Source organism: Allostigmatella hybrida, assembly GCF_020103775.1.
GTDB classification, from domain to species: domain Bacteria; phylum Myxococcota; class Myxococcia; order Myxococcales; family Myxococcaceae; genus Hyalangium; species Hyalangium aurantiaca.
In genome coordinates this window covers 1-55431 of sequence record NZ_JAHXBH010000042.1, presented here as the reverse complement: position 1 = coordinate 55431, position 55431 = coordinate 1, and the positions used below count along the sequence as shown (strand labels likewise).

Sequence of the window (55431 nt, the reverse complement as noted above, 5' to 3'; positions counted from 1 at the left end):
GCCAGGTGGGTGGAGAAGCCGCGCAGCCCCTTGGGGTACACGCCGGCCCTGGCCGCGCTCCCTTCAGGTGCGCGGCAGGGCTTGGCTCTCTTGGCTGGGGCGGCTTGAGCCTCAACACCCCGCGGCCTGAGGGGGGCTCACGCGCCGAGGCCAACCTCGCACCTGCCGTGGGCAGGCCCAAGTGCTCCAGAATCGCGCCCCCCTCCCGCCTCCTTCACGTACGCCAACACCCGCCGCCTGCCTCCACACCTGCCGCAGGCGAACACATCCAACACGAAGGTCCTTTGTAGCAGCCCTGCCCAGTCCACTCGCGCTGTCCGCTCCTTCCTCGTTTCCTGCCTCGCAGCTGCCTGGGGCGCCTCGCTCGCCTTCTCCGCTCCCTCTTGGGGGAGCAGAAATGGCCGCAGCTTCGCGCCCGGAGCAAAGACGCCATGGAAGCGGATGAGGTTCAGCTTGGGTGGGGGCACCAGGGACGCCACACGTCGTAAAAGTTCCAGTCCGGTGAAGAAGAGGTGCGTGGTGCCCTTCGGCAACGGGCGCCTCATCCGATAGGCGATGCGACCGTCCTCCGCTCGTGACAAACGCTCCAGCGCCAGCGCTCCACGCGCCCCGTAGCGGCATTGGGCTTGCCCCGATTTAGTGGCTCTCCCGCACTTCGTGTGGATTACGCAGCGAGAAGGACACGACGCCGCAGCAAATCGAAGCTGGCGCGTCCGTACATCTGACGCTTGAGGAACTTGAGCCTCGTAATCTGTCCTTCCGCTTGGGCATTGCTCCACGGCGTGGTCAGCGCGGCACGGATCGACTCTCCCTCTTGTTCAAGCCCCGCCGCGAAGGTCTCCACCGCGCGCACGCCGCACGTGCGTGCCTCTCGGAGCCACGCCTCAAGGGCCTCGCAAGAAGTGTCCGGCTTGGGGGCGTGGGTGACACCCCTTTCACGCACCAGTTGACTGAATCGACGCGCCAGCGCGATGACACGGGCGGCTTCCTCATCCTGCTCAATGCGAGCCAGCAGGGCCTTGTCATTGGGGCAGAGTGCTGAGAGCGGCTGCACGCACAGCCATGCCAACTGCCTCGGCGAGGGCAAAGCGTTGGAGCGTGTGTCTGTCGGCGTGGAACAACTGTCGGGCGGGAACGTGGCGTCGAGCGTGCCTGAGCCGCCCGCCGTGTCTGGAGCCAGCGGTGAACTTGACGCGAGGAGCCAGGATAGCCCTTGGCGCGAAGCTCTCGCCAAAGAAGGAGCGCATTCTCACAACCCTCCGCATGCCGCCGCGCGAGGTGCTCCAGGTACGGGTCGAGGAGACTCGGCCCCGGGATTCGAACGGCACGCTCAGGAAAAGCCTCCGCGAGGGCATACTTGCGCACCGTCCCCCGAGCCAGCTTCAGGGCGCGGCTAATGGTCAGCAAAGGCTCCCCTGCGAGGTGGCGGCGGCGCACCTCTTGGTACGTGGCCAGGCGGCGTGCCCGGCTCTCCTCACCCGCGCTCACCTCGCTGCGCGTCCTTGGGAAGCTGGAACGACGGGGCCTCGGTGCAGCGGACGACTTCGGCACGCAGGGCAGCGCCCGCAGGCGCGCGTGCGCACCTGTGAGCCAGCGCTCTACCATTTGCCGTCCATTGAGCAGCAGGTGCCAGCGGTCTGCGACCTGCTGGGCTTTGGGGGCGCCCGCTTGGGCTGCCCGTGCATACTCACTGGAGCGGTCACGGGTGATGACTTGGACTCCGCGATGCCGCTGGAGCCATTGACTCACTGTGGATGCCGAACGGTCAGGCAGCACGTCGACCACGCGATGGGCTTCCAAGTCGACGAGGATGGAGCCGTAGGTCCGCCCTTTGCGCAGGGCCCAATCATCCACTCCCAACACCCGCGGTTTCTTCTCCGCAGGCAGCGGCGCACGGTGCATCAGCCGCAGGAGCGTATCGGGGCTGGCAGGCATCGCCAGGGGCTTGAGAAGCCTGGCCCCCGCTTCGGCCCCGGCGGTCATGCCCACCGCACACTGGGCCGTGGCCAAGCGTCGTGTCCGCCGAGCCCGAGCCGCCAGAAGGCGGGACACTGGCTCGGCAAAGGTGCGCCGAGCGCAATCGGGATTGCGGCAGTAGAAGCGGCGAACCCTCAGCTTGAGCTGAACGGAGCACCCTGCGGATGGCAGGTCGGTGGGGTGCCGAACGTAGCTGCTGTGGGGGAAGCGCTATGGACCTTGCAGCAGGGGCACTTCGCGCCCACGGATTCAGAACGCACGAGCAGAACGGCTTGAGCTGGGCCGCTGCGTGCCGCTCGCTCCACGTGGCAGCCCGGTATCGAATACAACGATGTCATCTTCGAGTGTAACCGCTTCAATGGCAGCTTGCTGCCTTGGCCAGTGGCTCGGGCTGGCTCCACACAAAGTGCGGGAGAGCCACAAAACCGGGGCAGGCTCATCCCTCCTGTTTTAAGCTCCCTCTAGCAGTGAGAACTCTCCTGGATCCGTCGACAAACCAGAACCCGACCACAACAACCACTCATTGGGGCGGCGATGGACAGCCGCACAAATAGCGTAGCGTGCATCCGGAATAGCAGGACGCAGCAGCAGCCCGTCTCGCCAGTCGATAAGCCGCTCCGTCCCGAACCAGGCCTCGCATGAGCCGATCCGGTACCAGTGCTGCAGACCGGTGAGAGCGTCAGAGGCAGCAGGCGGTCTGTCCACAGGAGTCAGTGGTGCGAGTGGAGCGTCGAACCACAACCACATCCGTTGTCCCAGCGCGACAACATCGAACTCGAGATAAAACTCGCGCCCCCAGCGAAGCCCCTCTTCCAGCATCAAGGACAGAGCTTCCCGGTTCCAGTAGTTGAACTGCGTGATGATGACAGGGACCGGTTTGAGTTCCAATCCCCGCACTTCTGGGACATGTCGCAGCAGGGAGGCCTCGGCGAACGCCTGGGCCAGAGCGAGTGGTTCATATTTCGGCGCACTCTTGAGTTCGGCCACGTACGTGTGCTCATCGTCGTTCCAGATGACGTCAGGCCGGAACGTCACCTTCGCATGGCCTACCGTGAACTCTCGACGCCTTTGTGGCTGCCCACACTTCAAAAGCCAGGTGGGCGCACCCGCAGTCTCAAATCCAGCGCGATCGGTGCCCCAGTGATCGAAGATTTTCTGCACATCGTCGCGTTCGCCGAGGCGGATGCTCTTCGCCGAGTGCTTCTTTACCAGGGGCCGAGCGCGTGGGCTGACCTTGCGCAGTTCGTGGAAGTGCTCCGACACGACACGCGCGGCATTGGCGAGTGCATCCACAGGACCGACCCCAACCATGCATAGTATCTCCGGTGTCCGTTGCTCGATACGCACCGGGCAATACCAGTCACCATTTGGGTCCCCGGGGATTGGGAGGGGGCGTCCTATCGTTACGCGCACGATGCGCTGGACTCCCTCATCGTTCTCGTACGACCAGAGGTCATCAGCGATGGGATCATTAATAGCGGTCGGCTGCGGAAGCCAGTTGCTCATATGCGGCCTCTCACTTGTCACGCTCGGGACAGGCGGTGGAATGAGCGCATTCATGGATGCGGTGGCACATGTTCTGGCATGCCACCTTGGAGCCCTGCACGACCGACCAGCAGAGCCGTCGCTGCCAAGGTTCCGGAAGCCCTCGGCAATAACTTTCGAGCAGAGCTCCTCCCTCCTTGCACGCATCAAGGCAGGACTGAAGGTCAAAGGGAACAGGGTGCGCGGGGTTGGTAGTCTCTGAAGGAGGAGGGCAACCCTCTGGATTCAGCGCGCAGAAGCTACCAGGACCTCGAGGATAGCCATCGTGAAGCACTGAGTTTGTGCCTGCCCGATAAACTCCACAGGAGAGCAGGGTGATGGCCGTGGCGCAGATCCAGAGAGGGATGGAGGCCCGATGCTCCCAGATCATCACATGGCCTTTCAAGGGCCCAGCTTGAGGCCCTGATTCCGGGAACGGTTTCTTCTCAGGCTGTAGGCCCCCGGCCCCAGGTGCGCGAGCAGCAGTCCCGCGCCCGCGATGCTCATATCCTTCATGAAGTGGACCCGCTTCTGCACGGCTTCCTCGCCTTCGTGCTTCCAGAAGGGATGCACCTCTACGGCCGCGTAGAGGGTCAAGACCGCGAGCAGCGTTGCGCTGACCCGTGCCAGCACCCCCAGCAGCACACAGATTCCGCCCGCCAGGAAGATGAAGCTGGTCACGGCGGTGGTCACCTCGGGCATGGGCACGTTCAGGCTGCGCGCCAGGGCCGTCAGCTCGTCGAACCGTCGGAACTGGTCGAAGCCAGCGAAGATGAACAGGGCCGAGAACAGTGCTCGGCCCACGGGGGCCATGATGCCCATGCAGGAGGACTCCTATCTGGGGCCCGTGAAGGACCGCGCTTCCCTCGTGCCTATCAGGGCTGAGTGCCCGCGCTCAAGCGGACGTCCATGATAGACACTCACAATATGTCTCCGCCTTCTTCCTGTGTTTTCGATGACTCGCTCTGGCCACTGCTCCTCATCCGGCTTGAAGGGCCCCTGTCGCCCCGCCAGTTCGAGGAGATGCTCGAGACGCGGGAGCGCTATCTGCTCCGGGGAGAGCGGCACCTCACCCTCGTGGACAGGGTTCGCGGCACGGTTCCCCCGGCCCCCCAGCGCAAGCTGCAGGACGATTGGATGGCACGGCATGAGACGCTGCTCCGGGAACGGCAGCTCGGCATCGCCTACGCTTTTGATTCGCGCTTTCTCCGGTGGATGCTGAACCTGGGCTTTCGCCTCAAGCCGCCTCCGTTTCCGTATTACACGGCGCCCCGCCTGGAGCAGGCCGCGGCCTGGGCCGCGCACCGCTTCCAAGAGGAGGGGATGGGCGAAGCCGCCGGGCGTGTCCGGCAGCGCTTCGCCCTGCCTCCGGGACGTTCCCCCTGACGGCGGCTACCCCTCCCGTTTCTCCCGGAACATGCGGGGGAGCACCCGCAGCAAGATGCTGGGATGGAACAGGCGCTCGGGAGGGCTCACCATGTGGATGACGGAGAAGAAGGCGATGTAGACCTCGGGCCGCTGGGCCGCGAGCGCCACCACCTCGTCCATGTATCGCTGGGCGACCTTGCTGAACGCGGTCACCTGCGCGCCGGTCACCTCGGGTACGCGGGCATCCTCGCTGGTGGCCATCAGCCACGGCAGCCGGAAGTCCTTGGCCAGCAGCCGCTGGAAGCGCTGTCCCAGGCCCTTCAGCACGATGCCTGTCGCCTCACGCTTCTGTTGCTTCAGGCAGTTCCTGAGCAGCAGGGCGGTGCTGGCGCTGAGCGTCATCCCCTGGCCATAGGCGGGGTTGAACGTACACGCCGCATCGCCCAGCACGAGGAAGCCCTCGGGCCAGCGCTCGAGGCCCTCATAGTGACGCAGCCGGTTCTCCGTCTTCCGGAAGCCGTGAATGGGGGAGAGCGGCTCCGACTTGAGGAGCGTCTCGTGAAACTCCGGCAGCGAGAGGCTCCGGGCAAACTCCAGGAAGCCCGCCTCGTCCGTGGGCGGGTAGTCCTTGCCCGTGCCCACCAGCGTCACGATGCCCAGGTCCTTCTCCACCCGGAGAATCGTGCCCGTGCGGCGCTCGTGGACCACCAGCGTGTGCCAGGAGGTGCGCGGGGACAGTTGATACCAGCGCGTGGCGTAGCCCGCGAACGGGTTGACGACCGTCTCCCGGGGCGCGCCATAGCCCATCGCCTCCAGCCACCGGGGCGCCAGCGAACCCCGTCCGCTGGCGTCCACCACCAGGTCCGCGGGCAGCTCCAGGGCCTCCCGCTGCCCGTCCGCCGAGGGCTTGTTGCGCACCGCGCGCAGGCCGGTGACGCGTGAGGTGGCGGCATCGTGCACCAGGGACTCCACCGCGTACCCCGTCTGGAAGGAGATCTTCGGATTCAGGCGGCGGCGGACCGCCCACTCCAGCAGGTCCCGGCTCAACGTTAGCGTCTGCAATTGGCCCTGGGAGGCCACCTGGGGCATCGCGTAGCCCAGGTTGTGCAAGACGAAGTCCTTCGTCACGTCCACCGGCCACGCCCCCGCCGCGGTGAGCTCTGCCGTCAGTCCGGGGAAGATCTCCTCGAGCAGCTTCCTGCCGTGGGTGAGCAACAGGTGGGCGTGCCGGGCCTGGGGGACGCCCACCCGGGGCTCCGGGGCGGTGGGAAACTCGTCCCGGTCGATGAGCACCACGTGCTCGAAGTGCTCTGCCAGCACGTGCGCGGCCAGCAGGCCCGCCATGCCCCCGCCAATGACGGCGGCCCGCTGGGAATGTGGAATAGCGCCGGTGTTCATCGTCATGGTGTGGATGCCCCTTGCGCCCGGTTTAGCCCATCAAGGCTTGCATGGCGGGCGCCGGATCCCAGTACGCAGTCATCTTCCGGATCCGGAAGCTCTCGTCCAACTCGAAAACGTCGATGGCCTCGGCGGTGGCCGTCCGGCCGTTGCGCCCCACCAGCCGGAGGGTGACCTTCACGGCCACGTTCCGCCCCGAGGCAAACGGCTTCAACTCCAACATCTCCACCTTGGAGCAGACCGCCAGCAGCCCCTGCAACCACTGCTCGAGACCCGCCCGGCCCACGACCGCGGGGGCCATGGGGTCATTCACCTCGCCATCCTCGGCGAAGTGCGCCAGGAACCCGGCGATGTCTCCGCGCTCCATGGCCCGCTGGGCGTTCTCAACCGTTTCCACCGCGCGACGCTCGGCCTCGTTCAAGCTAGGCTCCTCTGTTCTGGGATGGGGGCGAAAGTCCGGGTGTCCGGGGCCCCGCCCGAGTCTACAGGCAGGGCGCGTTGCAACGCGCGCTCAAGTGGGAGGAAAGGGCATGCGCGCATTCGTCACGGGAGGTTCGGGGTACCTGGGCCGGAACCTGCTCTCCGCACTGGCCGCCCGGGGGGACACCGTGCGGGCCCTGGTCCGCGGTGAGGAAGCGGCCCGGAAGGTCCAGGCGCTGGGGGCTCAACCCGTGCGGGGCGGCCTGGATCAACCGGAGGCGCTGCGCGAGGGCATGGCGGGCTGTGAGGTCCTCTTCCATGCGGCCGCGCTCACTTCGGCCCGCGCGCCTGATGCCGAGTTCCACCGGGTGAACGTGCTGGGCACCGAGGCCGTGCTCGCCGCTGCCCGCGCTGCCGGCGTCCAGCGCGTGGTCCATGTCAGCACCGAGGCTGTGCTCGCCGACGGCCTCCCGCTCATCCAGGTGGACGAGAGCCGCCCGCTGCCCGCGAAGCCCTTTCCGGGCTACCCCGCCACCAAGGCCCAGGCCGAGCGGCTCGTGCTCCAGGCCAATGCCCCCGGGTTCACCACGCTGGTGGTGCGGCCCCGCTTCATCTGGGGGGCGGATGACACCGCCTTTCTGCCTCAGCTCATCGAGGCGGTTCGAACCCAACGCTTCCGCTGGATGGATGGCGGGCGGTACCTGACCTCCACCTGCCACGTGGCCAATGTCTGTGAAGGCATGCTCCTGGCGGCCGAGCGCGGCCGGGGAGGGGAGGTGTATTTCCTCACGGATGGACCGCCGGTCGAGCTGCGCGCCTTCCTCACCCAACTGCTGGAGACCCAGGGCATCCAGGCCAACGTGGGCAACATCTCCTTCGGGGTCGCACGGGCCGCGGCCCACCTGACCGAGAGCCTCTGGCGCGCCCTGGTACCGGGGGCGCGCGCGCCGGCCCTTCGCCTGGCGGTCTATTTGTTGGGGCGTGAGGTGACGTTGAAGGATGACAAGGCCCGCCGGGAGCTGGGCTACGTGGGGCAGGTGACCCACGCGCAGGGGCTCGAAGCCTTGCGCCGGGCCGGCCCCGCTAGGAGTCTGCTGGAGTAACTTGCTTGCGTGCCTCGATGAGGTTCACTCCGCTTGGGGCGGGAGTGATGCGCTCCAACGCCCAGCCGGCGCGGGTGAGCAGCGCCTCGTACTCGCGGGCCGTGCGCTCGCGTCCATCCGCGAGCACCAGCATGTTGAGGTCCATCAGGGCCGCGCGCGAAGGCTCCCCGCCGTCTGGCAGCACCATCTCCACCACGATCAGCCGGGCTCCCGGCAGTGCGGCGCGATGAATCTGCCGGAGGATGGCGGTTGACGAGGCGTCGTCCCAGTCATGAAGGATGTGTTTGAGGAGGTAGGCCTCCGCGGCGGGAATGACTGGCTCGAAGAAGCTCCCCGCCACCAGGTCCATCCGCTGGCTCAGCCCCTCCGCCTCCACCTGGGCCCGGGCTCCGTCGATGACGTGCGGTAGATCGAAGAGGATGCCTCGGCAGGAGGGGTAGGCACGGAGCACGGCGGCGAGCAACACGCCCTGGCTGCCCCCTACATCCGCCACGCGGGCATAACGTGAGAAGTCGTGGAGGCGTGCCACTTCCGTGGCGACGAAGCTGGAGAAGGCGCCCATCGCACGGTCGAAGTGCGAAGCCTCCTCCGGGTTCTTCTCGAAGTGCTCCCAGATGTTGGCCCCCAGCGCCCCGCGGACCGTGGAGCGCCCTGTCTGCACGGCGGTGAAGAGGTCTGTCCAGGGCCGCCAATGGCCTGGGGCGGTCAGCGTGATGGCCATGTCACGCATCGAGCCGGGCACCTCCGAACGGAGGCAGGCCCCCAGGGGGGTGAGCGTGAACGTGCGGGGAGGCACCTCCGTGAAGAGGCCCGCGGCCACCCCCGCACGCATCAGGCGGTACAGCCCGTCCGGGTTTGCGCCTACGCGCGGCGCCAGCGCATCGCTCGAAAGAGGACCGCTTGCGAGCAGGTCCGAGAGGCGAAGCCGCGCGGCCACACCGATGATCTGGGAGATCCAGTAGCTGGAGATCTGCTCCAAGAGCTGCTGCGAGGGATTCGGAGGAGGTGTCGGGTCCATGAAAGGCGGGAGCATATTCCAGCACCCGCTTCACCGCCCTGGCTGGTTAGGGCGCTCCGGCCAGGACGGTCCGGTTGACCCAGCCGGTCCCGGACTCGCCACCGAAGTCCTTGGCGTATTGCACCTGGAAGCGTCCATGGGTGGGGCACGCCTTGAGCAGGGTCACGGACCAGGAGGCGCCACCGCAATGAATCGTGTCGATGGGCGTGGTCCCCGTGGCCGTGCTGTAGACGTTCACCGTGGCACACGTGAACGTGTAGCTCGCGGAGGTGTTGTGACAGGTGTTGGTGAGCGCCTGTTCCGCCAGGCCCTCGCGCGCGGCTTCCCCGGGTGCCTCCGCGGGACCACATCCCAACACGAGCGCCACGGCACCGGCTGCGGCCCACAGGTTCCAGGAAGAGCACGTCATCAGAAAGCTCCAGAAGCGGAAGAAGGAAGTACCGTTTTTACCATGAATCCCGATTGCTGGACTGCCTGGAAAGCAGACGGCCCCCCGTGAGGGACCGGCCAGGCAGGGAATAACGGGCATGCCCTGTCAATCCAGCAGGGCATTCACAGCCTAGGCGCATGAGAGCGCTGACCTATGAAGGCCCCTACCGAGTCGCGGTGCGCAATAAGCCCGAGCCGAAGATCGAGCATCCCCAGGACGGCATCGTCCGGGTGACGTCCGCGGCGATCTGCGGCTCTGATCTCCACCTCCTGCACGGGCTCATGCCGGACACCCGCATCGGGTTCACCTTCGGCCATGAGTTCACGGGAATCGTCGAGGAGGTGGGCCCCGGTGCCCAGGGCATCAAGAAGGGTGACCGGGTGATGCTGCCGTTCCAGATCTTCTGCGGCGGTTGTTACTTCTGCACCCGGGGGCTGACCTCGTGCTGCGACAGCACCAACCCCGCGACCGATGCGGGGACGGGCATCTACGGCTACTCGCACACGATGGGAGGCTATGACGGCGGCCAGGCCGAGTACGTCCGCGTGCCCTTCATCGGCGTGGACGCCGAGAAGATTCCCGAGGACGTCGAGGACCTCGATGCCCTGCCCATCACGGATGCCTTCTCCACGGGTTACCAGGGGGCCGAGATGTGTGGCCTCAAGGGCGGGGAGACGGTGCTGGTGCTCGGGTGCGGCCCGGTGGGCCTGTTCGCGATGTGGTCGGCCTGGGCGATGGGCGCGGGCCGGGTCATCGCCGTGGACCATCTGGACTACCGGCTGGAGTTCGCCCGGAACTGGTTCGGGGTCGAGACGCTCAACTTCAAGCAGCTCGATCTCGTCACCACGGTAAAGGGCATGACGGATGGTCGGGGAGCTGACGCCACCATCGAAGCCGTCGGGTGCGAGGCGGCGGGCTCGCCGGTCCACCGCGTGCTCGGGGTCTACGCAAAGATGGAGGCGGGCTCGCCGCAGGCCATCAACTTCGCCATCCATGCGACGCGCAAGGCCGGGATCATCTCCCTCATTGGCGGCTACGGCCCTCCGTTCAACGGTGTCGACATCGGCACCTTCATGAACAAGGCGCAGACGATGCGCACCGGCCAGGCCAGTGTGAAGCGCTACATGCCGCACCTGCTGGAGCACGTGCGGGCCGGGCGCATCCACCCGAAGAAGGTCTTCACCCACCTGATGCCGCTCGAACAGGCGCCCGAGGCCTACCACACGTTCGCCCAGAAGCGGGACGGGTGCATCAAGGTCGCGCTCTTCCCCCACGGCACCCTTCACTAGGAACGGAGCTTCCCGATGAAATCCACGCCAGAGTTGACCACGCCGGAGGCGGTCCAGCGGCGCGCCGGGTATCAATCCCTGCAGCCCGTGCAGCGGCCGCCGTACTGGGGCGTCGATCTCGATCCTGCCCGCAGGCCCGGGGTTCCGATGATGCGGACGGACCCTCAGCCCTTCCCGCACACGCGCTATCCACCGGAGCCCCAGCCCGGCGAGCCGGCGTCCCCGCTGCACGGCCGCCCCAACAAGACGATGCCGCCCGTCTTTGGCACCGCCGTGCCCCTGCGCGGGTTGTCCGGGTGGGTCCGCAAGCGGGCCTACCGCGCCCCGGACCACTACCCGAGCCACTGGCTGCTGATGCTGCTCGGGGACCGGGTCGAGTTCTGGGGCTACCGCGCGCGGCGGTACTTGCCCGTCGTGGTGCCGCTGGCCGCCGCCGTGCTGCTCCTTCGCCGCGCGCGTGCTTGAGGGCCTTCGGGGTTAGAGGATGGCCCTCACCACGCCGCCGTCCACGCGCAGCGAGGCGCCGTTGGTGGCGGAGGCATGGGGGCTGCACACGTAGACGATGAGGTTGGCCACCTCCTCCGGGAGGATGAAGCGCTTGAGGAGGGACGTGGGCCGGGCGTGGGTGAAGAAGTCACGCTCGGCCTGCTTCGCGTCGACGCCCTGGGACTTGCCCAGCTCGGCCACGAACTGCGCCACCCCCTCGGAAGAGGTCGGCCCCGGCAGCACCGTGTTCACCGTCACCCCAGTGCCCACCGTCAGCTCCGCCATCCCGCGCGCCACGGCCACCTGCGCCGTCTTCGTCATCCCGTAGTGGATCATCTCCGAGGGGATCTGCACCGCGGACTCGCTCGACACGAAGACGATGCGCCCCCAGTTCTGGGCCTTCATCTTCGGGAAGTAGAAGCGGCTCAGGCGCACCCCGCTCATCACGTTCGTCTCGAAGAAGCGGAACCAGTCCTCGTCCGGAATCTGCTCGAAGGGCTTGGGCTCGAAGATGCCGACATTGTTCACCAGCACGTCCACGTGGGGAAACGCGCGCGTGACGGCCTCGGCGCCCTTGGCGGAGGAGAAGTCCGCGGCCACCCCGGACACCTGGGCCCCGGGAATGCTCTCCAGCACCTGCTCCCGGGCGCGCTTCACGCGCTCCTCGGTGCGCCCGTTCAGGATGACGTGCGCTCCCTCGCGTGCCAGTCCCACCGCCGCCGCCAGCCCGATGCCCGCGGTCGAGCCCGTCACCAGCGCCGTCCGTCCCGTCAGACTCAACTTCATGCTCATGGTTTTCTCTCCCGGTGGGGCGCCCCGTGCGCCCGAGGGCCGCCATCCTGGCCCCGAACCCGTGCGGGAGGGAGAGCATCGTGCGGGGGGCCCGATTATGGTGTGGCCACATGAACGATACGTTGAAGGAGCGCCTGGGGCTGTTGGGCCAGCATGGGTATGACCGGTCCCTGGTGGGCATGGAGGTACTGGAGGCCGAAGGCGGCCGGGCCCGGGTGCGGCTGCCCGTGGAGGCCCCCGTGCAGAACATGGGCGGCGCGCTGCACGGCGGGGCGGTGGCGACCCTGGTGGATGTGGTGGGGACGCTGGCCATCATGACGGCGGACCGGGACGGGCGTCCCGGGGTATCCACGGACCTCAACGTGTCCTGGCTCTCGCCGGCCCCTGGGGGCTCCGCCGTGCTGGTGGAGGCCACGGTGCTCAAGTCGGGGCGCACCCTGGCCTTCGTCCAGGTGGACGTCCGCCGGGAGCAGGATGGGGTGCTGGTGGCCCAGGGCCGGATGACGAAGTTCTTGAGCTGAGCGGACGATGCTCGTGGGAAGACTCATTCTCGTCACGTTGCTGAGCCTGTTGGGTTTCGTCCTCCTGCGCTGGCTGTGGCCGGGCCTGGTGCAGGGGCGGCGGAAGTGGGTGTTTTTTGGCCTCCTCGTCCTGGCCCTGGCGGCCTACCTGGTGCCCATGGCGCTCGGGCTCGGCTCGCATGGGGACATTCCTTACATTGGTGGGCCGCTGAAGCTGCTCTCCACGGTGTGGAGCGTCACGGTGCTCATCATGGTGGTGGTGGGCCTGCCCGTCGTCTTTCTCCGCTGGGTGCGCGAGCGCCGCCGGGCCCAGCCCCTGGAGGGCTCGGACGTGAGCCTGGAGCGCCGGGACTTGCTGGTGAACGCCGGGCGCGCCGTGCCCCTGCTGGCCGCGGGCACCAGCGCCGCCGGCGTGCTGAATGGCATGGCGGGCTTCGTGGTCCGCGAGGTGGAGGTGCGCCTGGCGAACCTGCCGCCCGCCCTGGAGGGCTTCCGCATCGGTCAAATCACCGACGTGCACGTGGGGCCCTTCATCACCCCGGGGTACCTGCGGGGGGCCGTGGCGGCGATGAACGCGGCGAACGTGCACCTGCAGGTGATGACGGGAGATCTGATCGATGATCTCACCCAGCTCGACGAGACGATGGAGGCGCTCGGCGAGGCCCGCGCGCCGCACGGCATGCTGGCGGTGCTCGGCAACCACGAGCACTTCCGGGGGCTGGGGCCCATCGTCCGGGCCTATGCGGGGCTGCAGAAGCGGGGCGCTCCGGTCCGGCTGCTCGTGGACTCGGCGCACGTGTTCGAGCACGAGGGCCAGCGCATACGCGTGGTGGGGGTGGACTATCCGCTGGGCCGGGGCATGGGGGCGCGCACCTCGCTCATGGAGGCCTCGGCGGAGAAGGCCTTCCAGGGCACCTCACCCGAGGAGGTGGTGCTCTGCCTGACCCACCACCCGTCCTTCTTCCCCTATGCCGCCGAGCGCGGTGCCCGGCTCACGCTCGCGGGCCACACGCACGGGGGCCAGGTCGCCTTCTTTGGCATGCCGCTGTTCTGGTTCGTCTTCGAGTTCATGTTCGGGGGGTACCGGAAGAAGGACAACTACCTGTACGTGTCCGGGGGCACGGGGCACTGGCTGCCGTTCCGGATGGGGATTCCTCCCGAGGTGACGGTCCTCACGCTGCGCGGCAAGTAGGCCATGCCCGAGGCCTGGTACGACGCGGTGGTGGTGGGCGCGGGGTTCGGGGGCATGGCCACCGCGCTCGAACTCGCACAGCAGGGCGCGCGCGTGGTGCTGTGCGAGGCGCTCAACTACCCAGGGGGCTGCGCCAGCACGTTCCAGCGCCAGGGATATGGCTTCGAGGCCGGTGCCACGCTGTTCTCCGGGCTGGCCGAGGCGCAGCTCTTCGGCCAGTGGATCCACCGGCATGGGCTGGCGGTGGAAGTGGACTGGTTGGATCCCCTCGTGGAGCTGCGCACCCCGGGCATGGTGCTGCGGGTGCACCGGGACCGCGCCCGCTTCCTGGAAGCGCTGTGTGCCTTGCCCGGAGCGCCCGCGAAGGGCATCCAGGGCTTCTTCGCGTACCAGCGCCAGGTGGCCGACGCACTGTGGGCCCTGTTCGATGATCCGGCGTTGCTGCCCCCGCTGGATGTCCGCGCGCTGGTGCGCCACGCGGCGCGGGTGCCCCGGTATGTGCCGCTCCTGCGCTGGCTGGGGCGGCCCCTGGAGCGGGTGCTGGAGCACTTCGGGCTCGCGCGGTTCGCGCCCTTGCGGACGTACCTGAACGGCCTGTGTCAGATCACCGTCCAGTGCAGCGCCGCCGAGGCGGAGACGCCCATCGCCCTGGCGGCCATGGACTATTACTGGCGGGGCACGGGGCACGTGCGGGGCGGGGTGGGCCGCCTGGGCGAGGCGCTGCTGGAGGTCTTCACCCGCTCAGGGGGCGAGGTGCGGCTGGCCAACCGGGTCAAGGCGCTGGTGCCGGGGCCGGACGGGTGGCGGGTGGTGACGCGCCAGGGAGAGCTGCGGGCCCGGCACGTGGCCGCCAACGTCCTGCCGCAGGGCCTGCTGCGCCTGCTGGACCTGCCGCCTGGGCGGCTGCCACGGCTGGACCGCCTGGCGGGGCACGTGGCGGAGGGGTGGGGCGCGGCCATGTTGTACCGGGTGGTTCGTGCGCCGGAGGGCCGGAGCCCTTCGCCCTGCCACCTGGAGCTCGTCCAGGACGAGGCACTGCCGTTCCAGGAGGGCAACCACCTGTTCGTCTCCGCCAGCGGGGCGGAGGACGTGGGGCGTGCGCCCGAGGGGTTCCGCACGCTCACCGTGTCGACCCACGTCCCCCTGCGGGCGCTCCGGGAGCGCTCCCCGGAGGAGCAGGCCCGCTACGTGGAGGGCATCCAGTCCCGGATGCGGGAGGGGCTCGCGCGGCTGGCGCCGGAGTGGTCGGAGGAGGTGCAGCGGGAGATGACGGCCTCGCCCCGCACCTTCGAGCGGTTCACGCGCAGGGAGGGCGGCGCGGTGGGCGGCGTGCCCCGGCGCGCGGGGCTGGGCCACTACCGCGAGCTGGGGCCCCGGCCGGTGATGAAGGGGCTCTGGCTCGTGGGCGACTCTGTCTTCCCGGGGCAGAGCACCCTGGCCACGGCGCTGGGCGGTGTCCGGACCGCGGCCCGCATCGCCGCTGGTCTCTAGGGACGGTGCCTCCGCTTCACACGAGGGGCGAGGGCTCGCCGGCCTCGAGCTGGAGGGTCTCCGCCGCCCGCGCATCCCGGGGAACGCCAAAGCGCTGGCGGGAGCAGGCGAGGAGCTGGTCCGCGTAGAGGCTGTCCCCGAGCGCGGCTTGAAGTTGCCCATGGCTCACGAACAGCCGTGCCTGCTCATCCACCAGCCGGGCGAGGATCCGGGCCTGCTCGGGGTGGGAGAAGAGGCCCACCACCGAGGCCGCATCGAAGCGCGTCAGCGTGTCGAACTCCATGCCCAGCGTGGCCACGCAGGCCTCGCGGATGCTCCGCAGCCCCGCCTCCAGGGACGTTCCCTCCCGGGCGCGGGAGAGCACCGAGGTGAACCGGCCAAGCTCCTGAACTGCCTGGAGGATGAAGGCGTGACGCAACACGGGCATGCCTCAAGCCATAGCATTTCCCAGCGTCTGAGACCTCCCGAGGAGCCTGGTTGCTCCCCATCTCCGGGAGGGGGCAGCCAGGGGGAGGCTTCAGTGCGTCTTCGCGCGCATCTCCTCCCAGATGGGGCGGTAGTCGTAGGTGGGGTAGAACTCGGTGCGGAACCCGCCCCAGGCGCCCTTCTCGATGGCGAGGTTCACCGCGCGCAGCTTGCTGGGCGGCAGCCGCAGCGTGACGACCTGGCCCACGCCCATCATCACGTACCAGGAGACTACCTCCACGCCCTCGGGCGGGAAGCTCTTGCGGAAGCCGGTGCGCTCCAAGTGAGCGTTGATCTCATCCACCGTTTTGCCCTGGTCGTGCCGTAGGAAGATGGTGAGCAACAGCATGTCTCCGGCCGCGGGGGCGGGCTTCGGCGTGGGGGCCTGGGCGTGGCTGGGCAACGCGAGGACGAGGCAGAAAAGCGCGGTGACCACCGCGCGGCTGAACGGGACAGGGGACGGGGGGCTCATGAGCAGTCAGAAGCAGAGGATTGAACTGCGCGCCAGAGGATTCAGTCTGTCAGAAGGGTTGACGGTCTTTTCACGATTTACCTAGCTAGTGCTAGGTCGACGGTATCGCGTGGGCTAAGGAGGGGCCGCTTGTCGCGCGTCAGGACCGAGGGGATCGAATGCAGAGCAGTCAAGGATGGCTGAGGAAGACGTGGAGCGTGTTGCTTGGGCTTTGGCTGGCCGTTGGCTGTGGGCAGGCCACGGTGGAGACAGAGGCGCAGGCGTTGCGTCTTTCGCCTCTCTGGGGCGCTCAGGCGAGGTCCCGTGTCGCCGCAGGGAATGAACATTCCTTGGCGGTACGTCCAGACGGCACGGTGTGGGCTGTGGGGTACAACGGAAACGGCCAGTTGGGGGATGGCACCATGAGTGACCGCCCGGTGCCTGTGGCGGTGCAAGGCGTGAGCGGGGTGGAGGCCGTGGCGGCGGGTGATGCCCACTCGCTGGCGTTGCGCTCGGACGGCACGGTGTGGGCCTGGGGGTACAACGGAAGCGGCCAGTTGGGGGATGCCACCACGAGCCAAAGCCTGGTGCCTGTGGCGGTGCAAGGCCTGAGCGGGGTGGAGGCCGTGGCGGCGGGTTCCTTCCACTCGTTGGTGGTGCGCTCGGACGGCACGGTGTGGACCTGGGGGGACAACTACTACGGCCAGATGGGGGATGACACCACGAGATGGCGCACGGTGCCTGTGGCGGTGACAGGGTTAAGTGGGGTGGTGGCGGTGGCGGCGGGTTCCTTCCACTCGCTGGCGTTGCGCTCGGACGGCACCGTGTGGGCCTGGGGAGCCAACTACTCTGGCCAGTTGGGGGATGGCACCACGACGAGCCGGCGCCCGGTGCCTGAGGTGGTGCAGGGCTTGGACGGGGTGGTGGCGGTGGCGGCGGGCGACTCTCACTCGCTGGCGTTGCGCTCGGACGGCACCGTGTGGGCTTGGGGGCACAACGGAAGCGGCCAGTTGGGGGATGGCTCCACGAACTGGCGCCCGGTGCCCGTGGCGGTGCCAGGCCTGAGCGGGGTGATGGCTGTGGCGGCGGGCTACTCCCACTCGCTGGCGTTGCGCTCGGATGGCACCGTGTGGGCTTGGGGGCACAACGGAAGCGGCCAGCTGGGGGATGGAACCATGAGTGACCGCCTGGTGCCTGGGGTGGTGCAAGGCGTGAGCGGAGGGGTGGCCGTGGCGGCGGGTGACTCCCACTCGTTGATGGTGCGCCCGGACGGCACGATGTGGACCTGGGGGTTCAACGGAAGCGGCCAGTTGGGGGATGGCTCCACGAGCCGGCGCCAGGTGCCTGTGGCGGTGCAAGGCATGAGCGGGGTGGAGGCCATGGCGGCAGGCGACTCTCACTCGCTGGCGTTGCGCTCGGACGGCACCGTGTGGACCTGGGGAGACAACTCCTACGGCCAGCTGGGGGATGGCACCACGAGCCGGCGCCAGGTGCCAGTGGTGGTGCAAGGCGTGAGCGGGGTGGTGGCGGTGGCGGTGGGCTCCTTCCACTCGCTGGCGCTGCGCTCGGACGGCACCGTGTGGGCCTGGGGGTACAACCCTTACAGCCAATTGGGGGATGGCACCACGAGCCAACGCTCGGTGCCCGTGGTGGTGCAAGGCATGAGCGGGGTGGAGGCCGTGGCGGCAGGCGATTCCCACTCGCTGGCGTTGCGCTCGGACGGCACGGTGTGGGCTTGGGGGAACAACTATTACGGCCAGTTGGGGGATGGCACCACGAGCCGGCGCCCGGTGCCCGTGGCGGTGCCAGGCCTGAGCGGAGTGGTGGCCGTGGCGGCGGGCGACTCCCACTCGCTGGCGTTGCGCTCGGATGGCACCGTGTGGGCTTGGGGGAACAACGGAAGCGGCCAGTTGGGGGATGGCTCCACGACTCGACGCACGGTGCCTGTAGCGGTGCAAGGCGTGAGCGGGGTGGTGGCGGTGGCGGCGGGGTCCTTCCACTCACTGGCGTTGCGCTCGGACGGCACCGTGTGGACCTGGGGGTACAACAGAGACGGCCAGTTAGGGGATGGCACCACGAGCCAACGCAAGGTGCCTGTGGCGGTGCAAGGCCTGAGCGGGGTGGGGGCCGTGGCGGCGGGTGACTCCCACTCGTTGGTGGTGCGCTCGGACGGCACCGTGTGGGTCTGGGGGAACAACGGAGACGGCCAGTTGGGGGATGGCACCACGACGAGCCGACGCACGGTGCCTGTGGCGGTGCAAGGCGTGAGCGGAGGGAGGGCCGTGGCGGCGGGCGACTCCCACTCGCTGATGGTGCGCCCGGACGGCACCCTGTGGGGGTGGGGGGACAACGGAAACGGCCAGGTTGGCGATGGCGGGCCTACAAACTACGCACACACTCCCGTTCTCTCCTTGCTGTATTGAAGGAGGGCCTCTCCGGTCATGAGTTCGCAGGTGACCTCACGCTGCTTCCTGGCGCTTGAGCGTCACCTGCACCGCGGAGTTAGAGTGAGGCATGTTCGGCAAGAAAGAGCCGCCCTCCCGCTCCCAGCTCATCGCCGAGGCGGATCGCGCCCGGGCCCGGGGCAAGCTCAAGCGGGCCATTCAGGGCTACCGCCAGGCGCTGGCGCTGGAGCCAAAGGATCCCGCCGTCCACGTCAAGCTGGCCCCCCTGCTGGCCCGGACGAAGGAGCCCGAGGCGGCGCTCCAGAGCTTTCGCGAGGCGGCCCAGGGCCATCTGGACAAGGGCTTCGCAGACAAGGCCCTGGCCGTCTACACTCAGGCGGCGGAGACGTTCCCCACCCAGACCGGGCTCTGGCAGCAGGTGGCGCGGATGAACGTGGAGCGGGGGCGCCGCGCCGACGCGGTCCGCATCCTCCTGCGGGGCCGCTTCTCCCTGCGGCGCAGGAACGAGCGCGCGGAGGCCATCATCCTGCTGAAGGAAGCCCTGGCGTTGGATCCCACGCTCTTCACCCCCCGGTTGGATCTGGCGCGGCTGCTGGCCCAGCGGCACTCGCGGGCCGAGGCGATGGTGCTGCTGGAGCCCATGGAGAAGGCCCTGACGGGGCCCCAGCTCCGTCAGGTGCGCTGGACGATGCTGCGCGTCGCCCCGGGGGTGGGCGCCGGGTGGCGGTGGCTTCGCGCCGCCGTGGTGGGCCGCTGAGCAAGCTGGCCGGGGAGGGACAGCGCTGCGCGGGTCTGCTAGAGGGCCTGCGGCGAGAGTGCGCCGCGGACTTCCTCCAGCGCCGGGTCTCCATCGCCGAGGTCTCTTTTCTCCTGGGCTAAGGTGAACCCATGCGTTACTTCGAGGATTTTCAGGTCGGCCAGGTGCACGAGGCCGGGCCACACAAGGTGACGCGCGAGGAGATCCTCGCGTTCGCGCAACAGTATGATCCGCAGTCCTTCCACCTGGACGACGAGGCGGGGCGCCGCACCATCTATGGCGGCATCATCGCCAGCGGCTGGCACACCGCGGCCATCAGCCACCGCCTGCTGGTGGACTGTATCCTGAAGGATTCGGCGGGCCTGGGCTCGCCCGGCGTGGACGAGCTGCGGTGGATCCGCCCCGTGCGGCCCGATGACGCGCTGTCCCTGCGGGTCGAGGTGGTGGAGCTCATCCCGTCGCGGACCAAGCGCGACCGGGGCGCCATCCGGTGCCGGATGGAGCTGCGCAACCAGCAGGGCGAGGGGGTGATGACCCTGAACGCCATCTCCATGTTCTCGCGCCGCGAAGCCTCCATTGAGTAGGGCCGCAGCCTCTGGCTACAGTACGCGCGGATCAAACCCCAAGGAGGAATGCGGATGCTGAACCTCAAGCCGTGGGCTGTGGGCGTGGTGCTGGCGGCGGCGGGGCATTCCCTGGCCGCCCCCCCGAAGCAGCTCGGCAAGCCGGAAGGCCGCCTCGACATCATCGCGTGGCCCGGCTACGTGGAGCGCGGAGAGACCGACAAGAAGTACGACTGGGTCACCGCCTTCGAGAAGGACACCGGCTGCAAGGTCAACGTGAAGACCGCCGCCACCTCGGACGAGATGGTGAGCCTCATGAACCAGGGCGGGTATGACCTGGTCACCGCCTCGGGTGATGCGAGCCTGCGCCTGGTGCACGGCAAGAAGGTGCAGGAGGTGAACCCCGAGCTCATCCCCTCGTGGAAGACGGTGGACGCGCGGCTGAAGAGCGCGCCCTGGCACACGGTGGACGGCAAGCACTACGGCGTGCCCTACCAGTGGGGCCCCAACGTGCTCATGTACAACACCCAGGTCTTCAAGGAGGCGCCCACCTCCTGGTCCGTGGTGTTCGAGCCGCAGAACCTGCCGGACGGCAAGCCCAACAAGGGCCGCGTCCAGGCCTATGACGGCCCCATCTACATCGCCGACGCGGCGCTGTACCTGGCCAAGAAGAAGCCGGAGCTGGGCATCAAGGATCCGTATGAGCTCAACGCCCAGCAGTACGCCGCGGCGCTGGCGCTGCTGCGCGGCCAGAAGGCGCTCACCCACCGGTACTGGCACGACGTCACCGTGCAGATGAACGACTTCAAGAACGAGGGCGTCGCCGTCTCCAGCGCCTGGCCCTACCAGGTCAACGCGCTCAAGGCGGAGAAGAAGCCCGTCGACTCCACCATTCCCGCCGAGGGCTCCACGGGGTGGGCGGACACCACCATGATGCACGCGAGCGCTGCACACCCGGTGTGTGCGTACAAGTGGCTGGAGTGGTCGCTCAACCCGAAGCTCCAGTCGGCGCTGGCCGAGTGGTTTGGATCCAACCCGGTGGTGCCCGACGCCTGTCAGACGGCGGCCCCGGGGGGCACGCCGTTCTGTCAGAAGAACGGCTTCGAGCGCTTTGGCGAGGTGAAGTTCTGGAAGACGCCCGTCGCCAAGTGCGCCAGCCAGGGCACGTGCGTGCCCTACAGCAAGTGGACGCAGGACTACATCGCCATCATGGGCGGGCGCTGAGCGCGTGACGGCCGCCGTCGAACTCAGGGGCCTGCACCGGCACTACGGGGCCGTGCGGGCCGTGGATGACGTCTCCCTGGCCATCCAGGACGGGGAGTTCTTCTCCCTGCTGGGCCCTTCGGGCTCGGGCAAGACGACGTGCCTGCGCCTCATCGCCGGCTTCGAGCAGCCCACCTCGGGCAGCCTCCTGCTGCACGGCCAGGAGGCCGCGGGCATTCCGCCCTACGAGCGTGACGTGAACACCGTCTTCCAGGACTACGCCCTGTTTCCGCACATGAACGTGCGGGACAACGTGGCTTACGGGCTGATGGTGAAGGGGGTGGAGAAGAAGCGCCGCCACGCGGAGGCCGAGGGCGCGCTGGAGCTGGTGGCGCTCAAGGGCTACGGCGCGCGCCGGCCCGCCGAGCTGTCCGGAGGGCAGCGCCAGCGCGTGGCCCTGGCCCGGGCGCTCGTCAACAAGCCCCGGGTGCTCCTGCTGGACGAGCCGCTGGGGGCGTTGGACTTGCGGCTGCGCGAGCAGATGCAGACGGAGCTGAAGTCCCTGCAGCGCCGGCTGGGCATCACCTTCATCTACGTCACCCACGACCAGGGTGAGGCCCTGTCCATGTCGGACCGGGTGGCCGTCTTCAGCCACGGCCGCATCGAGCAGGTGGACACCCCGCGGGGGCTCTACACGCGGCCGCGCACGGCCTTCGTCGCCCGCTTCGTGGGCACCTCCAACGTGGTGGAGGGCACGCTGGCCCAGCAACTCACCGGCTCGGCGCGGCCCTTCTCCGTGCGGCCCGAGCACATCCACTTCGCGGGCGAGGCCGCCTCCGACGGCCCGAGCGTGGAGGGGCGGCTCGTGGACGTGCAGTACCACGGGTCCACCAGCCGCTACACGGTGGAGGTAGCCGAGGGCACGGTGCTGGCCCTGAGCCTTCCCAACGCGGAGTCCGAAGCCGGAGGCCCCCGGCCGGGAGCGCCGGTGCGGCTGACCTGGTCCCGCCAGGCCATGGTGGAACTGGAGCCGGGGACGTGAGCGGGGGCTCGCCGGGGGCAGGGGTGGGGCGGGGGCTCTCCAACATCCTCTACCGGCGGAGCACGCTGCGCCTGCTGCTCATGCTCACCCCTCCGCTCCTCTGGTTCGGTGCGGTGTACCTGGGCTCGCTGCTGGCCCTGCTGGCCCAGAGCTTCTACACCTTCGACGACTTCACCATGGCGGTGACGCCAGAGCTCACCTGGGTGAACTACCAGGCGCTCCTGGAGGACGCCAACGCGGACATCGTCCTGCGCACGGTGGGCATGGCTGGCGCGGTGACGGTGGCCTCCGCGCTGCTGGCCTTCCCCATCGCCTACTACGGGGCGCGCTACGCGCACGGCTGGCGCAGGGGCTTCTTTTACGTGGCGGTGATGCTGCCCATGTGGGCCAGCTACATCGTCAAGGCGTACGCCTGGACGGTCATCCTCACCCGGGGCGGTATCCTCTACTGGCTGGTGGGCAAGCTGGGCCTGCTGCCCGCGCTGGAGTGGCTGCTGGAGGTTCCCGCCGTGGGGGGCACCTCGCTGTCCACCTCGCACCTGGGGCGCTTCCTGGTGTTCACCTACGTGTGGCTGCCCTTCATGATCCTCCCGGTGCAGGCGGCCATCGAGCGCGTGCCGCCCCAGCTCTTGCAGGCCTCGGCGGACCTGGGCGCGCGCCCGGTGCAGACGTTCCGCACGGTGCTGCTGCCGCTGGCGTTTCCCGGCGTCGTGGCGGGCTCCATCTTCACCTTCTCGCTCACGCTCGGGGACTTCATCATCCCGCAGCTCATCGGGCCCTCGGGCCTCTTCATTGGCTCCATGGTCAACACGATGCAGGGCTCGGTGGGGAACCTGCCCCTGGCGGCGGCCTTCACCGGGGTGCCCATCTTCATCATCGCCGTCTACCTGTCGCTGGCCCGGCGCCTGGGGGCCTTCGATGCGCTCTGAGGACACCTCCTCCCTCGCGCCGCGTGCCCCCCGGTGGCTGGCCGTGCTGGCCTGGGGCGGGCTTGCCTTCCTGCACTTCCCCATCGCCGTGGTGTGCCTCTACGCCTTCAACACGGAGGAGAGCGCTTTCAGCTTCCCGCTCCAGGGCTTCACCCTGCGCTGGTTCCGGGTGGCGCTGGAGCGCGAGGACGTGCTGCAGGCCATCTTCCTGTCCCTGCGCGTGGCGGCGGCGGCCACGGTGCTCGCCCTGGTGCTCGGCACGCTGGCGGCCCTGGTGCTGGCGCGCCGCCGGTTCTTTGGCCGTGAGGCCCTCACGCTGATGTTCGCGCTGCCCATCGCGCTGCCGGGCATCATCACCGGCATCGCGCTGCTGGCGGCCTTCCGGCTGGCGGAGGTGTCCCTGGGCTTCTGGACCATCGCGGCCGGGCACGGCACGTTCTGCCTGGTGGTGGTCTACAACAACGTCGTCGCCCGGCTGCGGCGCACCCCGCACACGCTCGTGGAGGCCTCCATGGACCTGGGGGCCGACGGCCTGCAGACCTTCCGCTACGTGTTGCTGCCGCAGATGGCCACCGCACTTCTGGCCGGCGGCATCCTCGCCTTCGCCTTGAGCTTCGATGAAATCATCGTCACCACCTTCACGGCGGGCCACGAGCGCACGCTGCCCATCTGGATGCTCAACCAGCTGGGCAGGCCGCGCGATGTGCCGGTGACGAACGTGGTGGCGATGGTGGTGATGTTCGTGACGGCCGTGCCTCTGCTCCTGGCCTGGCGCCTCACCCGGGGCACCGAGCAGGTGGCCGGCAGCGGCAAGTGACTTTCAACCCCAACGGGCCCGCAGGGGCCCCCTCTCGTGGCACCCAGGAGACCCCCATGGATGGCAAGCAATTCGATGGCAAGCAATTCATCGACGGGCAGTTCGTGGCGGGCGAGGGCTCGGTGGAGGACATCCTCGCCCCGGCCACCGGCGAGGTGATCGCCCGCGTGGCGGAGGCCTCGGCCTCCCAGATTCAGGCCGCGGTGAAGGCCGCCGAGAAGGCCTTTCCCGGCTGGTCCCGCACCCCGCCGAAGGACCGCGCCACGCTGCTGCTCAAGCTCGCGGATGCCATCGAGGCCCAGGGGGCGGAGTTCGCCCGGCTGGAGTCGCGCAACTGCGGCAAGCCGTACACCGCGGCCCTCAACGATGAGATTCCGGCGGTGGCGGACGTGTTCCGCTTCTTCGCGGGCGCGGCGCGCTGCATGACGGGCCTGGCCACGGGCGAGTACGCCGCGGGCTACACGAGCATGATCCGCCGGGACGCGGTGGGCGTGGTGGCCTCCATCGCCCCGTGGAACTACCCGCTGATGATGGCGGCGTGGAAGCTGGGCCCGGCGGTGGCCGCGGGCAACACGGTGGTCATCAAGCCCTCGGAGCAGACGCCGCTGACGCTGCTGAAGCTCGCCGAGCTCATCGCGGGGCTGTTCCCGCCCGGTGTCATCAACGTGGTGACGGGGCGCGGGGAGACCGTGGGGGCGCCGCTCATCAGCCAGCCGCAGGTGCGGATGATTTCCCTCACCGGCGACGTGGCCACGGGCCAGAAGGTGCTCCAGGCCGCCTCGCAGGGCGTCAAGCGCACACACCTGGAGCTGGGCGGCAAGGCCCCCGTCATCGTCTTCGACGACGCGGACCTGGCCAGCGTGGTGGCCGGGGTGCGCACCTTCGGCTTCTACAACGCGGGCCAGGACTGCACCGCCGCGTGCCGCATCTACGCGGGGCCCAAGGTGTATGACCGGCTGGTGGCGGACCTGACGAGCGCCGTGTCTTCCATCCAGGTGGGCGGCCCGGACGGGCAGGGCGTGGAGATGGGGCCGCTCATCTCCGAGAAGCAGCGCCAGCGCGTGGCGAGCTTCGTGGAGCGGGCCTCGCGCGAGAAGCACATCGAAGTGACGACGGGCGGCAAGCCCGGGGCGGGAGGCGGCTTCTTCTACGCGCCCACGGTGGTGGCGGGGGCGCGGCAGGAGGATGAGATCGTCCGCCGGGAGGTGTTCGGCCCGGTGGTCTCCGTGACGCGCTTCTCGGACCCGGCCGAGGCGATTGCCTGGGCGAACGACTCGGACTACGGGCTGGCCAGCTCCGTGTGGAGCCAGGACATCGGCAAGGCCATGAGGGTGGCCGCCGAACTCCAGTACGGTTGCACGTGGATCAACTCCCACTTCATGCTGGTGAGCGAGATGCCCCATGGCGGCATGAAGCGCTCGGGGTATGGCAAGGACTTGTCCATGTATGCGCTGGAGGACTACACGACGGTCCGCCACGTGATGGTGAAGTACTGAGGGCCCGGGAGCGGACCCACACAAGGGGGTTGCCAGATGAGTGACAAGAACGTCAGCCTGCTGAGCCGCAAGGACGCCGCCACGCCGCGAGGGGTGGGGGTGATGGCGCCTTTCTTCGTGGCCCGCGCGGAGAACAGCGAACTGTGGGACGTGGAGGGCCGCCGCTTCATCGACTTCGCGGGCGGCATCGCGGTGCTCAACACCGGGCACCGCCACCCCCGGGTGGTCGCCGCGGTGAAGGCCCAGTTGGACGCCTTCACGCACAGCGCCTACCAGATCGTCCCGTATGAGTCCTACGTGCGGCTGGCCGAGCGGCTCAACCAGCTCACCCCCGGCGCGTTCGCCAAGAAGACGACCTTCTTCTCCACGGGCGCGGAGGCGGTGGAGAACGCGGTGAAGATCGCCCGGGCGGCCACGGGCCGCAGCGGCGTCATCGCCTTCAGCGGCGGGTTCCACGGCCGGACGATGATGGGCATGGCGCTCACCGGCAAGGTGTCCCCCTACAAGGCAGGCTTCGGGCCGTTCCCGCCCGAGGTCTACCACGTGCCCTTTCCCTCCGAGCTGCATGGCATCCGCGTGGAGGACACGTTCCAGGCGCTCCGGAACCTCTTCGCGGCGGACATCGAGCCGAAGCGCGTGGCGGCCATCCTCATCGAGCCGGTGCAAGGCGAGGGCGGCTTCTACGTGGCGCCCCCCGAGCTGATGCGGCGCCTGCGCAAGCTGTGTGACGAGCACGGCATCCTGCTCATCGCGGATGAGGTGCAGACCGGCTTCGCGCGCACCGGGAAGTGGTTCGCGATGCAGCACCACGACGTGGCGCCGGACCTGGTGGTGACGGCCAAGTCCCTGGCCGGCGGCTTCCCGCTGTCGGCGGTGACGGGCCGTTCGGAGGTGATGGACGCCCCGGCGCCCGGAGGGCTCGGGGGCACCTACGCGGGCAACCCGCTGTCGATCGCGGCGGCGCACGCGGTGCTGGACGTCATCGAGGAGGAGGGGCTGGTGGGCCGGGCCAACGAGCTGGGCGGGGTGCTGCGCACGCGGCTCGAGGCGCTCAAGGCGAAGGTGCCCCAGATGGCGGAGGTGCGCGGGCTGGGGGCCATGCTGGCGGTGGAGTTCTGCCAGCCTGGAGGTAACACCCCGGACGCCGAGTTCACCAAGACGGTGAAGGCGCGGGCGCTGGACAAGGGGCTCATGCTGCTGACGTGCGGCGTCCACTCCAACGTCATCCGCTTCCTCTTCCCGCTGACGGTGCCCGAGCCGGTCTTCAAGGAAGGGCTCGCTATCCTTGAGTCCTCGCTGGCGGGGTAATGCTCTCATTCACAATGAGATCGTTTTCATCCGTAGGATAGCCATAACGCTTCGCGTCGAAAAACGAAACTGCCCCCGGTGGCATGGATCGCATATATGGGGCACTCTCCATGTGAGGAGTGATCCATGTCACGCCGGCTGCTGATGATGTGCATGTCCCTGCTGTCGCTGGGGGGCCTCGTCCACTGCTCGAAGAGCTCGCAGGAGGGCTCCAAGCCCGCTGCTCCCGCCGAAGCCGGTAAGGCCCCGGCCGCCGTGCAGGCCACCGCGATGACCGTCGCGCAGGAACAGCAGGCCTCTTGGATCCGCAACTTCAATCCGTTGATCGCTCCGGGCACCGCGCGCTGGCCCACCCGCGCCGGTGTCTACGAGCCGTTGATGATCTTCAACACGCTCAAGGGCGAGTTCGTCCCCTGGCTGGCGACGAAGAGCGAGTGGAGCGACGAGAACAAGAAGCTCACCTTGACCCTGCGCCCGGGCGTGAAGTGGTCGGATGGCCAGCCGTTCTCGGCCAAGGACGTGGCCTTCACGTTCGAGCTGCTCAAGAAGCACAAGGCCCTGGATTTCGCGGCCGTGTGGGGCTTCGTGGAGTCGGTGCAGGCCAAGGATGACGCGACGGTGGAGTTCACCCTGACGCGCCCCTACGTGCCTGGCCTCATCTACATCGTCCATCAGCCCATCGTGCCGGAGCACAAGTGGAAGGACGTCCCGGATCCGGTCATCTACAAGAACGAGACGCCCGTGGCGACGGGCCCCTTCACCGAGGTGAAGGTCTTCCAGAACCAGATCTTCGAGCTGGGCCGCAACCCGCACTACTGGCAGCAGGGCAAGCCCGCCGTGCAGAGCCTGCGCTTCCCGGCGTACCCGGGCAATGATCAGGCGAACCTGGCGCTGCTCACCGGCGAGCTGGACTGGGCCGGCAGCTTCGTGCCGGACATCGAGCGGGTTTTCGTCAGCAAGGACAAGGACAACAACCACTACTGGTTCCCGCTCGTCGGCAACACGACGACGCTCTACCTGAACACCACCAAGAAGCCTTTCAGCGACGTGCGCGTCCGCAAGGCGATCAGCATGGCGATCGACCGCGACCAGATCGTCAAGGTGGCGATGTATGGCTATACGAAGCCCTCGGACGCCACGGGCCTGAGCGAGGCGCACGATCTGTGGCGCAACCAGGAGGCGGTGGCCGCGGGTGACTGGACCAAGATGGACCTGGCCAAGGCGAACGCGCTGATGGACGAGGCGGGCTACAAGCGGGGCGAGGGCGGCATCCGGGTGGGGCCGGACAAGGCGCCCCTGCGCTTCGAGATCAACGTCGTCACGGGTTGGACGGACTGGGTGCGCGCCGCGCAGATCATCGCGCAGAACCTGAAGCAGCTGGGCTTCGACACCACGCTGAAGACCTACGACTTCAGCCCCTACTTCGAGCGGCTTCAGAAGGGCGAGTACGACCTGTGCGTCAGCTGGACGTCGGACGAGCCCACGCCATACCACGTCTACCGCGACCTCATGTCCAGCGAGACCGTCCGCCCGGTGGGAGAGGTGGCCGCCCGCAACTGGAACCGCTTCGCGAGCAAGGAGGCGGACGCGCTCTTCAAGGCCTTCGAGGGCACGAGCGATGTGGAGGAGCAGAAGAAGCTCGCCGCGCAGATGCAGATGATCTTCGTGCAGAACGCGCCCACGGTCCCCCTCTTTCCCGGCCCGTCGTGGGGAGAGTACAGTACGCGCCGCTTCACGAACTTCCCGAACAAGGAAAACCCTTACGCGAAGCTCACGCCGAACAGCCCCCCGGAGAACCTGTTCGTCCTGGTGGAAGTGAAGCCCAAGTAGCCCGTAAGCGTCTGAGAAAGGCTCACCCGGTCCCGTGCGACACCTCCTGCGAAACCTGGGCTTGTACGCGGTTGCCGCGTGGGCCTCTCTCACGCTGAACTTTCTCATCCCGCGGCTCATGCCGGGCGATCCCGGCTCGGCCATGTTCGCGCGCTTCGCGGGGCAGCTGCAGCCCGAGGCCATCGACGCCCTGCGTCTGGCGTTTGGCTTCACCAACGAGCCGCTGCTCCAGCAGTACTTCACCTACGTGCGCCACCTGTTTCAGGGCGACCTGGGCCTGTCCGTCGCGTACTTCCCCGCGACGGTGACGGAGGTCATCTCCACGGGCCTGGGCTGGACGCTGCTCCTGTCCGGCGTTGCGGTCATTCTCAGCTTCGGGCTCGGCACGGCGCTCGGCGTGGTGGCCACGTGGCGGCGCGGCGGCTGGCTGGACTCGGTGCTGCCGCCGGTGCTGATCTTCCTGGGCGCGTTTCCCTACTTCTGGCTGGCGATGGTGCTGCTCTACGTGCTGGGGTTCGTGCTGGGCGCGTTCCCCCTGCGGCATGCCTACAGCGACACGATCGCCCCCTCGTTCAGCGCGGAGTTCATCTTCAGCGTGGTGCAGCACATGGTGCTGCCCGCCCTGGCGATCGTGATTGCCTCGCTCGGCGGCTGGATGCTCAGCATGCGCAGCACCATGGTGGGCATTCTCGCCGAGGACTACATCACCATGGCGAACGCCAAGGGCCTGTCCCAGAAGCGCATCATGTTTCACTACGCCGCCCGCAACGCGCTGCTGCCGAACGTCACGGGCTTCGGCATGGCGCTGGGATTCGTCCTGTCGGGCTCGCTGCTGACGGAGATCGTCTTCTCGTACCCGGGCCAGGGCTATCTGCTCATCCAGGCGGTGCGCAACCAGGACTATCCGCTCATGCAGGGCATCTTCCTGACCATCACCCTGGCGGTGCTGGGGGCGAACCTGCTGGTGGACATTCTGTACGTGTGGCTTGACCCGCGGACGCGGGCGCGCTGACGGGAAGGACGAAAGAAGCCTGCAATGTCATCCGCGACTCAAGCCAAGAAGCAGCGCTCGGGGTTCCTCTGGCAGCTCCTCGAGAACCGCAAGGCCGCCTTCGGCGCGGCGCTCATCCTGTTCTTCGTCCTGCTCGGCCTGCTGGGGCCGGTGCTCGTCTCGACGGACCCTGGCGCCTTCGTGGGCGCGCCCCACCAGCCGCCCTCGTCCGAGTTCCTCTTTGGCACCACGGGGCAGGGCCAGGACGTGCTCGCGCAGACCATTGCCGGGGCCCGCACGTCGCTCATCGTCGGGTTCGTGACGGGCTTTGCCGTCATGGCGATTGGCGCCCTGATCGGCATGACGGCCGGCTTCTTCGGCGGGTGGATCGACGGCGTCCTGTCCTTCATCACCAACGTGTTCCTCATCATCCCCGGCCTGCCCATGGCGGTGGTGATCGCCGCCTACCTCCAGCCGGGCCCCGTCACCATCGGGCTCGTGCTGGTCGTCACCGGCTGGGCGTGGAATGCGCGCATGCTGCGCTCGCAGATCCTCTCGCTGCGGGAGAAGGACTTCGTCCTGGCGGCGATCGTCAGCGGTGAGGGGCGCCTGCGGATCATCTTCCGGGAGATTCTGCCCAACATGACGTCGCTGCTGATGAGCGGCTTCATCTCGGCGACGGTCTATGCGATTGGCGCGCAGGTGGGGCTGGAGTTCCTGGGCATCGGGGACGTCAGCGTGGTGACGTGGGGCACGAACCTGTACTGGGCCTCGAACAACGCCGCCCTGCTGACGGGCGCGTGGTGGACGGTGGTCCCCACGGGCATGTGCGTGGCGCTCATCGGCTTTGCGCTCGTGCTCGTCAACTTCGCGATCGACGAGATTACCAACCCGCGGCTCCGGGCCGAGGGGACGTGGACGCGGCTCCTCAAGAGCCACAACCTGGAAGGGGGGCTGTCGACCCCCGTGGTGAGGCGCTAATGGAAGCCAAGGCCCCGGCGTTGCTGTCGGTGAAGGACTTGCGGGTGGAGTACCTCACCCCGGCAGGGCCCGTGTGCGCCGTCGATGGCGTCTCGTTCGACATCGGCAAGGGCGAGGTGCTGGGGCTTGCGGGCGAGTCGGGCAGCGGCAAGTCGACCGTGGCCCAGGCCCTGCTGCGCATCCTCCGTCCGCCCGCGGTCATCACGGGCGGCCAGGTGTTCTTCGAGGGCCAGGACGTGCTGGCGATGAGCGAGGCGCAGCTGCGGCAGCTGCGCTGGCGGAAGATCTCGCTCGTGTTCCAGAGTGCGATGAACTCGCTCAACCCCATCCTCAGCATTGGCGAGCAGATCGTCGATGCCATCCAGGCGCACCTGCCGATGAAGCGCCCCGAGGCGCTCGACCGGGCCGTGGCGCTGCTGAAGCTCGTGGGCATCGACAGCTCGCGCCTCACGAGCTACCCGCACCAGCTGTCGGGCGGCATGCGGCAGCGCGTGGTGATCGCCATCGCGCTGGCGCTCGAGCCGCCCCTGATGCTCATGGACGAGCCCACCACGGCGCTCGACGTGGTGGTGCAGAAGGAGATCCTCCACCAGGTCTCGGAGCTCAAGGAGAAGCTCGGGTTTTCGATCCTGTTCATCACGCATGACTTGTCGCTGATCCTCGAGTTCTCCACGCGGATCGCGGTCCTCTACGCGGGCAAGCTCATGGAGATGGCCCCCTCGCGGGAGCTGTTCACCGCGCCCAAGCACCCGTACACCCAGGGGCTCCTGGGCTCTGTCCCGTCGGTCCGGGGCCCGCGCCGCAAGCTCGTGGGCATTCCGGGTTCGCCCCCGGACATGCGGCGGCTGCCGTCAGGGTGCCGCTTCCACCCGCGTTGCCCCTCGGCCATGGACCAGTGCAAGGCCACGGTGCCGGAGCTGCGTCAGCTGGGGCCGGATCACATCGAGGCCTGCCACCTGGATTCCCAATCCCCATGACGATCATCAAGCCGGAGAGCCAGGTGCTCCTCGAGGCCCAGGGCATCAGCAAGTACTTTCAGGTGGGGGGAGGCTTCAGGCCCAAGCAGCTGCGCGCCCTGAATGAGATCTCCTTCTCGCTGAGCGCGCGCCAGGTGGTTGCGCTCGTGGGCGAGTCGGGCAGCGGCAAGAGCACGATCGCGCGGCTGCTCGTGCGGCTGATGGATCCCTCGGGCGGGAAGATTCTTTTCCGGGGCCAGGACGTTCTCCGGGAAGAGCCGCGTCACGCCTCGCTCAGCTACCGGTCGCAAGTCCAGATGATCTTCCAGGATCCGTTTGGCTCGCTGAACCCGGTCCACACCATTGGCAACCACCTGGAGCGGCCTCTGATGCTCCATGGCAAGGCGAAGAGCGCCGCGGAGCTGCGCGACCGCGTGCACGAACTGCTCGCCACGGTGGACCTGAACCCGGCCGCCGACGTGGCCTCCCGGTATCCGCACCAGCTCTCGGGCGGCCAGCGACAGCGCGTGGCCATTGCCCGGGCGCTGGCCCCGGGGCCTTCTGTCATCCTGGCCGACGAGCCCATCTCCATGCTCGACGTGTCCATCCGCGTGGGCGTGCTGAACCTGATGGAGCGCCTCAAGGAGGAGCGGGGCATCGGGTACCTGTACATCACCCACGACATCGCCAGCGCGCGCTACTTCGCGGACCGGACGATGGTGATGTACGCGGGGCACATCGTGGAAGGCGCGCCGAGCGAGGAGCTGATGCTCAAGCCCGCGCACCCCTACACCCAGCTGCTGCTCTCCGCGGTGCCGGACCCGAACGGCTCCATGAAGAGCGCGCTGAACGCGAAGTCCGGGGCGCCCAAGCTGATTGATCCGCCCCCCGGCTGTCCGTTCGCCGACCGCTGCCCGAGCGTCATGGCGGTGTGCCGCCAGGAGATGCCGGGGGCAACGCCGCTCGGCCAGGATCGCTGGGTGCGCTGCCACCTCTTCGGCCAGGGCGCCGCCACGGGGACTGCCTCCGCTCAAGAGCCTGGCGCCGCGGGCCCCCGGAGTGCCCTCGCGGAAGGCGCTGCTTCCTGAAGCGACCCGTTGAACGGAGGTTCCCAACACATGACTACCCTTCGCTTTCCCACTGAGTTCGTCTGGGGGGTCGCCACCTCCTCCTACCAAATCGAAGGCGCCGCGCTGGAAGACGGGCGCGGGGAGTCGATCTGGGATCGCTTCTCCAAGACGCCCGGGAAGGTGAGGGACGGGACGAACGGCGACGTCGCGTGCGACCACTACCACCGCTTCCGCGAAGACATCGCGTTGATGAAGAGCCTGGGCATCCGGCACTACCGCTTCTCCGTGGCGTGGCCCCGCATCCTCCCCGCGGGCCGCGGGAAGGTGAATCAGGCGGGCCTGGACTTCTACGGACGGCTGGTGGACGCGCTGCTCGAGGCGGGCATCGAGCCCTTCGTGACGCTGTACCACTGGGACTTGCCGCAGGCGCTCCAGGACGAGGGCGGCTGGGCGAAGCGCTCGACGGCGGAGGCGTTCGCCGAGTACGCGGGCGTGGTGGCGAAGTTCCTGGGGAGCCGGGTGAAGAAGTGGATCACCCACAATGAGCCCTGGTGCGCGGGCATCCTCAGCCATCAGCTCGGCATCCACGCGCCGGGGCTGAAGGACTACCGCACGGCGCTCGCCGCGAGCCACCACCTGCTGCTGTCCCATGGGCTCGCCGTTCCCATCATCCGCGCCGCCAGCCCGGGGGCCGAGGTGGGCATCACCTTGAACCTGACGCCCTCGGAGCCCGCCTCGCCGAGCGCGGCGGACCACGACGCGGCCCGGCACTTCGACGGCCACTTCAACCGCTGGTTCCTGGATCCGCTCTTCGGGCGCCGCTACCCCGTGGACATCGTCGCCGACTACATCGCCGCGGGGCACTTGCCGCCCGAGGGCCTCACCGTGGTTCAGCCCGGGGACTTCGAGACCATCGCGGTGAAGTGCGACTTCTTGGGGATCAACTACTACAACCGCACGGTCCTTCGCAGCGACAAGGTCCCCGAGGCGCAGAACGAGCCGCGCCAGGTGTTCCTCGCGCCGGAGAAGGAGTGGACCGAGATGGGCTGGGAGGTTCATCCCAACGGCCTCCGGGACACCCTGCTGCGCGTCCACCTCGACTACCGGCCGCGGAAAATCTACGTGACGGAGAATGGGGCGAGCTACTCGACGCCTCCCGGCGCTGACGGGCGCGTGAAGGACGATCAGCGGCTCGCCTTCCTGAGGGACCACTTCGCCGCGGCCCACCGCGCGATGGAGGCGGGGGTGCCCCTGGCGGGCTACTTCGTGTGGTCGCTCATGGACAACTTCGAGTGGGACCGCGGCTATTCGCAACGTTTCGGCATCGTGTGGGTGGACTACAAGACGCAGCAGCGCATTCCCAAAGACAGTGCGCTCTGGTACCGGGGCGTCATCGCGGAGAACGCGGTTCAGGTGCCCTGACCGCCGCCCACCTCCCTCGACGAGGACCTTCCTGACATATGTCCCAACACTCTCAATACGTGGCCAAGGCGCAGACGCTGGTGTCCCAGATGACGCTGGAGGAGAAGGCCCGGCTCCTGTCTGGCAATGGCTCGTGGACGACCCACAAGGTCGAGCGTCTGGGCATTCCCTCCATCTTCATGGCGGACGGCCCCCACGGGCTCCGGAAGGCCCTGGGGCCGAACACCGCTGACAGCGTGCCGGCCACGTGTTTTCCCACCGCCTCCGCGCTGGCCTCCTCCTGGAACACGGAGCTCATCCAGCAGGTGGGCGCCGCGCTGGCCCGGGAGGCCCAGGCCAATGACGTCCAGCTGCTGCTGGGGCCGGGCATCAACATGAAGCGCTCGCCGCTGGGCGGGCGCAACTTCGAGTACTTCTCCGAGGACCCCATCCTCGCGGGCCAGCTCTCGGCGGCCTACATCCAGGGCGTTCAGGGCGAGGGGGTGGGCACCTCCTTGAAGCACTTCGCGGTGAACAATCAGGAATTCGAGCGCATGGTGAGCGACTCGATCCTCGATGAGCGCACCATGCGGGAGATCTACCTGCCTGCCTTCGAGATCTCCATCACCCAGGCCCAGCCGTGGTCGGTGATGTGCGCCTACAACAAGGTCAATGGCGTCTACGCCTCGGAGAACCCGTTCCTGCTGGAGGACATCCTCCGCAAGGAGTGGGGGTTCGAGGGGTTCGTGGTGTCGGACTGGGGCGCCGTGCACGACCGCGCCAAGGGCGTCCAGGCGGGGCTGAACCTGGAAATGCCGGGCAGCGGGGAAGTGAACCGCAAGAAGATCATCGAGGCGGTCAATGCGGGCCAGCTGCCCGAGAAGCGGCTGGACGAGGTGGTGGTCTCGCTGCTCGCCGTGGTCTTCAAGGCCGTGGAGCACCGCCGCACCGGCTTCCGCGCCGACCTGGACCAGCACCACGCGCTGGCGCGGCAGGTGGCCGGTGAGAGCATCATCCTCCTGAAGAACGAGGACCAGATCCTGCCGCTGGAGGTGGGGGGCAAGAAGAAGATCGCCCTGATTGGCGCCTTCGCCAAGGAGCCCCGCTTCCAGGGCGCGGGCAGCTCGCAGGTGAATCCGGCCCGCCTCTCCAACGCGCACGACGAGCTGGTGGCGCTCCTGGGCGGCAGCGAGCGCATCGGGTACGCGAGCGGCTATGACCTGGAGGGCGTCACCTCCGCGCAGCTCCTCGATGAGGCGCGGCAGCAGGCGAAGAACGCCGGCGTGGCCATCGTCTTCGCGGGCCTGCCGGACAGCCACGAGTCCGAGGGCTTCGACCGCGCCACGCTGGACATGCCCGAGGGGCACAACCAGCTCATCGAGGCGGTCAGCCAGGTGCAGCCCAACACGGTGGTGGTGCTGATGAATGGCTCGGCCATCACCATGCCGTGGGTGGCAAAGGTGAAGGCCATCCTGGAGGGCTGGCTCACGGGCCAGGCCGGTGGCGGCGCCATCGCCGACATCCTCACGGGCAAGGTGAACCCCTCGGCGAAGCTGCAGGAGACCTTCCCCGTGCGCACGGAGGACGCGCCGGCCGCGCTCGAGTTCCCCGGCCTGAATCAGCGCGCGTACTACGGCGAGGGCGTCTTCATCGGCTACCGCTACTACGACAAGAAGAACCTCGCGCCGCTGTTCCCGTTTGGCTTTGGCCTGAGCTACACCACCTTCGCCTATTCGGGGCTGACGCTCGGCGCGGCGTCCATCCGGGACACGGACAGCCTCACCGTTCAGTTCAAGGTGAAGAACACGGGCAAGGTGGCGGGCAAGGAAGCCGTCCAGCTCTACGTCCGCGAGGACAAGCCCGTGGTCAGCCGTCCCGAGAAGGAGCTCAAGGCCTTTACCAAGGTGGCGCTCCAGCCGGGCGAGGAGAAGACGGTGAGCTTCACGCTGAAGGCGCGTGATTTCTCGTACTTCGATCTCGGCCGCCGCCAGTGGACGGTGCAGCCGGGCCGGTTCGACATCCTGGTGGGCGGCTCCTCGCGGGAGCTGCCCCTGCGCCAGTCCGTTTCGGTGGAGGCCCCGGTGGCCGTGCCGGTACTGACGCGCGAGTCCCTCGTGAAGGAGTTCCGGGACCACCCCAAGGGCAAGGAGTTCTACCCGCGGCTGGCGAGCATCATCATGGGCGGAGCGGCTGCGGGGACTGACCCCAAGCGCACCCCCCAGGAGGAGCGCGCCCGGAAGAAGGCGGAGATGTCCACGCTGGTGTTCGTGCACGACATGCCGGCCTACAAGCTGATCAACTTCTCGGAAGGCAAGTTCACCGAGCAGATGCTGAACGACATCCTGGCGCGGGTGCAGTAGCCCCGGGCGCCCGGCGTCACTCCTGGGGACTGGGCATCATGTCCCGGTCCAGGGGGATGGCGAACTCGAAGCGCGCGCCCTTGCCCGGCGCCGAGTGCACCTCGAGAGTGCCCCCGTGGGCGAGGGCGATCTGCCGCGCCAGGTACAGGCCGAGGCCCAGCCCTGACGAGTGAGGGCCCCGCGAGAAGCGCTCGAACAGCCGGGGCAGCAGGTGCGGCGCAATCCCCGGGCCTTGGTCGGAGACGGTGAGGATGGCCCAGGAGCCATCCAGGCGTGTCTGCCGGGAAGCCTCCACGACCACGGGGATTCCCGCCGGAGAGTGCTTCAGCGCGTTGGCCACGAGGTTCGAGAGCACCTGGCGGAGGCGGGCCGGATCGGCCATGACCATCAGCTCCGAGGGGCCGCGGAATTGGACTTCGGTCCGAGGGGTCGTGGCGGTGGCGGCGGACTCCGTCACCAACTGCATCAAGTCCACGGGCTGGGTTTGCAGGACGAAGAGCCCCTGGTCGAGCCGGCCCACGTCGAGCAGATCCGAGGCCAGGCGCGTGAGGGCCGTGACGCCCTGGGCCGCCGCCGAGGCATCGCGCAGGTAGTCCGCGGCCTGGTTGCGGAGGGCCCGCTTGTGGATGAGCTCGATGCGCGTGCGCAGGGAGAACAGGTGGTTGGCCATGTCATGGGCGAAGATGGTGATGAGCTCATCGGCGGCGGCGCGGCGGCCCTGCGCGGCGGCGGCCTGCGTGAGCTGCTCCACGAGCTCGGCGCGGTGGGCCAGCATGCCCACCCACCGGGCCACGGTCTCCAGGAAGCGCAAATCGTCCAGGGAGAAGAACTCGGGCTGCTCCGTGGTGCACCCCAGCACCCCGCGCCGCTGGCCTCCGATTTCGATGGGGACCGAGATGTTGGACCGGATCTTCAGCCCGAACTTGATGCCGGGCAGCTCTCCGGGGTCCTCGTCCTGATGCCCGGAGTGCCACGGTTGTCCTGTCTCGAAGACCTCGACGGTGCGCCCGCGGTTGGCCAACTGCAGCCGGTCCAGGCCGAGGCCGCGCTGTTTACGCCCCATGGGCGTATCGCTGACGCCCATGGCCACGAGCGTCTGGGTTTGGGGATCCAGCAGAAAGATGTCCACCTTGTCCGCGTGGAGGATCTCGCTGATGACGTGGCTGGCCCGCTCCAACGTGGGGCGAAGTTCGGCCGCGGGCAGTGCCAGCAGCTGCTCAAGCGTCTGCCATAGCTGGTCGCGACGCTCGTTCTCGGATGGAGGCGGATGCGCAGACACAACGGCAACATGCGCACCACCGGGCCGGAAGGGAGGAGTAGTCCCAGCGGCTTTGGCTTTCCTGCTTGCTCTCCGGACAGGGCACCCGCCGGGGCGGGGGCGTCAGTGCCCGATGCGGACGTTGCTGAGCCCTTCGAGCACATCCCCGCCGTCACACGTGCCCACGGTGGTCTGCTTCTCCAGGTGGATGGTGGAGGGCTGCACGGTGAACTGGAGCAGCTCCGGGCAGTCGAAGCCGTAGTAGCTGATGAGCTGTCCCCTGAGCTCGAGCGTCAGGTCCACGGTGGTGGCGTATTCGCCCGGCTCGGGCTCGGACACGTCAATGAAGGGCACGTCCCGGGTGCGCGCCAGGGAGACGGTGCCTTCCAGGCTTCGCATCCAGGTCATCTTCGTCTGCACGGGCGCCGTCGATTCCCCATCGAGGGGATAGGAACCATCCACCAGGGTCCGGTCGACGATGAGTTTGAGATCTCCCGGCGAGCCCTGGCCCTGGAAGCCCAGGGCCACTTCGAACGAGCGGGTCTTCTTCTCCAGGTCATGAACCGAGTGGAGGAACCACGTTTCATGGAAGGCAAAGGTGCGCGTCTCCTGCGTGCTGGCGCAGCTCACCACCATCTGTCCACTGCCGCTGACGGGCTGGAGGGTGCCGCGGCTGTCGCCGGTCTTGTCACAAGGAAAGGAACACGCTTGCACCGCGAGGGCGCCCGCGAGGGGGAGCAGAGGCTTCATCCAATTCATGCCCTGGAACGCTACCCCACCCCGTTTGGGCTTCGCCAAACAGGCCCCCGGTGGGCCTGAGGTCAACGTCACCCAGCCCTGGGTCAATTTCTTGGAATCTTGAAATAACCAGGATAGCCATGCTAACCAGCCAGCCTGGCTCAGACCATGCAACGTTCTTCTCTCAAGGCCATCGGCATCCTCGGTGTCCTGCTGCTCATCGCCCTGGGGGCCGCGGTGGTTTCGCGCCGCCTGGATTCTCCCGGGGATGCGTCCCTGGACACGCAGGCGGCCACGGCCCCCTCGACCGGCCGGGCCTCCACCGCCCCCGCACCCCCGGGTAGCACCGGAGGGCCCTCTGGCACCGGGGAGCGGAAGCCCAAGGAGGACATCTTGCCCATGCCTGGCTGCTGGGAGGGCGTGGCGGAGTTCGATCGGAACGGCTCGCTCGACACCTTCCGCCAGACGCTCCGCGCGGCTGCGGGGGCAGGGGACAGCGAGCTGTTGAGCTACCTCCAGGAGCGGCTCACGGAGCTCATCGCGGAGGACGAGGGCAAGGCACTCCAGGTCCTGGGGTGGGCGGAGCACTCCGCGCCGCCCGAGCTGGGCGTCTACATGGGGGCCCTGAAGCAGGCGCCCGCCGTCCACCAGCCCCAGGTGGTGGAGCGCCTGCTGAAGATGGGCGAGGACTCCCGGGCGCAGCCGGACATCCGGGCCGCCGCCGTGGACACGCTGGAGTCGCAGAAGCGCCTGTCTCCCGCGAGCATCCAGCGCCTGAAGGCGCTCGCGATGGATCCGGCCACCGACGCGGCCGGCTGGACAGCCACGCGCACCCTGGGCCGGGTGATGAAGGAGGACTACGAGCGCACCGGCACCTTCGCCCCCTACTGGAACGAGCTGCTCGATGTGGGCGAGAAGTCCGAGGACCTGGCCGTGCGCCTGCTGGCCCTGGAGATGCCCTCCTATTCGGATCCCCTCATCGGCAGCGAATCGATGGACCGGCTCGTGGACATCATGCGCAAGGATCCGGAGCGGGACGTGCGCGAGATGGCCGCCTTCCGGCTCGCCGTCACCGAGGATCCCCAGAAGGCCCTGGAGGCCTACCGCACGGCCTTCCCGCTGGAGAAGGACGAGTGCGTGCGCTGGGCGTTGTTCCGCTTCGCCGTGCGCGCGGCCGGTCCCGGTGCCCTGCCGCTGCTCCAGCAGATGGCGGCGCAGGATCCGCGCTTCATGCAGGACTATCAGGACTTCCAGCGGCTCTATGCCGGAGGCACCGTGGACTTCGCGCGCATCTGGCTCGGCGTCCAGGAGCGTCACCGCTGCACCGTCGAGGAAGGGGCGCCCCACCAATGAGTTCCTCCCACCGTCTTCCTTTCCGCCCGGGTCGCGGCTCCCGGTGGTCCGCGCTGCTGCTGGCCTCGGCCCTCTGGGGGCTGCCCGCCCGCGCCGAGCCCACCCCCCTGCGGCAGACCGCCTGCTCGTTCACGGGGATGATCGACGAGCTGCGCGTGGCCCTGAAGTCAGGCTCGCCCGCCTACCGCAAGTACGCCCGGGAGCGGCTCAGGGCCGCCGCGCGCGTCATGCCCGCGGACGAGCTGCGCGCGGCCGTGCAGGACGAGCGGGATCCGGACACGTTGGAGGCGCTGGGCGCGGCGCTCGCCAGCAAGTCCTCCTTCACGGAGGACGCCACGCTCGTGCAGCCGCTGCTCTCCCGGGCCGCGCAAGACGGGGACCCCAAGGCCCGGGCCGCCGCGGTGCGGGGCCTGCGGGGCACGGGCTCCGTGGACCTCATGACGAAGAACGGCGGTGTGGTGACGTACGAGCAGCTCATCCGCGACAGCGCGCCCGAGGTGCGCCAGGCCGTGGTGGACAACCTCATCCACGAGAGCGCCAAGGTGTATTTCGGCCACGAGCGCACGGTGTCCGAGGCCGCCGTGTCCGCGGCGCTGGCCGCGAAGGATCCGCAGGCGGCCGCGCGGTTGTTGTCCGAGGTCTCCATGGAGGCGGTGGGCGCTGACACGGTGGAGACGCTGCGCCAGCAGCTGCGCTCGGAGGAGCCTGCCCTGCGGGGCGCGGCGGCCACGGCGCTCGGCGGCGTGCCGGGCGCGGAGTCCTCCGCCGTGAAGGATGCGCTCGTGTCGCTCTACCGCGACGAGCGGGACCCGGCGGTGCGCAAGGCCGCGCTGCAGGGAATTGTCCGGCTGGGCATGGGCGGTGCTCGCACCACGCTCGAGTCCCTGCGGGGCGTGGCTCCTGCGTTGGATCCGGAGATCGACGCCTGGCAGTCCGCCCTTCGGCTCGGGCTCCAGGAATGGCACCTGCTGCTGCGCGAGAAAGAGCGCCTGCGCAGGTAGCGGCAGTCTCACCCGCAGTCCCGCAGCGCAACCCCCGAGGAGAAGGTATGAACGTGAAGAAGGTGCTGTACACCGCCAGCGCACTGCTGGCCGGCTGGGCTGGAGTGGCCGTGGCGGCGAACGCCAAGGGCCCCATCTGCGAGCCCAACGCCCGCGTGAACTCGACGACGTACTACAGCTGCAGCAGCGGCAGCCACACGGCGCTCGACATCAGCAACGGCACGTGCGGTGAGTGGAACCACCGCGCCATGCTCGCCGGCAGCTTCGCCTACCGGTACTACGGAGGCTGTGGCGCGGCGTGCTACGGCTCGACGTGTAACGGCGGCGCGGGCAACTACTACGTCGTCTCCGGCGCCAGCGGCTGGGACTTCCGTCAGCTGCACATCTACGCCAACGCCAGCTCCGGCACGAAGACGTGCGACGGCTGCGCCCTGGGCCTGGTGGGTGGCACCGGTGATGCCACCGGCCCCCACGTGCACGCGGACAACCGCCAGTACGGCACCCGCAAGTCCGCCTGGTACACCAGCAAGGGCACCACCTGCGGCACCACGGGCAACTGCACCACGGTGATCGGCGCCCCCTCGCTGTAATCCTCAACCCCGGACCGTTCCACCCGTTGCTGGGTGGAACGGTTCACACGCATCTCACGGACATGCCCCCGTCCATGCACCTTCGGCCCTACCAACCGGGCGACCGGGATGCTGTCTATGACATCTGTGTGCGCACGGGCGCGTCCGGCCAGGATGCCCGGGGCCACTTCCTGAGCGACGCGCTGCTGCCGGATGTCTACGCGGGTCCCTACCTCGAACTCGAACCGGAGCGGGCCTTCGTGCTCGACGAGGGCGGCCGGGTGGCCGGGTACGTGCTCGGTACCGCCGACACGGCGGCGTTCGTGGCGGCCTGGCGCGCCCGGTGGCTGCCCCGGGTGGCGGGTCGGTATCCCCGCCCGGCCGAGCCGCCCGTCACCGCGGATGACCGGTTGATCTCCACGCTGTACCACCCCGAGCGGATGCTCGCGCCCGAGCTGGCCCCGCACCCCGCGCACCTGCACGTCGACCTGCTTCCCCACGCCCAGGGCGCCGGGCATGGCCGCCGCATGGTGGAGACCTTCCTGGCCGCGGTGGCCGCCGCCGGTGCGCCCTCGCTGCACCTGGGCACGGCCAACGGCAACACCCGGGCGCTGCGGTTCTATGAGCGTCTGCGCTTCCAGCGCCTCCCCGTGGCGGGGGTTGAGGACACCACGTTCTTCTGGTGCCCCACGGGAGCTTCCCGGTTGCGGTGAGCTGCTGCCGGTCCCGCCGTCTGACGCCCGCCCGACAGAAAGGGCCTCGCGCGTATCCGCCAGGCATCAGTTCCCGGCGGAACCCGTCTCCGTGTGGGGCGGGGACGCGTAAGACGCCGGGACCCTCAGCGACAGGAGACGGCTCGCATGAAGCTTCAAGGCAAGGTGGCGCTCATCACCGGGGCGGATTCGGGAATTGGCCAGGCGACGGCGGAGGTGTTTGCCCGGGAGGGGGCGAACATCAGCATCATCTACCACACGGACGAGAAGGGCGCCCAGGAGACGCGCCGCCTCGTGGAGGCCCAGGGCCGGCGGGCTCTCGTCCTGCAAGGGGACGTGGGGAACTCGGCCGAGGTGGCGAAGTTCTTCGAGCGCACGGTCGCCGAGCTGGGCGTCATCGACATCCTGGTGAACAACGCGGGCCAGGGCATGCAGGGCATTCCCGTGGAGAAGCTGGAGGACGCGAAGTTGGAGCAGATCCTTCGCGTCAACCTCATGGGGCCCTTGTTCTGCGCCCGCTCCTTCATCCAGCTGCGCAAGAAGCACGGCGGCAAGGGGCGCATCGTGAACATCAGCTCGGTGGCCCAGCACCTGCCCACCGCGGAGAGCGCGCCCTATGGCATGTCCAAGGCGGGCCTGGGCTCGCTCACGCGCAGCCTGTCGGTGGAGCTCGCTCCCGACCGCATCAACGTCAACAACATCGCCCCGGGGCTCATCCAGACGCCCATGACGCAGAAGCGCCTGGATGATCCGAAGCAGCGCGAGGAGTCGCTCAAGGAGATTCCGTGGCACCGCGCGGGGCAGCCCGAGGAGATCGCCCGGCTGGCGCTGTTCCTCGCCTCGGACGACGGGGACTACGTCACCGGCCAGACCTGGACCATCGATGGCGGCCTGACGATGAACTGGGGCGGCGCCTGAGCTACCGGCGATGACGTCCGCGCCTCCCTCCAAGGTGTGCGCCGTCTGCGGCCGGCGCATCACCTGGCGCAAGAAGTGGGAGCGGGACTGGGAGAACATCCGCTACTGCTCTGCGCGCTGCCGGGGCCTGAAGGGGGCCGCGGAGCAGGACACGCTCGAGCACCGCATCCTGGAGATGCTCGGCGCCCGGGCCCGGGGCGCGACGATGTGCCCCTCGGAGGTGGCGCGCGCCGAGGGCGGCGAGGCTTGGCGCGAGCGCATGGAGCCCGTGCGCGAGGCGGCCCGGCGGCTGGTGGCCCGGGGGGACGTGGAGATCCTCCAGGGCGGCCAGGTGGTGGACCCCTCGACGGCGAAAGGCCCCATCCGCCTGCGGCTGCGGGCCTCCCGGTGAACGGCCCGGCGGAGCGTCAGTCCACGGCCGCCTGGTCCACGAAGAAGACCACGCGGCCGCCCAGCGCCGGTGCGGTGACGCCCGTTACGCCTTCGGTGACCGTCCACAGATTGGTGCCGCTGCCCGTGGCGTGCATGCCCTCGGGCATCCTCGGCCACTGCGAGCTGCCCGAGAGGTAGGCCTTGCGCGAGGCCCCCGTGGACACCTTGAAGAGGGCGCCCCCGTAGCGCGTGGAGCTCAGCCAGTAGGAGGTGGTGGCGGTGGTGGTCATGATTGGAGCCACCCCCTGCACGTTGGGCTCGTTCATGATGTACGCGCGCTCGGGCTTCACCGCGCCACCCACCGTCTTGAGCCGGTTCGTGGCCGCATCCACCGGCCAGCGGTAGAGCCGTCCCCCGAGCCCGGGCGTGTTGCCGTCATAGGGGCACGGGGTGTCGCCGTTGTTGCAGTACTCGCCCGAGAGCACCGCGGGCACCGTGCCGCGTGTGTCCTTGCCGAGGAAGGAGAACTTGGTGCGGCAGGGGCTGGTGAGGCTCGCGGGCATCACGTACGCGCTCACCTGCGGCAGCACGTACTTGTAGCCATAGGCGCACCACACCGTGCCGTTCTTCCCCAGCTTCGTCTCGCACGCGGTGCTGGTGTCCACCTGGCGGATCTGCGTGAGGTCGAACACCCGGAGGCCGTCCGAGGTGTCCGCCAGATAGAGGTAGTTGCCGAACCAGGCCAGGCCGCTGCCGTGCTCGGCCACGGTGGTGAAGTTGCCGGCGCTGGTGGGCCGCACCAGCAGCAGGTGCCGGTAGTTCACCGCGCTCGCGGACATGTCCGAGATGTCCGCCACGGAGATGCGCACGCCCTTGTCCGGGCTGGTGAGCGCGTAGTGCCAGGAGACGATGGCGGTGTTGGTGCTGCCCGACACGCCCGCGGTGAGCGCCTGCGGAATCCACTCCGAGGTGCCCATGTCGCCGTCGTTCCAGCGGAAGCCTCCCTTGTAGCCCGTGGCGGGCGGGTGGGTGGAGGCGGTGAGCATGGGGCCCGCGCGGTTGAGATCCTGGAGGACGGCCGGCAGCCCGAGCGCGGGGCCGACATCCGCCATGAACGCGGAGGCGCTGCTCCAGGTGTTCTGATCCTGGAGCTGGAGACAGCTCGCGTCATGCACCGTCAGGGGGGCGCCCTCCGTGAGGGGCTGCGCGCCGGTGCCCACGGCCTCGTCCGGGGCGTCCGGCTCCATGGCGGGGCCACACCCCGCGAGGCTGGTGCTGGTGAGCCAGACCACGGCGAAGAACCTTCGGGTTCCTGAGTGAAATCCAGACATGGGGACTCCGGTGGGAAGAGACAGGGGGAGGGGAAGGCCTACCGGCAGTGGGCGCGCCGGAGGGTGACGCCTGCCTCGGTGCGCAACTGGAAGAGGACGCCGCCCTCGTCGAGGACGGTGAAGTCCCGGAAGGTCTCCTCGGGCAGGGTGTTGAGGGGCAGGTCCGTCTGGCCCAACACCTTGCCATCCAGCGGATCCAGGCAGAAGAGCCGCACGCCCGGCGCGGTGGCGGGGCTGGGCTTGCCGGTGGGCAGCGTGCCCGCCACGCCCAGGTAGAGCAGTCCCGTCCGATCGCTGTCGAGCAGGGTGATGGCCATCAGCGGGAAGGCCAGCCGGTACTCGCGGGTGTAGCGGCGCTCGCCGGAGTGCCGGTCGATGACGTTGAGGAAGAGGCGGCCCGTGGGGGCATCGATGATGCGGGCCAGGACGTAGGCGCGGCCGTCCCGGGTAGGCCTGCCCGGAATCTCCGGGTGCGTGGGGTCGGCCTTGCCCGAGAGGTCACCAATGCGGACGAGGGCGCCGTGCTCGCGCTCGACGTACACCGAGTCGCCGTCCACGAAGGTGCCGGTGATGCCGCCGGGCTCGGGGATGCCCGGGCCCGTCACCGGCAGGTCTCCCTTCAGCTCGCCCGTGGTGGGATCCAGGAGGGCCACGGACTGGTCCTTCAGCCGGTCGAGCACCAGCAGGGTGCCATCGGGGGCCACGGTGACATCCTGCGGGGTCTGCTGGGTGAGGGGCAGGGTGCCACGCACCTGGCCGTCCGGGCCCAGCCGCACGAGCCGGCCATTCACCTGGTCCAGCACCACGGCCTCCCCGAGCGGCGTCACCGCCAGGGACATGGGGGCCTCGGGGTTGCCCTCCTGGGGCCGCTCGCGCCCGAGCTGAGAAGCCCCGCTGCCCCAGCCCAGCTCGGCGAACACCTCCCGGGGCTTCGAGGGGGCCGTGGCCTGGGGCGCCGTGCCCGCAGGAGCCGGGCGGCCAGAGGTTCCCACCGAGGGGGGCACTACCCCCGCAGGGGCACCGGACGCCTCCGCGGGAAGCGGCATGTCCCCGGGAGCCTTGCCTCCCCGGCGTGTCACCCCGAACGCGACGGCGAGCACGAGGAGCGCGAGCCCGCCGAGGAGGAGAACACCGCGCTGGCGCACCGTCATGGCTCGAGCCCTTCCCAGCGTCCGGCCGCTCGCGCGGCGGGCTTAGTAGTGCCGGATGGCGTGGTAGGTGGTGGTGGCGGTCCGCAGGTTGTGCACGCAGCCGTACGCGCAGCCCTTGCACTCGTAGGCCCACATGCTGCCCCAGCCGTCCCCGGACTCGTAGAGGAAGGTGTGGCCCGCGCCGTCCGTGTTGTACACGAGCGCGTCGGCCTTCAGCAGGCTGTCGCGGGAGACGGTCTTCCACTGGCTGGTGTCGACGTTGAAGTGGACGGTGCCGTAGGGGTGCGAGTCGGTGGCCATGTTGCTGTTGCTGCTGGGCACCACCCACACCTTGGCGAGGAGGCCGGAGCAGTCCGCGCCGTACGAGCCGGTGTGCGTGCAGCTCGGGCAGTTGCCGGAGCACGAGCCCACGGCGGCGCCCGGCTTGAACGCCCCATGGCCCCACCAATAGGAGAAGCCCATCGCGCTCTGGGCCCGGGCGATGGCGCCATCGCGGGTGGACGTGGGCGGCGTGCTGGTGGCCAGGTTGAGGTAGCTGCCCGAGGCCCAGCCGGTGAGGCCGCTGTAGGTCACCTTGTACCAGCCGCTGGTGGGACAGCCGCCGCCCACCTCCTTGGCGACGGCGCCGCCCGGCATGGTCAGCAGGATGCCGTTGCTCGTGGACGGGCCGGAGCGCAGGTTCAGGTCCGTGGTCGTCTGGAGGTTGGCGCCCGCGGTGACACAGCCGGTCAGCGCGCTTTCCTGGGTGGCGATGTTCTCGTCCGCGCCCTTCAGCTCGATGCTCTCCACGGAGGAAGTGCCGCCTCCACACCCAGCCACCAGGGCCGCCACGAGGCCAAGAACCTTCCAGGGATGACCGCTCATGCCACGAGTGCTCATACACACCTCCACCGGGGAACGTCGGGGGTTGCGAGACGGCCCGGCGTCACACCGGAAGCGGCCACGCACGCGCTGTCTTAAGCCCGGGCGCCTTTCTTGGAAAGCAGTAGAATCACCTTTCTCACGGATTGGGCGGGTGGCTCGGGGTGGGTAGACCCACCTCCGGGAGGCGGGCTAGGACGCTGCCATGCGCGCACGTCCGCGAGTCCTCTTGGTGGGAGCCGGTGCCGTCGGCCAAGTCTTCGGGAAGTTCCTGGCGGCGGCCGGGTGCGAGGTCGCCTTCCTGGTGAAGCCGCGGCATGTGGAAACCACCCGGGCGGGCTTTACCCTCCACCGGCTCGGCCTCGTCTCGCGCGGCACATCCGAGCACTTCTCCCGGTTCGAGGTGCTTTCGTCGCCCGAGGAGGTGGCGCAGCGGACCTGGGACCAGGTCTGGCTCTGCGTCTCCTCGGCGGCGCTGCGCGAGGGCACGTGGGTGGGCGAGCTGGCGCGGGCCACGGGAGACGCCACCTGGGTGATGCTCCAGCCCGCGCTCCACGACCGGGAGTGGCTCCTCCAGCACGTGCCCGAGGACCGGCTCGTCAGCGGGATGATTCACTTCATCAGCTTCGCGTCGCCTTTGACTCCAGGGCAGGGGCCCGGGCCGGGCACGGCGTTCTTGCTGCCGCCGCTGTCCCGAGGCCTGTTCAGCGGCCCCCCCGGACGTCTGCCGGAGGTGCTCCGGACGCTGCGCCAGGGAGGCTATCCCGCCCGCGAGCACCCCAGCGTGGCCCAGGCCATGGCCGTGCCCTCCGCGGTGCTGAACGTCTTCGTAAGCGGACTGGAGGCCGCGGACTGGCGCTTCGCGCGCTTCCGCCAGGGGCCCTCGGTGAGGGCCGTGCGCGAGGCGGCCCGGGAGGCCATCGCGATCGCCTCGGGCGAGCGCCGGTGGCGCACCGAGTGGCCCGTGGGGCTCTTGCGGCCCCTGGCCTTCCGGCTCTTGTTTCTGGGCATGCGGTTGGCGCCCTTCGACATGGAGACCTACCTCCGGGTCCACTTCACCAAGGTCTCCGCGCAGACGCGGTTGATGATTCGCGAGTACATCGACACGGGCAAGCACCGGGGCCAGCCCGTGCGGCACCTCGAGGCGCTCAATGCGCCAGGAGCACGAACGCTCCCGCGATGAGCGCGGGCACCGTCTGGACGTAGAAGATGCGGCGGCTCACGGTGAGGGCGCCCACGATGCCGGCCACCGCCACGCACGCCAGGAAGAAGAGCTGGACCTGGAAGCCGATGGGCTCGCTGGCCACCAGGCCCCACACCAGCCCCGCGGCGAGAAAGCCGTTGTACAGGCCCTGGTTGGCGGCGAGCGTCGCCGAGCGGGCGGCGAACTCCGCGTCCAGCCGGAAGACCTTCATCCCCAGGGGCTTGGTCCAGAGGAACGCCTCCAGCACCAGGATGTAGACGTGGATGGCGGCGACCAGCCCCACCAGGAACTTCGCGGCGATCTGCATGGACAGCTCCCCTCACTCACCCAGGCCGGCGCGTCCAGCGACGGCGGTGGCCCAGGTCCGTTGGAAAATCAAACGGGCTGTACCCTAGCATGTCGGTTTGAATTTCCAACCGATAAATTAGGATGGGGCCATGTCCAAGCAGGCCGTGACTCCGCGGGTGTGTTCCCTGGCTTCCGCGCTGGAGGTGGTGGGGGAGAAGTGGTCCCTGCTCATCCTCCGGGAAGTCTTCTATGGGGTATGCCGCTTCGAGGGCATCGCGCAGAACACGGGGGCGCCCCGGGATGTGCTCACCGCGCGCCTGCGCAAGCTGTCGGACTCGGGGATTCTGCGCCGGGTGCAGTACTCCGAGCGGCCCCAGCGCAGCGAGTACCACCTCACCGAGGCCGGGCGGGAGCTGGCCCCCACGCTGCTGTCCCTGTTGCAGTGGGGCCAGCGCTGGGCGCCCGCGGAGCCGCGTTCCACCGCAGCCTTCGTGCATGACTGTGGACAGCGCCTGCACACCTTCCTGGGGTGCCAGGCGTGTGGGCGCCCCGTCCGGGGAGGAGACCTCACCGTGGGCGGCAAGCCGGTGTTCGCGCCCCGGGAGGAGTGAGCACCTCTCGTGGGAGGTGCGCTACCTGGAAGGTAGGGGTAGCGTGAGCGCATGGATCGCTTCGTGGAGTACACGCTGGAGCTGCTGGAACCGTTGGGTCCCGTCCGGGCCCGCGCCATGTTTGGCGGGTGGGGGCTGTACTGCGACGGGGTGATGATGGGGCTCATCATCCAGGAGCGGCTCTACCTCAAGACGGATGAGGCCACCCGGCCCGCCTTCCAGGCCGCCGGAGGTGAGCCCTTCGTCTACGACGCGGGAAAGGGGAGGGCCCCCGTCACGATGTCCTACTGGACGCCCCCTTCGGAGGCGGAGGACGACGCCCATGCGCTCCTGCCCTGGGCCCGCAGGGCGCTGGAGGCGGCGCTGCGGGCGGCGGCTCAAAAACAACAGAAATCCATCCGCAAGGCCCCGGCCAAGAAGAAGAAACCTCCGCGCACGGGGAAGTGAAATTTGCCGGGCAATGGCGTTTCATCGTGTCTGGGACAGCCCCCCCTGTCCCTCACTCGAATGCCCGGGTGAAGCTCCCCAAAGGTAGACATGAACGTCAGCCTCCCTCTCTTTGAAAGTCCCACCCTGTCTCGCCGTCTGGTGTTGTGCCTCCTGCTGGGGACGCTCGCCGCCTGTGGTTCCCCGGAGCCCGGGGGCCCCGCCGTCCCCGGAGTCATGGCCACGTCCCGTGCGCTCTCCGTCTCTCCGGAGATTCCGCTGTACGCGATTCCGTACGGCACCCAGAACCAGAGCAAGCCCATCGTCACGGCCGGCAATGGCATCTACTTCGTGGTCTGGAAGGAACTGCTCGGCGGCCAGCAGCAGCCGGTGCTCCGGGGCGTCCGGGTGAGGGCGTTGGACGGCGTCCTGCTGGACTCCGCGGCCATCTCCGTCCGCACGCCGCCGTACACGCTCTTCACCCCCCTGGAGGATTTCGCGGTCGCCTTCGACGGGACGAACTTCCTGGTGGTCTACTCGGAATACCGGCACAGCAACATCTCCGCCTACATGCGCATCCTGGGCACCCGGATTCGGGCCTCGGACGGGGCGGTGCTCCCGGACGCGGGGTTCCTCGTCAGCGCCGGCACCCGGGAGACCGCGCGGCCCGCGGTGACCTTCGAAGGGCAGAACTACCTGGTCTCCTGGGAGGGGTGGACCGTCCCCCAGAATGGCGGCACCGCGGCCCGCTTGCTCCACGGGGCCTGGGTCCGGCCCTCGGGTGCGCTGGTGCATGCCTCGGCCTTCCCCATCGCGCCCAATGGCGTCAACGCCCAGCTCGCCACCGGCGGCAACACGGCCATGGCGATCTGGTCCGAGGGCTTCTCGGGGCCGCTGTGGATCTCCCGGTTCATCTCCGAGGTGCCCCAGCCCGTCGCGTCCCTCCCGGTGGCCGGGACGGGTGGCAGCCCGGCCTTCGGCTTCGATGGGACGAACTTCCTGGTGGTGTGGAATGAGGGCGGCGCGCTGAAGGGCAAGCGGGTGAGCAAGGACCTGTGGAGCGTGCTCGACGCCACGGCCTTCACGGTGGCCACGGAGGTGGCGACGGGCGCCTCCGTGCACTTCGACACGGGCCGCTTCCGGGTCACCTACGAGGGGACGCGGGGCGGGGGGCCGCAGGTGCTCAGCCGCCGGGTGACGGGCAGCGGCGAGGTGGGGGCGGAGCAGGTGCTCTCGGACCTCCATGCCTCCGCGGGGACGGAGACGCCTTCGGCCGCCTCGGGGGGAGCGGACCAGAACCTGGTGGCCTACCGGCAGTTCGATGCGTCCGTGAACCTGACGCGCATCCGGGTGCGGCGCTTCTCGGATCCGCAGGAGGTGGCCTGCACCTCGGGGGCGCCCACCCTCACCGTCAACGGGGGCACGGAGCTGACGCTGGAGTGCGGCTCGGGGACGTACGCGGACCTGGGCGCCCAGGCGGCCGATGGGTGCGGCAACCCGGTGGTGGTGCATGCGTACAACACGGGCGCCGACGCCACGGGGCCCGGGCCGAACCTGGGGGCGGAGGGCACGTACTCGGTCTCGTACGCGGCCTGGAATGCCCAGGGGGATGTGTCTGTCACGCGCACCGTGCACGTGGAGGACCGGACGGCGCCGGTGCTGGTGCTCAAGGGCGCCGCCCACCAGACGCACACCTGCGGCAGCCAGTGGGTGGAGCCGGGCGTGGAGGCCACGGACGCGTGCTATGGCAACCTCGCGGCCACCGTGTGGCACACGGGGGAAGTGAATGGCTGGGCGGAGGGCACCTACACGGTGACGTACACGCTGACGGACAGTGGCGGCAACACCGCCACGCCCGTGACGCGCACCGTGGACGTCGTGGACTGCCCCTGGTAGCCGCGCCCTGCCCCGCCCGGGGGTTCAGCTCTCCACAGGGAGCCGGGCGATGGCCTCGGGGCCTGGCGCGGGCGGCCCGCCGAAGAAGCGGGACAGCTCGACCCGGGCCTCTCGGGCTTGCGCCCCGCTGATGCGCCCCTCGCGCTCCAGCCTCCCCAGGATGACGTCCGCGCGGGTGCGCAGCGTCTCCGGGCGCTGGGCGGGCAGCCAGCGCCGAGGGGCGGGCAGCATGGCCGCGAGCATCGCGCCCTGCGCCACGCTGAGCGAACGCGCCGAGACACCGAAGTGCTCGCGGGCCGCCGCCTCGATGCCGTACACCCCCGGCCCCCACTCCACGACGTTGAGGTACAGCGCGAGGATGCGCTGCTTGGACAATTGGGCCTCCAGCCGGCGCGCGAGCAACAACTCCTTGCCCTTGCGCAGCAGGCTGCGGTCCGTGGACAGGTAGAGGTTCTTCGCCAACTGCTGGGTGAGCGTGGACGCGCCGCGCCCCAGCCGCGCCTCGCGCACGGATTGATCCAGGGAGTTCTTCACCTCGGTCCAATCCACGCCTTCGTGCCGGTAGAAGCGCGCATCCTCGGAGATGAGCACGGCGTCCACCACGTGCGGGGCCACCGCGCCGAGGGACACCCAGGCCTGGCGCACGCGGGGCTTCTTCCCCGCCGCGTACACCTCCTCGGCCCGCTGGGCCATGAGCGCGGTGGTGCGCGGATTCTCCGTTCGTAGCGCGCTCACGTCGGGCAGCCGCGCGTACCCCACACCGAGCCAGAGCATGAACAGGAGCCACCCGCCGAGCGCCCAAAACCTCCAACCCGCGCCGGAGCGTTTCTCCCCGCCGCGCCGAGCGCTGGAGGGGGGCTGTTTTGTCTTCTGCGTCCGGACGGTAGGGGCGCGTGCGGAGGGCGGACGGGAGGCCATCGGTGTAGGCATATGTGCACCGGTGAGGGGCCACTGTCCAGAAGATGGCCGGACGCCACGCGGCGGCTCAAGGCCGAAGCCGGGCCTCGGCAATCCGCGCTGGACGCAGGGGGTCCCAAAAAACTGGCTTTGGTTCCCAAATGCGAGCGCCGCCCCCGTTATCAGAGGGCGGCGCCTTGAAAGCGGCGGGAATCGAACCCGCGCCGGGCGGCGCGAAACCTCTAGTTCGTAGCGGAGAATTGATGCCCTCTGTGGTTTCAAGGGCTTACGGATGATTAATAATCGGAATTCTTGAAAGAATTGATGCCGCTCTGAGCGGTGAAGCTACACGAACCGCTACACGGCAAGAGCGCGGCGGGGCTTTGGGGGCTCACCGGAACTCGTCCACGATGTAGACCCCTGCCACGGAGAATTCGAGGATGGCGGTCCCCGGTTTGGAGTCGGGGCGCTTCTTGAGTTGGCCCTTCGCGAGTCGGGCCACGGCGCAGATAGGCACCCTGTTTCCCCCGGGGGGCTGTGCTGCGTGGTAGCGAATGACGACCTGGGGGCCATCCGTCCAGACCCGGCCGTATAGCCGCGTTGGCGATTCAAGAGGGCCGAGTCGGTCTTCCAGCATGCTCTCAACCGGCCCTTCGTAGAGAGTAATCGGGGTGGTGTCGGTCTGGTTCACGTCGAGTGTCACAAGGCCGCCGTCACCTACGGAGAGTTGTAGATACCGCATTGCCTTGAGCGCCTCCTCTGGGCACTCCTCGGGTCCAGGGGTCCCATCTGGGCGAAGGGCTACCCGCCCGGGTCCGGTGGCCGGGCAGCCAAAGGACGTCGCAAGCAGGAGGGCGCCGCACAGGCATAACAGGGAACGCTTGATGATCCGCATGTCGGGCTCTTACTCGCGGGCAAGAGAAGGGTCCAACTTCACGAAGACGGGTACAAAACCGTCGTCACGGATGAGTTGGAGCGCCAAGGTTTCGAGCCCGGACGCCGACGCAAAGGCGCTCCGGTCTGCGACGATGGCCACCGCACCGGTAGCACCAGGAGCAATCGAGCGCGGTGTCATTCGCACGGCGCACTTCAGCTTTTTGGTCTCGGGCAGCCAAAAGCCGTCCGCAGGCGTCAACCGCGCTTCGTCCAGGTTCCAAGCACGGGTACCGCGATTCTTGATTCTCACAATCACTGCCACCTTGCCCTTACCGGAATAGACGGTAGCAACAGCTTCGGAGTCCAAATACGCCGAGTCCTTGAAGACCAGGGTCTGTTTCAGCCGGAAAGGCGTCTGCTCGGTAGAGCCAGTCACAAGGAGTGCGGCGAGGGCATGATCCGGCGAGTTCGCCTCTTGCGCGTAACGCTCGTTCTCTTCCCGGTAACTCTGCTCCCTCTTGAGTGCGTTCTCCAAGTCCGCTCGGAGGTACTTCACGGTCTCCGGGTCCCAGAACAGGTTGACCTGATGGTCCACGGTCGCCTTGTCCGCCGTGACAGTGAACGGGATCTGCGTTCCGTCCACCAACGTGACCACGAGCGGCAGGCGGTCCTCTGGAGTTAGATCGAGGATCGGCACCAGCACCACCACCTTACCGGCCACCGCGAGCGGCTCGAAGCGCCCCTCCCAGCCCTCCAGCTTCGTGCCTGCCGGATCCACGTCCTTCTCGAAGTGCAGAACGGTGGCGACCTCTCCCGCGACGTAGACGAGGCGAGCAAGCCGGCCGGGTCGCCAAGGAAGGAGGACATTCCGGATCTGAGGCTCGCGGTCCTTGGCGCTGGCAACAGAGGCCACGAGCACGGCAAGCAAGACAGACCGGCGAGGCAGGAAGTCGAGCATAACCCACCTAACCTAGCAGGATGGGAGGCAGGCAAACAACCTTCGAGGGCATCGTCGCGAGCCCCTGACCGCCCTATCGTGGAATTCATGAAATCGCCGAATCGAGCCTTTGTTCTCTGGTTGCCGGTCACGCTGACGGCTCTGATGGGAGGCTGTTCCACGGGAGCCCGCGTTACTACTGTTCGTGCTCTCGCGCCGCTCCCCGGGGCTGACCCGAACATGCTCGCCGCGACCGACCCGAACCGGCCTGCCGCCGTGGCCCAGACCACTGGGAACTGCTGGAACTCAATGAACTGCTGTATCCAGAATCACCCCCTGACTCCGGTACAGAGTTGCGGCGCCGATCCCTCCGAAGCGGCGAAGATCCTCGAAGCCCTCGGGCAATTTGCAGCCGCCGCACAGGTCTTGGAAGCGGCGGGGCGTCTCCCGAAGTGGAAGAGGAAGTGCATGGACAGTTACAACAAGTGCATAAATAAGGGGTGGGTTGGCACATGGAACTGTGTGGACTGCTTGCGGTACTGTGAAGGCCAGCAGGGGGTCTGGCCAGAGGATCGGTGCTTCCCAGAGGATGGCGAGTGGTAGGTGAGACCATGACCGCTGAGATTGATTGGGGACCCATTCGGGCACTGGGGCAGCGCGTGATCAAGCGCGGCGAACCGCTTGAACTCACGGAAGAGGTGCGCTCCCTCTTGCGAAGGTCCGCCTCGGAAGTCTCGCTCCCTCCAGAGGACGCGGAGAACGCTCTACTCAGCGTGCCCACGGCCACCACGCTGCTCGGGGAGATCACGCGCCGTATCCGGGAAGGCTCGGACCGGCTAGGCGAGGCCCGACACCGGGCATATGACCTCAGGGAAGCTGGGAACCTGGACGGCGCGTGCAGGCAGATGGAAGAGGTGCTCGCCGTTGAGGTCGTTCCGCTGTATCGCAAGCGCGCCGAATCCATGATTCGCGAGACAATCCGGCTCAAGTCGGTTGCTGCGAGCGGACAGCCTGATCCGAAGCTCTCCGACCGGGCTCAACTCCCGGTCCTTCTGCACCGCGTCCAGCAAGGGCAGCCGCTGGAACTCACCGAGGGGATGCGCGCCTTCCTGCGACGGTCCGCCGCTGACGTAGGCATGAGCGAGGCCGAAACGGAACCGGCGCTAGGCAGTCCTGAGAGTGCAGGGGCGCTTCTCGGGCAGATCATGGGGCGCCTCCGTGACGCCTCAGACCGGCTTGAGGGCGCCATGTCCCGTATGATGGAACTCCGGGATGCTGGCGATCTCGAAGGGGCACGCCAGCAGATCCGCGAATGGCTCGCCGTGGAGGTCGTCCCGCGATACCGCCGCGCCGCCGAGGAGAACCTAGCGGGTCTGGACGAACCGCCCACGGCAACCTGACGGCTTAGACGCAATACCCGCTCTACCCAAATGACTGAATGGGACGCGCGGTAGTCGCTGTCGCTTCAAGAAATCCGCAGAGACGCATCGCCAAGAGGATGGGTTCTTGAATCAAAGAAAAGGATTTCTTCTACGCCAGACAAGACCTTCATGAAGTGTAGCTTTGTGTCTATTATCGCTTCGGAAGTTGTTGGAAAGATCGAAACTGCGACTGCGCGGCTTGGAATCTCAGCGATTGCGCTCGCAATGTGTGCATCTTGGGGGCCTAGCCCGGATCGGTCACAGCGGGCACGGAGATAGGGCTGGTGTCGCAGCGAAGCCTGCTGGTGACCTCGCGCTTTGCCTTGAGGCGGTTCTGGTTTCTGCAACAGGCAAAGCGCGGCTCTCTCCCGCCGGAGTCGGGGCCCGCGCGAGGTTGTCAAAGAGCAGCGTGCGTCAGGAAGGGGCAGGGCCAGTGCGCAGCTGTTCCGCGATGCGCGCGAAGAGGTCTTTCACCGGGGCTGCGGCGCTCAGGGACAGCACGACGCGGCGGACGCTGACGCGCACGAGGGCGGCCACCTTCAGCAGCTTGAGCCGAAGGGTGCCCACCTGCGCGCG

Annotated in this window: 54 protein-coding genes and 1 pseudogene; 34 read left to right on the top strand and 21 right to left on the bottom strand. The window is 68.5% G+C overall.

Going from position 1 to position 55431, the window contains the following annotated elements; all coding sequences use genetic code 11:
* Positions 1-137 precede the first annotated feature (137 nt).
* The 4 genes and pseudogenes from KY661_RS34890 to KY661_RS34875 all read right to left on the bottom strand — a co-directional run bounded on the left by KY661_RS34890 (position 138) and on the right by KY661_RS34875 (position 4323).
* The gene (locus tag KY661_RS34890) at positions 138-779 is read right to left on the bottom strand and encodes a transposase (protein ID WP_225414298.1); all 642 of its coding nucleotides are present in this window, start codon (positions 777-779) and stop codon (positions 138-140) included.
* Positions 665-2315 (bottom strand): annotated as a pseudogene (locus tag KY661_RS34885) (ISL3 family transposase). The gene KY661_RS34890 and the pseudogene KY661_RS34885 overlap by 115 nt, the downstream one beginning before the upstream one ends.
* 112 nt (positions 2316-2427) lie before the next feature.
* Positions 2428-3483, bottom strand: a complete 1056-nt coding sequence (locus KY661_RS34880; protein ID WP_225414297.1) for a hypothetical protein — start codon at positions 3481-3483, stop codon at positions 2428-2430.
* Between the two features lie 420 nt (positions 3484-3903).
* Positions 3904-4323, bottom strand: coding sequence for a DoxX family protein (locus KY661_RS34875; protein WP_225414296.1), 420 nt, complete (start codon positions 4321-4323; stop codon positions 3904-3906).
* A gap of 105 nt (positions 4324-4428) precedes the next feature.
* Between KY661_RS34875 and KY661_RS34870 the strand changes: the two genes are divergently transcribed.
* Positions 4429-4887 carry a hypothetical protein gene (locus tag KY661_RS34870; RefSeq protein ID WP_225414295.1) on the top strand — a complete coding sequence of 153 codons (459 nt, stop codon included), beginning with the start codon at positions 4429-4431 and terminating at the stop codon, positions 4885-4887.
* A 6-nt stretch (positions 4888-4893) separates the two neighbouring features.
* On the opposite strand, the gene KY661_RS34865 is transcribed toward KY661_RS34870, so the two are convergent.
* Together KY661_RS34865 and KY661_RS34860 are read right to left on the bottom strand one after the other, a co-directional pair.
* Positions 4894-6273 carry an FAD-dependent oxidoreductase gene (locus KY661_RS34865; RefSeq protein WP_225414294.1) on the bottom strand — a complete coding sequence of 460 codons (1380 nt, stop codon included), beginning with the start codon at positions 6271-6273 and terminating at the stop codon, positions 4894-4896.
* Positions 6274-6298: 25 nt separating this feature from the next.
* Entirely contained in the window at positions 6299-6688 is a 390-nt protein-coding gene (locus KY661_RS34860) for a nuclear transport factor 2 family protein (protein WP_225414293.1), read from the bottom strand.
* Between the two features lie 109 nt (positions 6689-6797).
* On the opposite strand from KY661_RS34860, the gene KY661_RS34855 reads away from it, so the two are divergent.
* Positions 6798-7790, top strand: a complete 993-nt coding sequence (locus tag KY661_RS34855) for an NAD-dependent epimerase/dehydratase family protein (protein WP_225414292.1) — start codon at positions 6798-6800, stop codon at positions 7788-7790.
* On the opposite strand, the gene KY661_RS34850 is transcribed toward KY661_RS34855, so the two are convergent.
* Positions 7771-8823, bottom strand: a complete 1053-nt coding sequence (locus tag KY661_RS34850) for a methyltransferase (RefSeq protein ID WP_398577289.1) — start codon at positions 8821-8823, stop codon at positions 7771-7773. The two genes, KY661_RS34855 and KY661_RS34850, sit on opposite strands and share 20 nt — an antisense overlap.
* Before the next feature lie 31 nt (positions 8824-8854).
* Positions 8855-9217 carry a hypothetical protein gene (locus KY661_RS34845; protein ID WP_225414291.1) on the bottom strand — a complete coding sequence of 121 codons (363 nt, stop codon included), beginning with the start codon at positions 9215-9217 and terminating at the stop codon, positions 8855-8857.
* Positions 9218-9375: 158 nt separating this feature from the next.
* Between KY661_RS34845 and KY661_RS34840 the strand changes: the two genes are divergently transcribed.
* Together KY661_RS34840 and KY661_RS34835 are read left to right on the top strand one after the other, a co-directional pair.
* Positions 9376-10527 (top strand): zinc-dependent alcohol dehydrogenase, encoded by a 1152-nt coding sequence (locus KY661_RS34840; protein ID WP_225414290.1) that lies wholly within the window; start codon positions 9376-9378, stop codon positions 10525-10527.
* A gap of 15 nt (positions 10528-10542) precedes the next feature.
* Complete coding sequence (locus KY661_RS34835) at positions 10543-10992, top strand: hypothetical protein (protein WP_225414289.1); 450 nt, start codon at positions 10543-10545, stop codon at positions 10990-10992.
* Between the two features lie 12 nt (positions 10993-11004).
* Here KY661_RS34835 and KY661_RS34830 read toward each other — a convergent pair whose 3' ends face one another.
* The gene (locus KY661_RS34830) at positions 11005-11799 is read right to left on the bottom strand and encodes an SDR family NAD(P)-dependent oxidoreductase (RefSeq protein WP_075008282.1); all 795 of its coding nucleotides are present in this window, start codon (positions 11797-11799) and stop codon (positions 11005-11007) included.
* 116 nt (positions 11800-11915) lie between these two features.
* Here KY661_RS34830 and KY661_RS34825 point away from each other — a divergent pair, with 116 nt between their 5' ends.
* Genes KY661_RS34825 through KY661_RS34815 form a run of 3 tightly spaced genes read left to right on the top strand, consistent with a single transcriptional unit; the run spans position 11916 to position 15009 of the window.
* Complete coding sequence (locus KY661_RS34825) at positions 11916-12326, top strand: PaaI family thioesterase (protein ID WP_225414288.1); 411 nt, start codon at positions 11916-11918, stop codon at positions 12324-12326.
* Between the two features lie 7 nt (positions 12327-12333).
* Positions 12334-13518 carry a metallophosphoesterase gene (locus KY661_RS34820; protein WP_225414287.1) on the top strand — a complete coding sequence of 395 codons (1185 nt, stop codon included), beginning with the start codon at positions 12334-12336 and terminating at the stop codon, positions 13516-13518.
* 3 nt (positions 13519-13521) lie between these two features.
* Complete coding sequence (locus KY661_RS34815; RefSeq protein ID WP_225414286.1) at positions 13522-15009, top strand: phytoene desaturase family protein; 1488 nt, start codon at positions 13522-13524, stop codon at positions 15007-15009.
* A gap of 16 nt (positions 15010-15025) precedes the next feature.
* Here KY661_RS34815 and KY661_RS34810 read toward each other — a convergent pair whose 3' ends face one another.
* Positions 15026-15436 (bottom strand): hypothetical protein, encoded by a 411-nt coding sequence (locus KY661_RS34810; protein WP_075008207.1) that lies wholly within the window; start codon positions 15434-15436, stop codon positions 15026-15028.
* Positions 15437-15526: 90 nt separating this feature from the next.
* Entirely contained in the window at positions 15527-15946 is a 420-nt protein-coding gene (locus KY661_RS34805) for a hypothetical protein (protein WP_225414285.1), read from the bottom strand.
* Positions 15947-16104: 158 nt separating this feature from the next.
* On the opposite strand from KY661_RS34805, the gene KY661_RS34800 reads away from it, so the two are divergent.
* From KY661_RS34800 to KY661_RS34725, 16 genes are all read left to right on the top strand, one after another.
* Positions 16105-18348 (top strand): RCC1 domain-containing protein, encoded by a 2244-nt coding sequence (locus KY661_RS34800; RefSeq protein WP_225414284.1) that lies wholly within the window; start codon positions 16105-16107, stop codon positions 18346-18348.
* Between the two features lie 91 nt (positions 18349-18439).
* Entirely contained in the window at positions 18440-19087 is a 648-nt protein-coding gene (locus KY661_RS34795; protein ID WP_225414283.1) for a tetratricopeptide repeat protein, read from the top strand.
* A 131-nt stretch (positions 19088-19218) separates the two neighbouring features.
* Positions 19219-19671: a MaoC family dehydratase gene (locus KY661_RS34790; RefSeq protein WP_075008211.1), complete on the top strand. Its 453-nt coding sequence runs from the start codon at positions 19219-19221 to the stop codon at positions 19669-19671.
* A gap of 54 nt (positions 19672-19725) precedes the next feature.
* Positions 19726-20874: an ABC transporter substrate-binding protein gene (locus KY661_RS34785; RefSeq protein WP_225414282.1), complete on the top strand. Its 1149-nt coding sequence runs from the start codon at positions 19726-19728 to the stop codon at positions 20872-20874.
* 4 nt (positions 20875-20878) lie between these two features.
* Positions 20879-21895 carry an ABC transporter ATP-binding protein gene (locus KY661_RS34780; protein ID WP_225414281.1) on the top strand — a complete coding sequence of 339 codons (1017 nt, stop codon included), beginning with the start codon at positions 20879-20881 and terminating at the stop codon, positions 21893-21895.
* On the top strand, positions 21892-22824 hold the full coding sequence (locus KY661_RS34775; protein ID WP_225414280.1) for an ABC transporter permease: 933 nt from the start codon (positions 21892-21894) through the stop codon (positions 22822-22824). The genes KY661_RS34780 and KY661_RS34775 overlap by 4 nt, the downstream gene beginning before the upstream one ends.
* Positions 22814-23641, top strand: a complete 828-nt coding sequence (locus KY661_RS34770; RefSeq protein ID WP_225414279.1) for an ABC transporter permease — start codon at positions 22814-22816, stop codon at positions 23639-23641. Before KY661_RS34775 ends, KY661_RS34770 begins: the two co-directional genes overlap by 11 nt.
* Positions 23642-23697: 56 nt before the next feature.
* Entirely contained in the window at positions 23698-25137 is a 1440-nt protein-coding gene (locus tag KY661_RS34765; protein WP_225414278.1) for a gamma-aminobutyraldehyde dehydrogenase, read from the top strand.
* A 36-nt stretch (positions 25138-25173) separates the two neighbouring features.
* Positions 25174-26445 carry a 4-aminobutyrate--2-oxoglutarate transaminase gene (gabT, locus tag KY661_RS34760; RefSeq protein ID WP_225414277.1) on the top strand — a complete coding sequence of 424 codons (1272 nt, stop codon included), beginning with the start codon at positions 25174-25176 and terminating at the stop codon, positions 26443-26445.
* Positions 26446-26571: 126 nt separating this feature from the next.
* On the top strand, positions 26572-28275 hold the full coding sequence (locus KY661_RS34755; RefSeq protein ID WP_225414276.1) for an ABC transporter substrate-binding protein: 1704 nt from the start codon (positions 26572-26574) through the stop codon (positions 28273-28275).
* Positions 28276-28309: 34 nt separating this feature from the next.
* Positions 28310-29287 (top strand): ABC transporter permease, encoded by a 978-nt coding sequence (locus tag KY661_RS34750; RefSeq protein WP_225414275.1) that lies wholly within the window; start codon positions 28310-28312, stop codon positions 29285-29287.
* A gap of 24 nt (positions 29288-29311) precedes the next feature.
* On the top strand, positions 29312-30247 hold the full coding sequence (locus KY661_RS34745) for an ABC transporter permease (protein ID WP_225414274.1): 936 nt from the start codon (positions 29312-29314) through the stop codon (positions 30245-30247).
* Positions 30247-31224, top strand: a complete 978-nt coding sequence (locus tag KY661_RS34740) for an ABC transporter ATP-binding protein (RefSeq protein ID WP_225414273.1) — start codon at positions 30247-30249, stop codon at positions 31222-31224. Before KY661_RS34745 ends, KY661_RS34740 begins: the two co-directional genes overlap by 1 nt.
* The gene (locus KY661_RS34735) at positions 31221-32291 is read left to right on the top strand and encodes an ABC transporter ATP-binding protein (protein WP_225414272.1); all 1071 of its coding nucleotides are present in this window, start codon (positions 31221-31223) and stop codon (positions 32289-32291) included. The genes KY661_RS34740 and KY661_RS34735 overlap by 4 nt, the downstream gene beginning before the upstream one ends.
* 30 nt (positions 32292-32321) lie before the next feature.
* A complete protein-coding gene (locus KY661_RS34730; protein WP_225414271.1) occupies positions 32322-33695 on the top strand; it encodes a GH1 family beta-glucosidase in 1374 nt (457 codons plus the stop codon).
* Positions 33696-33733: 38 nt separating this feature from the next.
* Positions 33734-36034 carry a glycoside hydrolase family 3 C-terminal domain-containing protein gene (locus tag KY661_RS34725; protein ID WP_225414270.1) on the top strand — a complete coding sequence of 767 codons (2301 nt, stop codon included), beginning with the start codon at positions 33734-33736 and terminating at the stop codon, positions 36032-36034.
* Between the two features lie 16 nt (positions 36035-36050).
* On the opposite strand, the gene KY661_RS34720 is transcribed toward KY661_RS34725, so the two are convergent.
* Both KY661_RS34720 and KY661_RS34715 read right to left on the bottom strand, forming a co-directional pair.
* Positions 36051-37313 carry a GAF domain-containing sensor histidine kinase gene (locus KY661_RS34720; protein ID WP_225414269.1) on the bottom strand — a complete coding sequence of 421 codons (1263 nt, stop codon included), beginning with the start codon at positions 37311-37313 and terminating at the stop codon, positions 36051-36053.
* A 102-nt stretch (positions 37314-37415) separates the two neighbouring features.
* Positions 37416-38042, bottom strand: coding sequence for a hypothetical protein (locus tag KY661_RS34715; RefSeq protein ID WP_225414268.1), 627 nt, complete (start codon positions 38040-38042; stop codon positions 37416-37418).
* Positions 38043-38198: 156 nt separating this feature from the next.
* On the opposite strand from KY661_RS34715, the gene KY661_RS34710 reads away from it, so the two are divergent.
* From KY661_RS34710 to KY661_RS34685, 6 genes are all read left to right on the top strand, one after another.
* The gene (locus KY661_RS34710; protein WP_225414267.1) at positions 38199-39383 is read left to right on the top strand and encodes a HEAT repeat domain-containing protein; all 1185 of its coding nucleotides are present in this window, start codon (positions 38199-38201) and stop codon (positions 39381-39383) included.
* Entirely contained in the window at positions 39380-40384 is a 1005-nt protein-coding gene (locus tag KY661_RS34705) for a HEAT repeat domain-containing protein (RefSeq protein WP_225414266.1), read from the top strand. The genes KY661_RS34710 and KY661_RS34705 overlap by 4 nt, the downstream gene beginning before the upstream one ends.
* Positions 40385-40431: 47 nt before the next feature.
* Positions 40432-40974: a M23 family metallopeptidase gene (locus tag KY661_RS34700; RefSeq protein WP_225414265.1), complete on the top strand. Its 543-nt coding sequence runs from the start codon at positions 40432-40434 to the stop codon at positions 40972-40974.
* A 74-nt stretch (positions 40975-41048) separates the two neighbouring features.
* Complete coding sequence (locus KY661_RS34695; RefSeq protein WP_225414264.1) at positions 41049-41666, top strand: GNAT family N-acetyltransferase; 618 nt, start codon at positions 41049-41051, stop codon at positions 41664-41666.
* A 147-nt stretch (positions 41667-41813) separates the two neighbouring features.
* Positions 41814-42584, top strand: coding sequence for an SDR family NAD(P)-dependent oxidoreductase (locus tag KY661_RS34690; RefSeq protein ID WP_225414263.1), 771 nt, complete (start codon positions 41814-41816; stop codon positions 42582-42584).
* Positions 42585-42594: 10 nt separating this feature from the next.
* Entirely contained in the window at positions 42595-42975 is a 381-nt protein-coding gene (locus tag KY661_RS34685; protein ID WP_225414262.1) for a DUF2256 and DUF3253 domain-containing protein, read from the top strand.
* A 16-nt stretch (positions 42976-42991) separates the two neighbouring features.
* On the opposite strand, the gene KY661_RS34680 is transcribed toward KY661_RS34685, so the two are convergent.
* Genes KY661_RS34680 through KY661_RS34670 form a run of 3 tightly spaced genes read right to left on the bottom strand, consistent with a single transcriptional unit; the run spans position 42992 to position 46317 of the window.
* Positions 42992-44287: a hypothetical protein gene (locus KY661_RS34680; RefSeq protein ID WP_225414261.1), complete on the bottom strand. Its 1296-nt coding sequence runs from the start codon at positions 44285-44287 to the stop codon at positions 42992-42994.
* Between the two features lie 38 nt (positions 44288-44325).
* Positions 44326-45438 (bottom strand): hypothetical protein, encoded by a 1113-nt coding sequence (locus tag KY661_RS34675; protein WP_225414260.1) that lies wholly within the window; start codon positions 45436-45438, stop codon positions 44326-44328.
* A gap of 42 nt (positions 45439-45480) precedes the next feature.
* On the bottom strand, positions 45481-46317 hold the full coding sequence (locus KY661_RS34670) for an SH3 domain-containing protein (RefSeq protein ID WP_225414259.1): 837 nt from the start codon (positions 46315-46317) through the stop codon (positions 45481-45483).
* A gap of 187 nt (positions 46318-46504) precedes the next feature.
* Here KY661_RS34670 and KY661_RS34665 point away from each other — a divergent pair, with 187 nt between their 5' ends.
* Positions 46505-47482 carry a ketopantoate reductase family protein gene (locus KY661_RS34665; protein ID WP_225414258.1) on the top strand — a complete coding sequence of 326 codons (978 nt, stop codon included), beginning with the start codon at positions 46505-46507 and terminating at the stop codon, positions 47480-47482.
* Here the strand turns inward: KY661_RS34665 and KY661_RS34660 are convergent.
* Positions 47448-47810 carry a DUF1304 domain-containing protein gene (locus KY661_RS34660; protein ID WP_075008236.1) on the bottom strand — a complete coding sequence of 121 codons (363 nt, stop codon included), beginning with the start codon at positions 47808-47810 and terminating at the stop codon, positions 47448-47450. The two genes, KY661_RS34665 and KY661_RS34660, sit on opposite strands and share 35 nt — an antisense overlap.
* Before the next feature lie 130 nt (positions 47811-47940).
* Between KY661_RS34660 and KY661_RS34655 the strand changes: the two genes are divergently transcribed.
* From KY661_RS34655 to KY661_RS34645, 3 genes are all read left to right on the top strand, one after another.
* The gene (locus tag KY661_RS34655) at positions 47941-48402 is read left to right on the top strand and encodes a winged helix-turn-helix transcriptional regulator (protein WP_225414257.1); all 462 of its coding nucleotides are present in this window, start codon (positions 47941-47943) and stop codon (positions 48400-48402) included.
* Positions 48403-48453: 51 nt separating this feature from the next.
* Complete coding sequence (locus tag KY661_RS34650) at positions 48454-48849, top strand: TfoX/Sxy family protein (RefSeq protein ID WP_225414256.1); 396 nt, start codon at positions 48454-48456, stop codon at positions 48847-48849.
* Between the two features lie 216 nt (positions 48850-49065).
* Positions 49066-50724: a DUF5011 domain-containing protein gene (locus KY661_RS34645; RefSeq protein WP_225414255.1), complete on the top strand. Its 1659-nt coding sequence runs from the start codon at positions 49066-49068 to the stop codon at positions 50722-50724.
* Between the two features lie 24 nt (positions 50725-50748).
* Here KY661_RS34645 and mtgA read toward each other — a convergent pair whose 3' ends face one another.
* The 3 genes from mtgA to KY661_RS34630 all read right to left on the bottom strand — a co-directional run bounded on the left by mtgA (position 50749) and on the right by KY661_RS34630 (position 53455).
* On the bottom strand, positions 50749-51642 hold the full coding sequence (gene mtgA / locus KY661_RS34640) for a monofunctional biosynthetic peptidoglycan transglycosylase (protein WP_225414300.1): 894 nt from the start codon (positions 51640-51642) through the stop codon (positions 50749-50751).
* 370 nt (positions 51643-52012) lie between these two features.
* Positions 52013-52516 (bottom strand): serine/threonine protein kinase, encoded by a 504-nt coding sequence (locus KY661_RS34635; RefSeq protein ID WP_225414254.1) that lies wholly within the window; start codon positions 52514-52516, stop codon positions 52013-52015.
* 9 nt (positions 52517-52525) lie between these two features.
* Positions 52526-53455: a DUF2381 family protein gene (locus tag KY661_RS34630; protein ID WP_225414253.1), complete on the bottom strand. Its 930-nt coding sequence runs from the start codon at positions 53453-53455 to the stop codon at positions 52526-52528.
* A gap of 590 nt (positions 53456-54045) precedes the next feature.
* Here KY661_RS34630 and KY661_RS34625 point away from each other — a divergent pair.
* Complete coding sequence (locus KY661_RS34625; protein WP_225414252.1) at positions 54046-54834, top strand: DUSAM domain-containing protein; 789 nt, start codon at positions 54046-54048, stop codon at positions 54832-54834.
* Positions 54835-55269: 435 nt separating this feature from the next.
* Here KY661_RS34625 and KY661_RS37860 read toward each other — a convergent pair whose 3' ends face one another.
* A complete protein-coding gene (locus KY661_RS37860; RefSeq protein WP_225414299.1) occupies positions 55270-55422 on the bottom strand; it encodes a transposase in 153 nt (50 codons plus the stop codon).
* Between the last annotated feature and the right edge of the window lie 9 nt (positions 55423-55431).

Coding starts and splice junctions, on each gene's coding strand:
- KY661_RS34715 (WP_225414268.1), bottom strand. CDS start 38,042: ATGAAGCCTCTGCTCCCCCTCGCGGGCGCCCTCGCGGTGCAAGCGTGT.
- KY661_RS34650 (WP_225414256.1), top strand. CDS start 48,454: ATGGATCGCTTCGTGGAGTACACGCTGGAGCTGCTGGAACCGTTGGGT.
- KY661_RS34785 (WP_225414282.1), top strand. CDS start 19,726: ATGCTGAACCTCAAGCCGTGGGCTGTGGGCGTGGTGCTGGCGGCGGCG.
- KY661_RS34795 (WP_225414283.1), top strand. CDS start 18,440: ATGTTCGGCAAGAAAGAGCCGCCCTCCCGCTCCCAGCTCATCGCCGAG.
- KY661_RS34845 (WP_225414291.1), bottom strand. CDS start 9,217: ATGACGTGCTCTTCCTGGAACCTGTGGGCCGCAGCCGGTGCCGTGGCG.
- KY661_RS34875 (WP_225414296.1), bottom strand. CDS start 4,323: ATGGGCATCATGGCCCCCGTGGGCCGAGCACTGTTCTCGGCCCTGTTC.
- KY661_RS34815 (WP_225414286.1), top strand. CDS start 13,522: ATGCCCGAGGCCTGGTACGACGCGGTGGTGGTGGGCGCGGGGTTCGGG.
- KY661_RS34725 (WP_225414270.1), top strand. CDS start 33,734: ATGTCCCAACACTCTCAATACGTGGCCAAGGCGCAGACGCTGGTGTCC.
- KY661_RS34730 (WP_225414271.1), top strand. CDS start 32,322: ATGACTACCCTTCGCTTTCCCACTGAGTTCGTCTGGGGGGTCGCCACC.
- KY661_RS34830 (WP_075008282.1), bottom strand. CDS start 11,799: ATGAAGTTGAGTCTGACGGGACGGACGGCGCTGGTGACGGGCTCGACC.
- KY661_RS34690 (WP_225414263.1), top strand. CDS start 41,814: ATGAAGCTTCAAGGCAAGGTGGCGCTCATCACCGGGGCGGATTCGGGA.
- mtgA (WP_225414300.1), bottom strand. CDS start 51,642: ATGGCCTCCCGTCCGCCCTCCGCACGCGCCCCTACCGTCCGGACGCAG.
- KY661_RS34850 (WP_398577289.1), bottom strand. CDS start 8,823: ATGCTCCCGCCTTTCATGGACCCGACACCTCCTCCGAATCCCTCGCAG.
- KY661_RS34635 (WP_225414254.1), bottom strand. CDS start 52,516: ATGCGGATCATCAAGCGTTCCCTGTTATGCCTGTGCGGCGCCCTCCTG.
- KY661_RS34820 (WP_225414287.1), top strand. CDS start 12,334: ATGCTCGTGGGAAGACTCATTCTCGTCACGTTGCTGAGCCTGTTGGGT.
- KY661_RS34805 (WP_225414285.1), bottom strand. CDS start 15,946: ATGAGCCCCCCGTCCCCTGTCCCGTTCAGCCGCGCGGTGGTCACCGCG.
- KY661_RS34770 (WP_225414279.1), top strand. CDS start 22,814: ATGCGCTCTGAGGACACCTCCTCCCTCGCGCCGCGTGCCCCCCGGTGG.
- KY661_RS34670 (WP_225414259.1), bottom strand. CDS start 46,317: ATGAGCACTCGTGGCATGAGCGGTCATCCCTGGAAGGTTCTTGGCCTC.
- KY661_RS34660 (WP_075008236.1), bottom strand. CDS start 47,810: ATGCAGATCGCCGCGAAGTTCCTGGTGGGGCTGGTCGCCGCCATCCAC.
- KY661_RS34630 (WP_225414253.1), bottom strand. CDS start 53,455: ATGCTCGACTTCCTGCCTCGCCGGTCTGTCTTGCTTGCCGTGCTCGTG.
- KY661_RS34825 (WP_225414288.1), top strand. CDS start 11,916: ATGAACGATACGTTGAAGGAGCGCCTGGGGCTGTTGGGCCAGCATGGG.
- KY661_RS34855 (WP_225414292.1), top strand. CDS start 6,798: ATGCGCGCATTCGTCACGGGAGGTTCGGGGTACCTGGGCCGGAACCTG.
- KY661_RS34835 (WP_225414289.1), top strand. CDS start 10,543: ATGAAATCCACGCCAGAGTTGACCACGCCGGAGGCGGTCCAGCGGCGC.
- KY661_RS34655 (WP_225414257.1), top strand. CDS start 47,941: ATGTCCAAGCAGGCCGTGACTCCGCGGGTGTGTTCCCTGGCTTCCGCG.
- KY661_RS34755 (WP_225414276.1), top strand. CDS start 26,572: ATGTCACGCCGGCTGCTGATGATGTGCATGTCCCTGCTGTCGCTGGGG.
- KY661_RS34735 (WP_225414272.1), top strand. CDS start 31,221: ATGACGATCATCAAGCCGGAGAGCCAGGTGCTCCTCGAGGCCCAGGGC.
- KY661_RS34710 (WP_225414267.1), top strand. CDS start 38,199: ATGCAACGTTCTTCTCTCAAGGCCATCGGCATCCTCGGTGTCCTGCTG.
- KY661_RS34790 (WP_075008211.1), top strand. CDS start 19,219: ATGCGTTACTTCGAGGATTTTCAGGTCGGCCAGGTGCACGAGGCCGGG.
- KY661_RS34880 (WP_225414297.1), bottom strand. CDS start 3,483: ATGAGCAACTGGCTTCCGCAGCCGACCGCTATTAATGATCCCATCGCT.
- KY661_RS34645 (WP_225414255.1), top strand. CDS start 49,066: ATGGCCACGTCCCGTGCGCTCTCCGTCTCTCCGGAGATTCCGCTGTAC.
- KY661_RS34700 (WP_225414265.1), top strand. CDS start 40,432: ATGAACGTGAAGAAGGTGCTGTACACCGCCAGCGCACTGCTGGCCGGC.
- KY661_RS34765 (WP_225414278.1), top strand. CDS start 23,698: ATGGATGGCAAGCAATTCGATGGCAAGCAATTCATCGACGGGCAGTTC.
- KY661_RS34675 (WP_225414260.1), bottom strand. CDS start 45,438: ATGACGGTGCGCCAGCGCGGTGTTCTCCTCCTCGGCGGGCTCGCGCTC.
- gabT (WP_225414277.1), top strand. CDS start 25,174: ATGAGTGACAAGAACGTCAGCCTGCTGAGCCGCAAGGACGCCGCCACG.
- KY661_RS34870 (WP_225414295.1), top strand. CDS start 4,429: ATGTCTCCGCCTTCTTCCTGTGTTTTCGATGACTCGCTCTGGCCACTG.
- KY661_RS34810 (WP_075008207.1), bottom strand. CDS start 15,436: ATGCCCGTGTTGCGTCACGCCTTCATCCTCCAGGCAGTTCAGGAGCTT.
- KY661_RS34740 (WP_225414273.1), top strand. CDS start 30,247: ATGGAAGCCAAGGCCCCGGCGTTGCTGTCGGTGAAGGACTTGCGGGTG.
- KY661_RS34685 (WP_225414262.1), top strand. CDS start 42,595: ATGACGTCCGCGCCTCCCTCCAAGGTGTGCGCCGTCTGCGGCCGGCGC.
- KY661_RS34705 (WP_225414266.1), top strand. CDS start 39,380: ATGAGTTCCTCCCACCGTCTTCCTTTCCGCCCGGGTCGCGGCTCCCGG.
- KY661_RS34665 (WP_225414258.1), top strand. CDS start 46,505: ATGCGCGCACGTCCGCGAGTCCTCTTGGTGGGAGCCGGTGCCGTCGGC.
- KY661_RS34745 (WP_225414274.1), top strand. CDS start 29,312: ATGTCATCCGCGACTCAAGCCAAGAAGCAGCGCTCGGGGTTCCTCTGG.
- KY661_RS34865 (WP_225414294.1), bottom strand. CDS start 6,273: ATGACGATGAACACCGGCGCTATTCCACATTCCCAGCGGGCCGCCGTC.
- KY661_RS34680 (WP_225414261.1), bottom strand. CDS start 44,287: ATGTCTGGATTTCACTCAGGAACCCGAAGGTTCTTCGCCGTGGTCTGG.
- KY661_RS34625 (WP_225414252.1), top strand. CDS start 54,046: ATGACCGCTGAGATTGATTGGGGACCCATTCGGGCACTGGGGCAGCGC.
- KY661_RS34800 (WP_225414284.1), top strand. CDS start 16,105: ATGCAGAGCAGTCAAGGATGGCTGAGGAAGACGTGGAGCGTGTTGCTT.
- KY661_RS34840 (WP_225414290.1), top strand. CDS start 9,376: ATGAGAGCGCTGACCTATGAAGGCCCCTACCGAGTCGCGGTGCGCAAT.
- KY661_RS34695 (WP_225414264.1), top strand. CDS start 41,049: ATGCACCTTCGGCCCTACCAACCGGGCGACCGGGATGCTGTCTATGAC.